Raw genomic sequence first — 48,404 nt, forward strand, 5'->3', positions numbered from 1 at the left:
GGTCGACGTCCCACAGCACCAACGCTGTAGGGAACGGATCAGGCAAGCTAGCTCGATCGGCAGTCATGCCCTAAGTTTGGCTTACGCACACGCTCGGCCCGACACGACCTCACCTGTGCCCAGTCCTAAGTTTCTAGGAAGCTCGCGTCTGCGAAGCGCTCGAATCCATATTCTTCGACTGGACTGCTGACCGTCCTTCTCTCTACACGGGAAACATTGCCTTTGTTCTCATATTCAGAAAGACCAAGCGATTTTTGAGCGATCTGCCCGCCGGTCCGTATACGACGGCTGGAGACACGGATATTTTTGCCCCCCGGCGATCCGGCTCCTCCTGTTGATATTAAGCTTTTTTCTCTGATCCGATCTCCTTAAGTTTTTCCAGTATTGCAATCATTTCGTTAAGCGTGCTAGGACCTTCTGTCGCAGCTTCTCGGGGCCGTGGGTCGACGAATACCCTATTGCCGAAATCTCTTCTTAAACTGCTCTTGTCCTCGGATTCAAGTGGGCCTACGAAAGCGTCAAATGTTAAGAGTTGCGCCTGATACTCGTCTGCCCAGGCTGCTTCTTGTCGATGCTTAGAGGATTCTCGACCCAGGTAGGCGCTCAGCACTCCGAAAGGTATAAAAGAAGCGATATGTAGCAAAGAAGTCTGAATGCTGGATGGTGAGTATCCTAAGAGAACGGCAACGCCTGCTAGAGCTCCAACAACTGCTAAAACCGATACGGAAGAATTGCGAAGTCGATTGGCCGTTTGTCGTTCCCGATCTGCTAGCTTTTCGAAATGCCCGGCGATTCCTATGCCACCGGTCTCGCCGGCGGCGGAGCGGGTACTCTCTAATAGTTGATTTGCTTCCTCGTTTTTCTTTGCCAGATTGGACAAAGTTGCCGCAGTAAAAGATCTACCAACAAAACGCTCAATCTTCTCCGTTAAAGAGTCAAACTGGACGTTGGTTAGCGTGTCGATCGACGTTAGCAATGTCAATTCAAATAAGTCAATAATCGAAGTAATGATAGATTGTGCGGATTCAGTGCTGTGAAGTATCGATTCTGTAACTCGTTGCTGGATCTTGGAGTGATTCAAATTATTCGGATCGTCGAGTAATGAGACCGTCGTGCGAATTTCGAAACATGCATCGGAAAGCGAACTTAAATTATTTACGTAGGCGGCCTGCTGCGCTTCGGGCATTTGAATCAGTGGTGGAAAATCTATCGGCGTGTTGAAGTCTTCGATAAAGCGTAGAAAATCTCTAATAAGAGTAGTAAAACCCACCAATGAATTAACTGTTTTCGCATCCAGTCCCGTACTGGTTGGACTCCGTCGAGCATTTAGATATATTTTCCGAGTTGTGGAGTCGATCATCTCTAGGGTGGAGTCGATCAACTTACGCGATTCTCCGCTAACTACCAACATGACCGATCCTTTGTGGAAATTGGCTCTGTAGAATCAAGGCCGCGCCGCCTGCGCGGCGCGGCGCCGTGGGCCTGCTCGGCTTGGCACCGCTGTCCCCATCCATCGCGCCACGGCGCGGCCTCCCGCTTCGCTCACGGCCGCGCGGGCGCGCGGCACGACCCTCATGCTCGCCGGGTGCGCCACACCGCCCAGACAGCACGAGGGTCCGTGCAGAGTACGCCGAGAGTCCGACAAGACCGAGGCTGTCTGCGTCGGGCTCTCGTCCACGCGAGCTGCTCGGTACCAGGGGCACCGCTGCCCCTGGACCCCGGCGAGCCCGCAGCACATTCCGCGCCATACTCGGCGTAGCGCAAAGCCCCCGTAGGCGCGGAACGCACTACGGGGGCGGTGCTCGTGAGGTGTAGCAGCCGGTGTAGCAACGGGCTCGAACTTGCTCGGACGGTCTCATCCGGTTGACCTGCGGGAACGGACTACTGTGGACCCGCAAAACCACCAAAGCGGCGCCTTGAAAGCGGAAGACGGGCAACCGTCCGGGGGTTCAAATCCCTCCGCCTCCGCTCCCTGACCGATGGGAACGCCGTCGCCCGTGACATCGGGTGACGGCGTCCCGTCGGGTTGAGGCCGGATCACCCGGTCAAGGTTTTGTTCACTCCCAGACGAACAACTCGCGAGCATCCGTTGCCAACGGCGGGTGCCACTCGCACTTCGCCGAGATCCCCTGCTGTTCGTAGAAGGCAACAAGGTTGTTGCACTCGTAGACGTGGTAGGTCCCGTGGGAGACCCACGTCGCCAGGGCGGACATCTCGCCGGTCGCCCGCGTGTCGCCTGTTTCGGTTGCCGCGTAGGCGGTTCCGCCTGCGACGCCGAACATCGCGAGTGCGGCGATGGTCACCGAGACGGCCTTCTTCGCCATTCTTGTCGTTGTCATTGCGCTTTGCTCCCCAGATGATGCGAATTGTTGTTCCGGGGCATCGGACACCGGGTTTGACAAATGGTGTTCGATGTATTTCCCCGACTCGAACCTAACAGAGCCCGCCGGTGTCACTGCTGAGGCACAGAGGTGAAAAATCATTCCGGGACACTCACGGACAGTCATGGTTCTGGCCCATCGGAGTGGAGTGCCGCATGGGGCGCGGGAGCTGCCCCACTTGTCGTGGCACGCACTGTGCCGCCCGTGGTACGTGCCGCAGCCTGGGTGGAGTGCGACGGAGGGGTGACGAGGCCGCTGGTGAGGATGCCTGGCACCCCTTCGGTGCCGCCCGAGGGCGCCGATGGCCTTGAGGACGTCGTTGTCGATGTCGCCGAGGACGGTTCCGGTGCCGCCGAGGGTGTTCACCGTGCCCACCGGTCATGGTGACCAGGTCGTTGTTCGCGGTTCCGGTGAGGATTTGCCCGCCGGGGACGCCCGTCGTGCAGGTGGTGGTGTCACCGGAGCTGTTGGAGGCCCGGGCGCAGCCGACCGGGTCGGCCAGCGCCTTGGCGGGCAGGGCCTCGGCGAACCCGACCGCCGTGCCCGATCCGATCAGGCCACGACCGATTCGACGAGCTGCACCGCGTGGATCAGGTGTCGAGGCCCCAGGACAGGCCCATCCGGTACGCCGCACACACGTTCACGTCGAGGATGTAGGCGCCCGCCGTTCCGCACTGGCCGGTTCCCGTGCCCGGGTCGACCGGTTGGCCGTGACCCATGCCGGTGATGGTGTGCGTTTCGACCACCGTCCGCCCGCTGGTGTCGCGGTAGCCCGCGTGCGGGAACCCGCCGACCGCGTCGGTGAACGACGGGGTGGGCGGGATGCCGTGCAGGGCGGTCCACTGATCCACGATTTCCTGCTGGTTCAGCGGTGCCACCGTGTGGTCCGCCGTGCCGTGCCACACGCTGACCGTCGGCCACGGGCCCGGGTGCCCCGATACCTTGGCCGCCCACTGGGCCGGGGTGAGGTCCTTGCCCGGGTTCATGCAGGAGAACGCGTCGACCACCGAGGTGGCGCAGCCGAATGGCAGGCCTGCGACGATGCCGCCGCCCGCGAACAGGTCCGGGTAGGTGGCCAGCACCACCGAGGTCATCGCGCCGCCGCCGGACAGGCCGGTGGCGTACGCCGTGCCCGCGCCGTCCGCCTTGGCGCGGCGGACCATCTGGGCGATGGACTCCGCTTCGCCCCGGCCGCGGGTGGTGTCGGTGGGCTGGAACCAGTTGAAGCACCGGTTGAGGTTGTTGGCCTGCTGCTGTTCCGGCAGCACCACGGTGAACTTCCACCGGTCCGCCAGGTGGACCCAGCCCGTGCCGGTCCCGTAGGCAGCGGCCGTCTGGGTGCAGCCGTGCATCGCGACCACCACCGGCCGCCCGGCGGGGAGGTCGTCGGGTTGGTAGCGGTACATCTTGAGGGCGCCCGGGTTGGTCCCGAAACCCGTGACCTGGCTGATCGCCGCCGCTGCGCGGGCGGGTGTCGTCCCCACGAGCAAGCCTGCCAGCAGGGTGAGCACGATCGACACTGACCGCATTCCGACCACCTTCCGTCGTGGTACCGATCGCTCGACGGTAGGTGCGGGTGCGGGGGCGGCCCATGGTGGCGCGCTCCACATTCGGTTCGGGCTTTGTGTGGTCGCGGCGCATGTCAGTCGTCCGCCCGGCCGGAATCCCTTCTGCCGCAGCGGAACTCCCACCTGTCCCGCGCGCCTCGGGTGACCTCGCCACCCGGTGCGGCCTCGGCTAGCCGACCGGTGTTCTGGAGGTGACGACGTCCAACAGGTGGTGGGGGATTCGCGACTCCGCCGCCAGCAGGTCGGGGGGGAGGAGTTCGACGGCGCGGGGCAGCAGGGAGGGCTGCTCCACCGACAGCACCGTGCCCGGCTCGCGCCTGCGCCAGCCCCGGGTGGAGATGGTCGTCATCGCGTTGCGGTAGGTGACGTCGCGCATGGTGCCGAGTTGGCGGGCGCGGTAGAGGAGCGCTTGGAGGCTGACGCCCCAGGTTTCCTTGAGCTTGGCGAGGCGGGGCCAGTCGGCGCGGGTGGGGAGGAGGTCGGCGATCTGGGCGCGGGGCATCAGGAACTCGGCGGCGAAGCGGTTGGCCTGGTTCTCGACGATGTTGTTGCCCGGTTCCTCGTCGGTGTGCATGACCAGGTGGCCGAGTTCGTGGGCGACGTCGAAGCGCTGGCGGTAGTAGTCGTCCTTGGCCGGGTTGAGCAGGACCAGGGGGCGGTCCGCGCGGGAGACCGAGTAGGCGTCGACCGAGGCGGACTGCGGTGGGGTGAACACGACCAGGACGCCGTTGTTCTCCGCCGCGCGCACGGTGTGCGGGATGGGGCCCTCCGGCAGGCCCCACTCGGCGCGCAGCTCGGCGGCGGCGCGTTCGGGGGTGTCGTCGGCGCAGTCCGCGCCGACCGGGCGGACCGGGAGGCGGACCGGGGGGAAGTCGACGTGGCGCTCCAGCACCCGGCTGACCTCGGCCACGACCTGCACGTACGCCTCGGCCTGGTCGCGGGCGAGCTGGGTGGTGGAGCGCAGCGAGCGGAAGTGCGCCGTCGCCGGGGTGTGCGGGCTGCCGTCGGGCAGGAAGAAGGACGGGCTGACGCTCAGCGCCATGGCCAGCTTGGCCACCGTGGCGGCCGAGGGCTTCTTGCCGCCGGACTCGTAGAAGCTGATCGCCGCCGGGGTCAGCTCGACGGCGGCGGCGAGCGCGTTCTTGCGCAACCCGGCCAGCCGCCTGCCCATCGTCAGCCGTGACCCGTCGAACAACGCGGCGACATCGGCAAGGTTCCCGCTCGTCATTCCCCTGTTCCCGCGACCCGCTTGAGCTGGACCTCGGCGTCGGACACCCCCTGCGGTACCGCTCGGGTGCCGACGACCGGCCGAACCATACCGCTGCCGGGTTCGAGCGGCGCGGGCTCCAGCCGCACCCGCCAGGTCCACGGCCTGCCGCCGCCCTCGGTGGTGTGCGGCCTGCCCAGGTGGACCTCCGAGGAGGTCGCGTCGGAGTTGATGGCGTGCGCGACGAACAGCACCGAGTCGTCGATGTCGTCCTCGGTCAGCGAGAACAGCGAGATCTGGTCGGCCGACGGGCGCCGCCCGGCCGCGCGCTGCTTGGTGGGGGTCTTGGACTGCCAGGAGATCCGGTCGACGCCCTCGAACGGGAACGAGGTGATCAGCCAGCTCCACCGGTCGAACCGCCAGCCCGGCGAGCTGTGGTCGTCGGCCCGCTCCACCAGCCCCGGCCGCAGCGACGGCATGGTGTCCAGCTCACCGGAGAGCAGCCCGGCGCCGAGCACGTCGCGCCCGACCCGCTCCTCGTCCGGCGCCACGGAGAAGTCGCCGCAGTGGAAGACCCGGTCGAGCCGGTTGCAGAACAGCTTGTGCGCGGTCAGCCCCAACCACACCTGGTCGTGGCCGGTGGTCGGGTCGTAGTCCAGCGCGGTTCGCCGCGCCGCCGCCGACCACGCCCAACCGATCGCTTCGACGACCCCGGCCCGGCCCAGCGCGGCCAGTGCCGCGTCCTGCTCGCTCATGGTTCGGAATACTACCGATCGCAGTATTCGGCGCGCGAAACTTAACCCGGTGTGTCGGCGGATCACCGCATCGGGTGGCAGGGCGACAGGCGCCCGACTCGCAGGGTTCGAGCGGGAGGGGGCCTCCCGCAAAGCGTTCGCGTGGTCGGTGGTGCCCGGGAACACTGCCTCCCGTGGACATCGAACTGGTCACCGTCGACGAGGCGGACAAGTCCGTGCTGGCCAACCTGGTCCAGTTCTACCAGTACGACTTCTCCGAGATCCGCGACCTCGCCCTGACCCGGCACGGCACGTTCACCTACCGCTACCTCGACCCCTACTTCACCGAGGCGGGCCGGGAAGCCGACTTCATCACCGTCGACGGCCGACTGGCAGGCTTCGCGCTGACCCGGGGGGACGTCGACGACGACGGGTCGTGGAACGTCGCCGAGTTCTTCGTCGCCCGCGGCCACCGCCGCCGGGGCGTGGCGCGGGAATCCGCCCGGCGCCTGTTCGCCCGGCGCCCCGGGTTGTGGACGCTGTCGGTCGACCACAACAACCGACCGGCCGCGGCCCTGTGGCGCTCCGTCATCGGCGCGGTCGCCGTGGGGCCGGTCGCCGAAACCGACCGGTACCCACCCGATGCGGCGGTCGCGGGCACGCGGTTCCGCTTCTGGGTGGCCGACGCGGGCGAGCGGCCACCGCGGCCTGTGGACACCGAACCCGCGGGGTGAGCCCGAACGATTCGAGCAGCGCGGCCCCGGCGCGCGGGTTCGGCAGCGCCTGCCCGACCGGTCGCCACCGCGTCGGTCAGGCGGATTCGCAGCCGATGCCGTCGCGGTCCGGGTCGAAGCGGTGCCGGTCGGGGCGGCGGACCGGGAAGTCGCGGTCGGGGACGTCGGCGCAGTCCAGGCGCGGTGCGGCGATGGACAGGCACAGCGTCGGGTACGCCGGGTCGCACAGCCGGGGGCGGCTGGTGGTCGCGGTCGTCGGCGGCGGCGCGGTGGTCGGCACGGGCGGCGGAACGGAGGTCGTGGTGGTCTCGGCGGTCGTGCGGGTGGCGGGCCGCGGTTCGGTGGTCCTCGCCGTGGTGCGGGTCGTCGGGCGGGCCGGAACGGTCACCGTCCTGACCGAGGTCACCGTGGACGTCGAGGTGCTGGGAGTGGTGGTGGCGGGCGCCGGGGCGGAGTTGGGTGCCGTGGCCGCGGTCTCCGAGTCCGGTCGCTGGCTGAGGAGGCCGCCGGTCGCGGCCACGGAGAGGGCCACGGCCACCAGGGGCCAGGTCGGCAGGGAACGGATCTTGCGCACGTGTGTTCCTATCCGAATCCGGCCCGGGTTGGTTACCGGCCGGGACCCGATCGTGACGAAACGGGGCAGCGCAGGCGGCCCGGCCGGACCGCCTGCGCTGTTCCCCCAGGCCGGGCCCCAGGACCTCCCCGCCCCGGAACCCGAGCTGGACGCTCCTGTCAGGACAGTTCCCGCCCCCGCGTCTCGGGCAGGCCGAACAGGGCGAAGAACGCCAGCACGTAACCGAGCGCGGCGTACCCCATCGCCGCGCCGATGCCGAGCGGGCCCGCGATGTACCCGATGACCGCCGGGAGCAGCCCGCCGACGCCGCGGCCGAGGTTGTAGGTGAAACCGGGGCCGATCCCGCGCACCGGGCCCGGGTACAGCTCGGCCAGGTAGGCGCCGAACCCGCTGAAGATCGCCGAGTAGCCGAAGCCGAGCGGGAAACCCAGGTACATCACCCAGGTGTTCGCGCTCGGCGGGAGCTGCGTGTACAGGAGGATCAGGACGGCGTTGGTGACGGCGAACAGCCGGATCGTCGGCTTGCGCCCCAGCCGGTCGTTGAACCAACCGCCGCACAGGTAACCGATGAACGCCCCGGAGATGAGGAACGCCAGGTAGCCACCCGTGCCGACGACGGTGAGACCGCGCTGCTTGCTCAGGAACGTGGGGAGCCAGGTCGCGAGGGTGTAGTAGCCGCCCTGGACACCGGTCGTCACCAGCGACATGAACACGGTGGTGCGCAACAGGTCGCCGCGGAAGAGGTCGCGGAGGGAACCGCGGGCCCGGGTGGATTCCGTGTGGATCGGCGCGTCCTCCGTGCCGCGGCGCAGGTAGAACACGAGCAGGGCGGGCAGCGCGCCGGTCAGGAAGAGCACCCGCCAGGCGACGTCCTCGTCGAGGAAGCTGAACAGGGCGGTCTGCACGAGCACCGCCAGGCCCCAGCCCACCGCCCAGGAACTCTGCACCACCGACGCCACCCGGCCGCGGTGGCGCGCGGAGGTGTACTCGGCGATGAGGATCGCGCCGGTCGCCCACTCGCCGCCGAACCCGATCCCCTGCAGGGAGCGGAAGATCAGGAGCAGTTCGTAGTTCGGCGCGAGCCCGCACAGCATCGTGAACACGGCGAAGGTCAGCACCGTGAGCGTCAGCGTGCGGACCCGGCCGATCCGGTCGGCCAGGACCCCCGCGATCACCCCTCCGAGCGCGGAGAACACCAGCGTGGCCGTGCTGAGCAGCCCACCCTGGAACGTGCTGAGCCCGAAGGCCACCGTGATGGCGGGCAGGGCCAGCGGCAGCACCTGGTAGTCGTAGGAGTCGAGGCCGTAGCCCAGGAAGGCGCCGGTGAAGGCGCGACGACCCTTGGCCGGGAGTTCCCGGTACCAGGCCATCCGTTCGCGCGTGCTGGTTGTGCTCATGACCCACCTCGTTCACGCTCGGTTGGTCGAGCCAGTCTGTTGGATTGTTCTACGATCTGACAATGGGGCACATTCGGGTTTAACCTGGATGGACCACTCACGAGGGCGTGGAGGCGGTGGTGGCGGCGGACATCGTCGAACGGCTGGGAGAACTGGTCAGGGACCGGCGGTGGGAACGCAGCAGCGCTGCGGAGATCGCCGCCGCCGCGCTCCGGGACCTGATCATGGAAGGCGCGCTGCGCCCGGGGACCCGCGTCTCCGAGGAGGTGTTCACGGCGCCCCTGGAGGTCTCCCGCAACACCCTCCGCGAAGCGTTCCGCCTGCTCACCCACGAGAAGCTCCTCGAGCACAAGCTCAACCGCGGCGTCTTCGTCCGCACCCTGGCCACCGCGGACGTCGTCGACCTGTTCCTGGTCCGCCGCGTGGTCGAGTGCGCCGCCCTGCCCTTGGCCGACGCCGCGGGCACCGCCCGCATGCTGGCCGCCGTCGAGCACGGCGAAGCCGCGGCCGGGGAAGGCCGCTGGATCGACGTCGGCACCGCCAACATCCGCTTCCACCAGGCCATCGCCGCCCTGTCCGGCAGCCCCCGCATCGACGAGCTGATGCGCCAGGTCGCCGCCGAACTCCGCCTCGCCTTCCACGAGATGGGCGACCCGCGCGCCTTCCACGAGGACTACCTGCGCCGCAACCGCGAGATCGTCGACCGCCTGGTCGCGGGCGAGGTGACCGCAGCCCAGGACCTCCTCACCGCCTATCTGCGCGCCTCCGAGGCGGAGATGCTCGCGGCGTTCGCCACCCGGGAGCGCGGTGAGATCCCCACCTCCAAACCGGGTGCCTGAGCGCGCCCCGGCCTAGGGTTCCCCCGTGCGGATGATGGGATGTCACCGATGACGTTCTGGGAGTCAGTGCTCGTCCTGCTCGCGGGCGTCTTCGCGGGCGGGATCAACGTCGTGGTCGGCTCCGGGACGCTGGTGACCTTCCCGGTCCTGCTCGCCGTCGGCTACCCGCCGATCGTCGCGAACGTGTCGAACACCCTCGGGCTCATCCCCGGATCGATCACCGGCGCCATCGGCTACCGCGCCGAACTGGCCGACCAGGGGGACCGCCTGCTCCGGTTCGGCGCCGCCTCGCTCCTCGGCGGTGTGCTGGGCGCGGTCCTGCTGCTCAAGCTGCCCGCGGCCGCGTTCGAGGGGATCGTCCCGGCCCTGATCGTCGTCGCCCTGGTCCTGGTGGTCCTGCAACCGCGCCTGTCCCGGGCCCTGGCCGCCCGCCGAACCACCACCGCCCCCGCCCACGGCGGCCCGCTGCTGTGGTTCGGCGTGTTCCTGACCGGTGTGTACGGCGGCTACTTCGGCGCCGCGCAGGGGATCATCCTGCTGGGGCTCATGGGCATCCTGATGACCGAGTCCCTGCAACGGCTCAACGCGGTGAAGAACGTGCTGGCCGCACTGGTGAACGCGGTCTCCGGGATCATCTTCGTCGTGGTGGCCGACGTGGCGTGGCTGCCGGTGCTCCTGATCGCCGTCGGCTCCACGGTGGGCGGTTTCATCGGGGCGAAGGTGGGCCGCAGGCTGTCGCCGACGCTGCTGCGCGGGATCATCGTGGTGGTCGGCCTCGCCGCCATCGCCAAGATCATCCTAGGCTGACCCGCGGTCCTCCATCTGCCGCTGTTCTTCACCCCACCGCTGCCCTTCCCTTCACCCGTCCGGGTTCGGGGTTGTCCACAGGCAAGATCCACATCGGCCTCGCGCGGCCCCTGCGGCGGTAGAATGGCCTCGGGGCCGCCCCCCAGGGAGCGGTGGGGGATGGTTTGGTGGGGATTGCGCGCGAGCGAGATCGACTTCGGTTCGGGTGGGGCCTGGGCGGTCAGGTCCGGGGGAAGGTGCGGGCGGCTTCCAGGAACTGGTCGTTCTCCTCCGGGGTGCTGATGGTGACCCGGGCGCCGTCGCCGGGGAAGGCGCGGACGACGATCTTGTGCTCCATGCAGTGCTCGTTGAAGGCCTGGGTGCGGTCGGCCAGCGGGAGCCAGACGAAGTTGGCCTGGGTCGGGGGGACGTCGTAGCCCAGGGCCAGGAGTTCGGTGCGGACCCGGGTGCGCTCGGCGACGATGTCGCGGCAGCGGGCCAGCAGTTCGTCCTCGGCGCGCAGCGACGCCAGGGCCGCCGCCTGGGCCAAGGCGTTCACGCCGAAGGGGACGAACACCTTGCGGACCACCTCGATCACCGCGGGCGGGGCCACCAGGTAGCCGACGCGCAGGCCCGCCAGGCCGTACGCCTTGGAGAAGGTGCGCAGGACCGCCACGTTGTCCCGGCCCGCCGCCCACGCGGCCTTGGCCAGCTCCACGCCGTCCGGGACGGACTCGTCGTCGACGAACTCGCGGTAGGCCTCGTCGATCACCACGAGGGCGTCGGCGGGGGCCGCGGCGATGAAGCGGTCCAGCTCCGCCGCGGTGAGGGCGGTGCCGGTGGGGTTGTTCGGGGTGCAGACGAAGACGAGGCGGGTGCGCGGGGTGATCGCCGCGACCATCGCGTCGACGTCCAGAGCGTGGTCGGGGGTCAGCGGGACGCGGACCTGCTGGGCGCCCACCACCTGGGTGATGATCGGGTACGCCTCGAACGAGCGCCACGGGAACACGACCTCGTCCTCGGCCGTGCAGGTGGCCTGGATGAGCTGCTGGCACAGGGTGACCGAGCCGCAGCCGACCGAGACGTGCGACCCGGGGACGTCGAGCCGGGCCGACAGGGCCGCCACCAGCTCCGCCGCCCCGCTGTCGGGGTAGCGGTTGACCTGCCCGGCGGCCTTGGCGATGGCGGCGACGACGCTGGGCAGCGGGCCCAGGGACACCTCGTTGCTGGCCAGCTTGACCGCCCCGGGCACGCTGCGCCCCGGCACGTACCCCGGGATCGAGGCAAGGTCGGCGCGGGTTCGCACGGTCATCGGGGCTCCTCGTCGAGTCGGCTGCAGCGGCAACCTATCCCGCTCTGCGCGCGTACGGCAGCACCGGCCGTCCGCCGTGGGCGAAAATTGTGCGGAGCGGACGAACCCACCGACGGGTGATCACGCGTCCGGGTGAGCGGCCGATCACGTTGACGGGCGTTCACCCCGCCGTGGTTGGGTGTGTCATGGCCCAGACCCGCACAGAGGAAATCCGGCTCGCCGACGACCGCGCCCTGCGGTTGACCTGCGCCGAGCCCGACGGGGTGGTGCGCGGCGGTCTGGTCGTGCTGCCCGAGGCGCGCGGGGTGACCGACGCGGTGCGCGGCATGGTGGCCGGGCTGGCCGCCGAGGGGTGGCTGGTCGCGGTACCGCACCTGCACGACGGCGACGACCACGAACTCGACCACGACACCGCCCGCGACTCCCTCAGCGCCCTGTCCGGCGACTCGGTCCTGGCCGCCGCCGACGGCGCCTTCTCCTGGCTGACCGGGCACGGCGTCACCACCGACCGGACCGGCGTCATCGGCTTCGAACTCGGCGGCGCGGCCGCCCTGGTGGTGGCCGCCCGGCGCGACGTCGGCGCCGCCGTCACGGTTGCGGGCGGCGGTATCCTCGAGCCGCTCTCCGACGGGCTGCCCGCGCTCGTCGAGGTCGCGGGCGAGCTGCGCTGCCCGTGGCTGGGGCTCTACCGCGAGGAGGGCGACGACATCACCGCCGAACAGGTCGAGAAGCTGCGCGACGCCGCGGGCACGGCCCCGGTCGCCACGGACGTGGTCCGGTTCGCCTTCCACTCCACGTACGAGGCGTGGCAGCGCGCCCTGAACTGGTTCGACGCGCACCTGCGCTGATGGTGGCGACCCTCACCGAGGTCGAGTTCGACCTCACCTGGGAGGCCCTGGGCCTCGGCGAACGCCCGTACCCGATCGACGTGCCCAGCTTCGGCACCACCACCGCCGAGCGTGAGGAACTGCGGATCGGCGTGATCGGCAGCCTCACCGCGAAGAACCTGCACGACGGCCGCGAACTCGACCGCGAGCTGGAGGACCACCTGGTCCTGCTGGCGCGCAACGACTTCAGCCTCGACGGCCTGCTGTCGGTGGGGGTGCCGCTGCGGGTGCTCGGCGTCGGCCAGGGCAGCCGGTCGGCGCTGGCGGTCCAGGCGGGCGGTGAGGTCCGGGTCGGCGCGGCGGGCCCCGGCGGGGTCGTGGCGGAGGTCGCCGGGATGCTGCCGGAGGTCCCCGCGGGCCCCGGCAACCCGGTCACCCTGCCCAAGCGGGTCTTCCACGATGCGATCGACGCCTACGCCGCCGGTGGCTTCGCCAACCTGGAGCACGCCCTCAACCGCGGCGGGGTGAGCGGCCGCGACCTGCGCACGGTCACCACCCTGGTGGAGAGCGCCCGCTCCGGCGGCGGCCAGGTCGCGGCGAACGCGGTCGACCGCGTGGGCAGGCGCACCCGCACGCCGGTGCTCAACTGGTTCGACACCTCGGCGGGCCGGTACCTGGTGCTGACCTCGCCGCAGCCGGACGGCTCGGACTGGCTGACCATCGGCCCGGTCGACCCCCAGCGCCTGGCGGGCCGCATCCGCGACCTGGTCGACGGCGTCCGGGCCTGATCCCCGGACGCCGCCGCGGCCTCACACCGCCAGTTCGACCCGGAGTTCCGGCTCGGTCTTCGCCACGACCTCGTCGACCGCCACCCCCGGCGCGCACTCGCGCAGCACCAGGCCGTCGGGGGTCACGTCGATCACCGCCAGGTCGGTGATGATCCGCTGCGCCACCCGCAGGCCGGTCAGCGGCAGCGAGCACTCGTCGACGACCTTGAACGAGCCGTCGCGGGCGGTGTGCTCCATCAGCACGATGACCCGCTTGGCGCCGTGCACCAGGTCCATCGCCCCGCCCATGCCCTTGACCATCTTGCCCGGGATCATCCAGTTCGCGATGTCCCCGGCCCGCGACACCTGCATGGCCCCCAGGATCGCGGCGTCGACCTTGCCGCCGCGGATCATGCCGAACGACAGCGCCGAGTCGAAGAACGAGGCGCCCCGGCGGACGGTGACCGTCTCCTTGCCCGCGTTGATCAGGTCCGGTTCCTCGGTCCCGGCCACCGGGTAGGCGCCGACGCCGAGGATGCCGTTCTCCGACTGGAGCACGATCTCGACGTCGTCGGGCACGTAGTTCGGCACCAGCGTCGGCAGGCCGATGCCGAGGTTGACGTAGGAGCCGTCGGACAGCTCCGCGGCCGCCCGCGCGGCCATCTCTTCCCTGGTCAGCGCCATCTCAGGCCCCCCTCGTGGTCCGGCGCTCAATGCGCTTGTCGGCGGCCTGCTCTCGCGTCAGCGCCAGCACCCGCTGCACGAAGATTCCGGGCAGGTGCACGTCGTCCGGGGCGATCTCGCCGGGGTCCACCAGCTCCTCCACCTCGGCGATGCCCACCCGGCCCGCCATGGCGCACAGCGGGTTGAAGTTGCGCGCCGAGTCGCGGAACACCAGGTTCCCGTGCCGGTCGCCCTTCCAAGCCCGCACCAGGCCGAAGTCGCAGGTGATGGCCTCCTCCAGCACGTGGTCCACGCCGCCGAACGCGCGCACCTCCTTGGCGGGGGAGGACACGGCCACGGTGCCGTCCGCGGCGTAGCGCCACGGCACCCCGCCGTCGGCGACCTGGGTGCCGACCCCGGTGCGGGTGTAGAACGCCGGGATGCCCGACCCGCCCGCCCGCAGCCGCTCCGCCAGCGTCCCCTGCGGGGTCAGCTCCACCTCCAGCTCACCGGCCAGGTACTGCCGGGCGAACTCCTTGTTCTCGCCGACGTAGGAACTGGTCATCCGGGCGATCCGCCGCTCCCGCAGCAGCAGCCCCAGCCCCCAGTCGTCGACGCCGCAGTTGTTCGACACGACCGACAGACCGGTCACGCCCTTCGCCAGCAGCGCCCCGATCAGCACGCTGGGAATGCCGCAGAGCCCGAACCCGCCGACGGCGAGCGTCGCGTTGTGCGCGACGTCCTCGACCGCCTCGGCCGCGCTGTGGACCACTTTGTCCATGTGTGCCCCTCCTTCTGGGTGTGGCAAGCGCGACTCTAATGCGGCGGCCCGGCCCGCGGAGTGTTCGCCGAAGCCACAGGACCGGGGCCCGGCATGGGCGTGGACACTGTTGCCGTGGTTGACGAGGCGAGCGGCCGCCGGTGGCTGCCCAGCGGTGAGACGACGGTGCGGCTGCTGACGTGGTCGGCCCGGTTGGTGGGGCTGCTGGCCGTGCTGTCGGTGCTCCTGCCCGCCGGTGGCCGCAGGCCGCTGCGCGCCGCCGTGGGCCGCTGGCTCGACCTGCCCGAGGGGGCGGGCATCGCCGCCGGGACCGTGGTGCTGGCCAGCGGTGTGCTGCTGTGGCTGCTGGCGAACGCCCTGCGCAGGCGCAAGCGGCGGGCCTGGCAGGTGGCCGTGGTGGTCACCGCGGCCATCGCCGTGGCCCACCTGGCCTGGCGCCACGGCATCGGCTCCGGGGTCACCGCGCTCGGCCTGTGCGTCGCCCTGCTCGCCACCCGCAAGCACTTCACCGCGGGCGTCGACCCGGTCTACGGCAAGTGGCGGGCCGTCCGCGTCGCCGTGGAACTGCTCGTCGCCGGGTTCCTGGCGGTCTTCGTCATGCTGCGCGGCGCCCCCGCCCGCCTCACCGGCGACGCCGACCTGACCGACACGGGGGTGCACTCGCTGCTCGCGCTCATCGGCGTCAGCGGCCCGGTCCACCCGGTGGCCTGGCTGGACGACCTCACCGCCGCCACCGGCCTGGTCTTCGGCGTCGGCGCGGTCCTGCTCGGCGCCTACTACCTGCTGCGCTCCGCCGAACCCAAACCCGGCCTCGCCCCCGACGACGAGACCGCCCTGCGCGCCCTGCTGGCCAAGCGCGGCCGCGACGACTCCCTCGGCTACTTCGCCCTGCGCCGCGACAAGTCCGTCGTGTTCTCCCCCACCGGCAAGTCGGCGGTCCCCTTCCGGGTCCTCGCGGGCGTGGCCCTCGCCTCCGGCGACCCGCTCGGCGACATCGAGGCCTGGCCCGGCGCCATCGAGCGCTTCCTCGCCGAGTGCCGCGCCCACGCCTGGACCCCCGCCGCCATCGGCTGCTCCGAAAGAGGGGCCACGGTCTGGACCCGCTACGACCTCGACGCCATCGAACTCGGCGACGAGGCCATCGTCGACGTCCCCACCTTCAGCCTCGACGGCCGAGCCATGCGCGGCGTCCGCCAGGCGGTCGCCAAGCTCAAGCGCGCGGGCTACGAGGTCACCGTCCGCCGCAGCGCCGACATCCCCGAAGACGAGCGCGAAGCCCTGGCCACCCTGGCGGAGAAGTGGCGCGGCACCGAAACCGAACGCGGCTTCTCCATGGCCCTCTCCCGCGTCTGCGACCAGGAAGACCCCGACTGCGTCCTGGTCACCGCCACCCGGCAGGGCGAGGTCACAGGCCTCCTCCAATTCGTCCCCTGGGGCCCCGACGGCCTCTCCCTCGACCTCATGCGCCGAGACCGGTCAGTCGGCGACAACGGCCTCAACGAACTGATGATCACCGACCTGCTCACCTCCTGCCGAGCCCTGGGCATCGACCGCGTCTCCCTCAACTTCGCCGTCTTCCGAGCCGCCCTCGAACGCGGCGGCCGCATCGGCGCGGGCCCGGTGGCCCGCCTCTGGGCCCGCGCCCTCAAACTCGGCTCCCGCTGGTGGCAGATCGAGACCCTCTACAAGTTCAACGCCAAGTTCTCCCCCGACTGGGCCCCCCGCTTCCTCGTCTTCCCCGCCGTCCGCGACCTCCCCCGCGTTGCACTGGCCGCCATGGAGGCCGAGGGCTTCGGAGGCCGCCCACCTGCGCTTTTGCGCGCCCTGAACCGTTAAGAGGGGGGCGTTTTGCCACCCGCGGGAGGACCTGTGTAGTCTCTTCTCTCGAGCGGCCTGGGGCCCCGGGAGGCTTCGCCTAGTCTGGTCTATGGCGCCGCACTGCTAATGCGGTTGGGGTTAACTGCCCCTCCCGGGTTCAAATCCCGGAGCCTCCGCTGTACACCTGGTCCGCTGGGTGACAACTGAACACGCACCCGTAGCTCAACGGATAGAGCATCTGACTACGGATCAGAAGGTTAGGGGTTCGAATCCCTTCGGGTGCACCAGCAGAACCGCAGTGAGACCACCGTCGAGCTGCGGTTCTCGCTTTCCCGGGCATCGCTCCTGTGGCTGTGGTCACGTCTTGGGTGTCCGCGCGTCCTTCGTTGCGACACCACGGTCGCTGTCGCCTCGGTTGCAGTGGGTGGGGGCAGGTCGCTCGTCGTCTTCAGTGTGGTGTGGCTGGGGTCGCGGCGACCGTTGGTGTGAAGCGGCGAACCAGGTTGCCATGTCACCCTATCGGTGGTGTTCTGGTTACAAAGTCACATGAAGAATCGTCGGCGGTTCGTTGTTCACCATGTTGAGGGGGATGTGTGAAGCGGCTCATCGCTTTTTCCTGCGCTGTTCTGGTCGCGGGTGGGATTGCGGTCACCGCCGGGCCCGCTGTCGCGGCCGAGGGTCGACGTGTCGACGTGGGTGTTCTGGGTGCCGGGGAGATTGCCGAATGCATCGCGGCGGGATCGACCGTGCCCAACGATGCGATTGTCGACCAATTGCCGGTGAGTCGTCCGGATACTCCGCAGACGGACTTCCAACTGGAGTGCGGTCCGCCCGAAATCGCCGGAGCCCGGCACATCCACGCCGGTCACCCGATCAACAGTGTGTTGTCGTTCCAGGCGTGCTACCAGGCCGCACTGCTGCGTGGGCAGAAGATTCCGCAGCAGTACTCGAGCCTGTACTCGTACCAGACGCCCGGCGGGCCGATCGTCGAAGTCGCGACCGATGACTTCTCCCCGTACATCCTGACGGCCTACACGAAGGGGCCCAACAGTGCGGACTGGGAGAACTGCGCTGCGCACGTGTGATCGGGTCCTGATTTGAAGTTGTTCCTGTGATGCTCGTATCGTCGTTGCTGTTACGCTGATAAGATGGGTGACCTCACAGTCTTCTCCCACTTGTCCGAAACGCAGGCCGGAAAGCTGGAGAGCGAACTGGCGGTGCGCTTGGCGGAATCCGACGAAGTCAACCGGTCACCGGCGCTGGTCTGGCTGAGGAATGACCGGCTCAACGGGGATGCCCAGCTCCAAGGAATTGTGTTGGGGTCACCCGACCTGGCGGATGAGATTGCGCGACACCATCTCCCGAGTCTGTTTCCGGACATCCTGGCGCATCGAGCGGTCCGACACCTGTTGCCGGACTCGCTCGATGCGACCAGGCCGCTGAACACCGGGGCGAACCACCCCCCGCGCGGCTGGCGGCCGGTGCCTGCCATCGGCTTGGCAGCTGAGTGGGCCCGCGCGATGTACGACGGCAGCTTCGGCACGGACCCGCGGGAATCGACTGCCGCCGACCGCGACCACCGGGCGCTCGCCGCCCTTGCCCAGGCGAACGATCTGTACCGAACGCTGTTCGGGGAGAGGTATTCGAGCGTTTCCTGCCTGTCGAGCCCCGACCCGTGGGCTCCGTGGTTCCGAGGGCTTTTCAACACGACCTGGGCCGCCTACGCCGGTCATAGCCGGACGTTGTGGATGCTGACCCTGAGCGACATGGATTGACCGGTGTCCTGCCCGGGGCAACCTCCTCCGGGGAGAACATCCGCTCGACCGCGCTCGTCACCTCGTTCCGTGTTGTCGTCGGGGTCGGGGGAACCGGTGTCAGCTGAGGACCACCAGGTCTTCGGGGTTGTCGGTGGGGAGGGTGGGTTCGGCGGTGACGGTGATGGAGGTGGAGAGCAGGTCGGTGTTGTTCGGAGTGGTCAGGAATGCCGTGTCGGCGGCGTCGCGGCCGGTGGCTATGCGGAGGAGGGATTGGCGGGGGGCCAGGTGGGTGGCGTCGAAGACGTGCCAGCGGTCTTCGATGGCTGCTTCGAAGACGGCGTGGAAGTCCATGGGGGACAGGCCGGGGGCGTAGACGGAGACGAAGCGGGCGGGGACGTCGACGGCTCGGCACAGGGCCACGCACAGGTGGGCGTAGTCGCGGCAGACGCCTTGGGTGAGCAGGAGGGTGTCGACCGCGTCGTCGGTCGGGGCGCTTGAACCGCCTACATAGGACAGGTGTTGGGCGACGTGGGTGACTATGGCTCGGACTTTTTCCGCGTTGTCGGTTTGGGTGCCGATGATGCGGGTGGCGTAGCCGCCGAGGCGGTCGGAGGGGCAGTAGCGGCTCGGGCGCAGGTATTCGATCCGCTCGGCCTCGGTGACGGCGGCCAGTTCGACCTCGGCCACGCCGGTGCCGTACCGGTGTGCCGCCCGGTAGCGCAGGGTCAGGTCGCCGGGGGTCGCGTCAACCACGTGCAGGCGGGTGCCCTGCGGCATCGCCACCACTCGCGGTGGACCCGGCGCGCCTTCGACCAGCAGCTCCTCGTCCCCGGGCGGTCCGGCGGCGGCCACCGACACGGTGACCGGGCCCGACTGCGTCAGGCGCAGCCGTAATTCCACGTCGATTCGGCAGATTTCCAGCATTCCTCCATCATCGGGTAGCAGGCACCTTCCCACCTAGACGCCGCCGCCGTGCGTTGCTGCTGACGTGCTGCGGCGGAGGGATGTGGGGGCAATGGGGTGCCGTTGGTGGGTGGCCGGTGCGGTGGGGTGCACCGGCCGGAGAGCTGCTGTGGTGGGCGAGAAGTGTTGTAGCGGAGGGAAAGCGGTGGCGGTGGGTGGAGGAGCGGTGGCGTGGGTCAGGTGTCGTCCACGGCGGGGATGGCGTCTCGGCCCACCAGGGTTGCTGTGGTTTCGGTGAGGAGGCGGCCGCTGACGTCCGGGTCGCAGGTGAGGCGGGGGAGGCGGGCTCGGATGGCGGCGGGACTGCGTTGGTGGGTGGTGGCCAGGGATCGGATGACTTCGGTGGCGGAATCCGTTGGTGGGTGGGACAGCCAGGCCTCGCGGAGGGCGGTGTCCTCGTCGGGGGTCCAGCGCTGGTTGGCGTTGCCGACCGTGCTGCGGCGGGGGCGGCGGGTCTCGAAGCCCGCGATCGCCGTGAGGGACTGGTGCAGGAGGCGGGCGGACTCGGTGGCGCCGCCCGGGGGGAGGGTGAGGGTGCCCTCGGCGACCCTGGTGCCCGACTCGTCCTCGCCGGTGAGGTCGATGGCGAGGGCGCCTTCGGTGTCGGCGTTGACGGTCAGGGTGTAGGTGATGTTCCGGGCGGTGCTGGTGTACTCCAGGGTGAATGCCATGGGGGAGAAGGTAGGGCGGTTCGCGGGATCGCGCGAAAAGTTGTCCACAGGGTCTTGACAGGGGCCGGGGGCGGCGGTCAGGGGTCCCGGCGGTGGCGACCGACCTCGTGTGGTTCGTCGTCGGTGTCCAACGGGACCGGGGGGCGCTCGCGCTCCTCGCGGAGGATGGTGTCGAGGGTGTGGTTCGCGCGGCGCAGCCGCCAGACCAGGAACACCACGACCGCCGTCGCGGCCAGGAGCCACAGTGCTGTCGTCACCCTGCTCACCGCCTCAGCCGTTACTCACCGGTCCCGTCTGGTACCCCCCAGGTTCCCATTTCATTCACAGGGGCGCACCCGTTCGGCGGCATTTGTTTCCTCCTGGGGACGGATTCCGCCCGTATGGGTGAACTTGATTTACACGCTGTGTATCAGGTGGATCGGACCATGGTTTCGCGGGCGGGCAGCCAGGCCAGCACCGCCGCCACGACCAGGAAGCCGGAGGCGGCGAACGCCAACCGGTAGGAGAAGGCGTCGACGAGCAGGCCCGCCACGACCGGGCCGAGGATGGCGCCCACGTCGGCGGCCATCTGGAAGGTGGCGAGGACCTGTCCGCCGCGGGCGCCGGTGCCGATGACGTCCGCCACGGCGGCCTGCTGCGGGGGCGTCAGCACGCCCGTCCCCAGGCCCGCGACCACCGTGGCCAGCAGGAACTCCGGGACGGTGGTGGTGAACCCCAGCCACACCATCGCGCCCCCGGACACCACGAGCCCGATCAGCACCAGCGGTTTGCGCCCCCACCGGTCCGACAGCCGACCGGACACCACCAGCATCACGACGTTGCCCGCCGCGAACACCGACAGGGCGGTGCCCGCGAACGCGCCGTCGCGCTCCAGCACCTCGACGATGAACAGGGGCATCAGCGACACCCGCACGCCGAACACCGCCCAGCCGTTGGCGAAGCTGGACACGAGGGCCGCCCGGTAGCCGCTCACGCGCAGAGCGGCGCGCAGCGGGAACGTCGGGCCCCGGTCGTCGCCGTGGGCGACCAGGGTGGACCGGCGGAGCAGGAGCCACACGAAGGCGATGGCCACCAGCAGCGAGACCGCGTAGACGAGGAACGGGGCGCGCACCGAGATGGTGATCAGGCTGCCGCCGACCAGCGGGCCCGCCACGTTGCCGAGCAGGAAGCTGGTGCCCCACAGCCCCGAGGCCCGGCCGCGCAGGGTGGGTGGGGTGAGGTGGATCAGCAGGCCGACGCCGGAGACGGTGAACATGGTGGAGCCGGTGCCGCCGAGCGCGCGGAAGACGAGCAGGTGCCAGTACTCGGTGGCGAACGCGCAGGCGCCGGTGGAGACGGCGACGATCAGCAGGCCCCACAGGTACACCCGGCGCTCGCCCAGCCGGGTCACCAGGCGCCCGCCGACCGGGGCGAAGGCCAGCCGGGCGACGGCGAACGCGCTGATCACCACCGAGGCCGCCGTGACGCTCACGTCGAAGCCGCGCGCGAACGTGGGCAGGGCGGGCGCGACCAGGCCGAACCCGATGGCGATGACGAAGTTGGCGACGACCAGGACCCACACCTCGCGGGGCAGGGTCCGCGCCGCCGCGGTCGCCGGTGCCGCGCTCACGCTTCCCACCCTCCAACCCTCGGCCGGGGAAACTATATGCCCCGATCGGCCCGTGGACTGTCACGACGGGTGTGGTTGGGGGTACCTGGCAGGAGTCATCCCCCGAATGAAGGAACCCCACGATGTCGGAACCTGTCGAGACCATCGAGGTCATCTCCGTGCTCGCCAAGCTGGCCGAGGCCGAGCGGGACGCCCGTGAGCTGTCCACGGACGAGTCCTACCGCGCGGGCCAGGCCGCCGGGTTGGAGCTGGCCCAGCGCATCGTGCGCGAGCTGGCCGGGCTGCCGGTCGAAGCCGACTCCAGCCGGGTCTGAGCGGCTCTGGCCGTCCGGGGCGGGCGTCCCCCGAAGCCCGCCCCGGGCCGGTCAGCCGACGTCGCGCCCGCGGAAGGCGGCGAGCCCGGCGGCAGCGGTGAACACCCCGATCGCGGTCAGCCACACCAGCGGTGCCGCCGACACCGCCGGACCCGGGACCTTGGGCACGTGGGTGAACGGCGAGACGTCGAGCACGGCCTGGCCCGCGTTCAGCGCGGGCCCGAACAGCCCGATGCCGACGACGACCCCGACCACGGCCCAGGACCCCGCCGCGGAGAGGGTCGGCAGCAGCCCGAACAGCAGCGCGGCCACCCCGGCGACGACCCACACCGCGGGCAGTTGCGCGATCGCCCCACCCACCGCGTGCCCGAGCTGGGTGCCGAGGTTCCCGGCGCGCAGGCCGTGCGCGAGCCCGGTGCCGAGCCCGGCGACGGTGAGCAGCAGCGCCGACCCGAGCAGTGCGAACACCAGGTGCGCGCCCATCCAGGCGGTCCGGCCGACCCCGGCCGCGAGCACCGGTTCGGCGCGCCCGCCGGTCTCCTCGGTGCGCAGCCGCAGCGCGACCAGGACGGCGTAGACCGCGACGACCATGCCGAACACGCTGCCGATCAACGCCAGGTAGGTGTCGACGATGCCCTGCGCGCCGCCCATCCGCTCGAAGATCCCGCGCACCTGCTCGCTGTCGCCGACCAGGCCGCCGATGCCGTCGGCGATGGAGCCGAAGACGGCGCCGATGACCGCCATGGCCACGGTCCAGCCGATCAGCGCGCCGCGCTGCAACCGCCAGGCCAGGCCGAGCGGTCCGCGCAGCGAGGGGGGCGCGGTCGGCGGTCCGGGCCGCGTGGGCAGCAGGCCCGCGCCCAGGTCGCGGCGGGGGAGCAGCAGGTACCCGCCGGTGCCCACGGCCACCGCCGCGACCAGCGGGATGAACAGCACCCACGGCCGTTCCCCGGCGAACGGTCGGGCCAGTTGCGTCCAGGACAGCGGTGAGAGCCAGGACAGCCAGGACGCACCCGGGCTGGAGTCGCCGACCGCGCGGAGCAGGAACGCCACGCCGAGGACCCCGCCCGCCAGCCCGTTGGCCGACCGCGAGTACTCGGTGAGCTGCGCGGTCACCGCGGCGACGGCGGTGAACGCCAGCCCGGCGCCCGCCATGCCCGCGCCGAAGGTGAGCGAGCCCGCCGCGGGCAGCCCGGCGCCGATCAGGGTGACCGCCTGCACCGCGCCGACCAGCGCGCTGGTGCCCGCCGCGACGGTGACCGCCGCGGTCAGCGCCGCGTACCGCCCGACCACCGCGGACCCGAGCAGCTCCAGCCGCCCGCTGTCCTCCTCGGCGCGGGTGTGCCGGGTGACGGTGAAGGCGGCCACCAGGCCCAGGAACAGGGCGAGGAACACGCCGTAGCGCCAGGCGGTGAACCCGCCGGGCGTGGTCAGGTCGAACGCCTTGCCGTAGATCACCGCGATGGACGGGTTGCCGCCGCTGCTCGCGTTGAGCGTCGCGCGGGAGGCGGCGTCGGGGTACAGGCCCTCGTACGTCGAGACGGTGCCCACCGGGAGGAACCCGAGCAGCAGCACCCAGAGGGGGAGCAGGACCCGGTCGCGGCGCAGGGCGAGCCGGATCAGCGCACCGGTCCCGGTCATCGGCCGGATTCCTGGTAGTGGCGGAGGAACAGCTCCTCCAGGGTCGGCGGTTGGCTGGTCAGCGACTTCACCCCGGCCGCGGTCAGCGCGCGCAGCGCCCGGTCGAGGTCGGAGGTGTCGACGTCGAAGCGGACCCGGTTGCCCTCGGCCTTGAGGTCGTGCACGCCGGGCAGCTCGCCGATGCCGTCCGGCGGGCCGCTGAGGTCGGCGGTGATGCTGGTGCGGGTCAGGTGGCGCAGGTCGGCGAGCGTGCCGGTCTCCACCGCGCGGCCCGCGCGGATGATGCTGACGCGGTCGCAGAGGGTTTCCACCTCGGCGAGGATGTGGCTGGAGAGCAGCACGGTGCGGCCGCGGTCGCGCTCCTCGGCGACGCACCGCTGGAACACCGACTCCATCAGCGGGTCGAGCCCGGAGGTGGGTTCGTCGAGGACGAGCAGGTCGACGTCGGAGGCCAGGGCGGCGACGAGGGCGACCTTCTGCCGGTTGCCCTTGGAGTAGGTGCGGCCCTTCTTGCGCGGGTCGAGGTCGAAGCGGTCCAGCAGCTCGTCGCGGCGGCGCCGGTCGAGGCCGCCGCGGAGCCTGCCGAGCAGGTCGATGACCTCGCCGCCGGAGAGGTTGGGCCAGAGCGAGACGTCGCCGGGGACGTAGGCGAGCCTGCGGTGCAGCTCGGTGGCGTCGCGCCACGGGTCGCCGCCGAGCAGGGAGACCTCGCCCGCGTCCGCGCGCAGCAGGCCCAGCAGCACCCTGATGGTGGTCGACTTCCCGGAGCCGTTGGGGCCCAGGAAGCCGTGCACCTCCCCCGTCCGCACCGACAGGTCGAGACCGTCGAGCGCGCGGGTCCGGCCGAACGACTTGACCAGGCCGGACACCGAAATTGCCGTTGTCATGATTCACAACGTACTCGGTTTTCACAACTTTGTGAACGTTTTGAAGGGGATAAGGTAGGCTGATGGGGTGAGCGAAGACGCGGTGGCCCGGTTCGTCGAGCGCCTCGCCCTGCTGATGGCCGAGGCGGGCATGGCGCGGATGCCCGCGCGCGTGTTCGGCCGCCTCCTGGTGACCGACTCCGGGCGGCTGACGGCACCGGAACTCGCCGCCGCCCTGCAGGTCAGCCCGGCGGCGATCTCCGGCGCGGTGCGCTACCTCGACCAGGTCGGACTGGTGACCAAGGGGCGGGTGCCGGGGGAGCGGCGCGACCACTACCAGGTCGGCGACGGGGCCTGGGTGGAGGCGATCGTCAACCGGGACAAGCTGCTGGTGACCTGGGCGTCGACGATGGCCGAAGGGGTCGGGGTGCTCGGCCCGGGGACCCCGGCGGGGGAGCGGATGGCGCAGTCGGCCCGGTTCTTCGACTTCCTGCAGCGGGAGATGGTGGACCTGATCGACCGGTGGCGGGCCGAGGAGGCCGCGCGGTCGTGATCAGCTCGCGGCCTGCTCGCCGCACGCGCGCGGTCCAGCGGGCTGACCGTGATCCACGACCTGCCGTCCGGTTCGGACCCGATGACCGCCTGGTGGCGGCTGTCGTCGGCGCGGTCGAACCAGCGGGTGGCGGCGCGTGCTGACGCCGACATGGCCGTCCGCCTCCTGGCGGAGCAGGACGGTGTGGCCGTCGCGCCGGGCGGCTTCACACTTCGGCGCGGGTGGCGCCTGCAGTGAGCTGCACCCCCGACCACGACTGTCGGCGAGGACACGTGCCCCGACTCCCCCGGGACGAGCGGACCGCCCAGACCCGCGCCGACCTGCTGACCGCCGCGGCCCGCGTGTTCGCCCGGCGTGGCTACGCGGGCGCCACCCCGGCCGAGGGCTGAGGGGGGTCAGCCGCCAGGACAGGTGCTGTCGCCGCCGCTGTGCTCCTGGCACACCCCGGGGCCTGCCGGGTCGAACGCTGGCCCCGGGGCGGACGGGCGGCTGCCGAGCCACACCAGCAGGACGACGACAAGGGAGGTTGTGAAGAACCCGGCGAACCCGCTGCGGCGCAACCGCACGGCCAGCACCAGGCCCGCCGCCGAACCGCCGACGCCCACCCAGAAGGCGGTGAGCAGCCACCCCCTGCCCTTCTCCCACTCCGTGGGTTCGCCGCCGAACAGGTGGATCGACTCGCCCACGCCCAGCAGTGCCAACCAGGGCACACCGATGAGGACGCCGGTGGTGAGCAACGCCAGCAGCAGGTGCGGCCACACCCGCTCGGTTTCCACTTCACCCATTCGACCAGTCTGACCGAGCGGTGCCCTCGCCAGGACCCGTTCCGGACAACGGAAGCGGCCGGTGTTCTCGAAGCTTCGAGAACACCGGCCGCTTCTGCGGGACCTCAGACGAGCGCGGGTTCCCTGGTCTCCTGGTCCAGCAGCGGCGGGGTGCTGGGGGCGTTCAGGACCTCGTCGTCCAGCAGGTCCTCCGAGCGGGCCACCAGGACCGGGACGGTGATCTGGCCCGCGACGTTGGTGGCGGTGCGGATCATGTCCAGGATCGGGTCGATGCCGAAGACGATCGCCACGCCGGTCGCCACGACCTCCGGGGGGAGGCCGATGGTGCTCAGGGTCAGCGTCAGCATGGTGAACCAGCCGGTCGTGCCCGCCGTGGCGAACGCGCCGAACACGGCCACGGCGACGATGCCCGCGTACTGCCAGAAGCTCAGCGAGACCCCGAACAGGTTGGCGATGAAGATGGTGCCGATCGCCGGGTAGAGGGCGGCGCACCCGTCCATCTTCGTGGTGGTGCCCAGCGGGACGGCGAAACCGGCGTAACCGGGTTCCACACCCAGGTTGACGGCCGTCTGCCTGCTCAGCGGCAGCGTCGCGCCGGAGGAGCGGGAGACGAAGGCGAACTGCAACGCGGTCCAGGCCTTGCCGAAGAACTTCACCGGGCTCACCCGGCCGACGGTGCGCAGCAGGATCGGGTAGACCACGAACAGGACCAGGAGCGCGGCCACGTACACCGCCGCGATGAGCGAGAGCAGCGGCTTGACGAACTGGTTGCCGTAGGTGGCGAAGGCGGTGCCGATCAGGCCCAGGACGCCGAGCGGGGCGAGGCGGATGATCCAGCCCAGCAGCTTCTGGATGATGTCGAACGCCGAGCGGTTGAACGCGACGAACGGGGCGGCCTTCTCGCCCAGGGTGTAGGTGGCGATGCCGACCAGGACGGCCACGAACACCACCTGCAGGATCTCGCCCTCGGTGAAGGCCGAGAAGATGTTGCTCGGCACCAGGCCGTTGAGCACGGTCAGCCAGTCACCCTGCGCGCGGTCGGCCAGCTTCTCCACGGTGGCCGCGCTCGGCTCGACGTCGACCCCCTTGCCCGCGCCGCTGACCAGGCCGACGGCGATGCCGATCAGCACCGCGATCAGCGAGGTGATGCCGAACCACAGCAGCGTCTTGCCGCCGAGCCGGGCGGCGGTGCGCGGGCCGCCGAGGCCGCGCAGGCTGTTGATGCCGACCACGATCGAGGTGAAGACCAGCGGGATGACGGTGAACTGCAACAGGCTGGTGAACACGTCACCGATGGTCTTCAGCGTGGTCGTCAGCCAGGCGGTGTCGGTCTGCTCGGCGACGAAGCCGAGGACCGCGCCGAGCACGAGGCCCGCGAGGACCGCCAGGCCGAAGTACAGGCTGCGCCGGGAGCCGGATCGCGGCTCCCGGGTCGCCGCCGTGGGCACGTCTGTGGACATGGGTGCTCCCAGGGGAGGGGTGACAGGGGTGAGGTGGGCTGGTCTGATTCAGCGCGGACAGGGCTCAGCGCGGACAGAGCGAGCTGGCCTGCCGCCGCAGATCGACGTGCAGGCGCTCGGTCAGCGCGGTCCCCGGGGAAGTCCTCATCACCGTGAGCCAACCAGTTGCCCGGTGAATTACTTCCGCCGAGCGGCCGAGACTGTTGTCACTCCCACCAAGTGGAACACCGCAGGTCGCCGAGTTCCGCGACTGGGCGCGGCGAACTCAGCGCACGAATCCGTCAGGCGGAAGTCGCCTGGGGTCCCCCGGCAGCGAGGGCACTCGTCACACCGGGTCGGCTCGCCACTCGAGGTCTTCCGGGAGGGCATCGTGACGCTGCAGGACTTCGGGATCGGCGTGGCGGGCGAACCACTCCACTCGACCATGTGATCCGCGTCGAACGCCGATCGCTGTGGCGTGGTTGCGGCCATCAGCGCCTGCTGTGGTCAACTCCTCTTCCAGGTGCACTTCCACGAGCGACAGGGCATCCATTTCCGAGGGGGTCGCGCCCGGAGTGCGGTTCATCGCATCCAGGTACTCCGTGAGCAGGTCGGTGGGCAGGCTCAACCGTGGTCGCAGGGCAAGCGCGCTGTCGCGGTATGCGGTGACAACGTAGTTGCCCGGTTTATGTCCTTCTTGGACAGTGAAGCCGCGAGCCCTGAGGTGGTCGACCAATACCACCCCAGGGCTGTTGCGCGAGTTTTCCACACCCTCAGACTAGCACTGGGCGGACGCCGGGTAAGCGGTGATGATGTCGCTGGTGTTCGCGCCCTTGAACACGGAGATCTGCTTGACGATCTGTGTGCGCACCACCTGGCCGTTGCTCGTGTTGATCAGGTAGATGAGCCGCGATCGACAATCCTTGCCGCCGCCCGCGTCTCCCCAGGCATCCGGGTCCTTGGCGATGGAATCCATCGAGAGGTCTGCGATGTCACGCCAGTTCTGGTTGGTGCCCGCCGCCATCCGTTCGAAATCGCCCAGGTGCCGCCACAGGATGTGCCGATAGCCCCAGCTGGGTGTGCTGCTGTGCAGTGGCCCCCCGCAGCGCAGGGTCCACAACCTTCGAGAGGTGCCGCTGAAGGTTCGCACCACCTTATTCTCTTCGGTGCTGTTGCCGCAGGCCCCCCACGGCGGAGCGGCCAGCGTTCCCGCTGGACCGGGCACGCCCGTCGGCTCGTTCGCCCAGACGAGATCGGACTCGGCGGTCGAGGTCGACGAGGCCAGGACGGGGACGAGCGGTGCGGCCACCGCCGGACTCGTCATCCCCAGAGTGGCGGCCGCTGTCGCCAATGCGGCGATCAGGGCGCGTTGTACTGAAAACATTGATCTCTCCCCAGGATCGGCCCCCTGGGTATTTCGGGGGTCTTCACCGATTCAATCACAAGAGTCGCTGTGTGCCAATCCTGTGTGCGGGTGAGGGATCTCGCTTGTCATCACCGGAATGCCATGTATCCAGCGGAGTCGTCACATTCTGTCGACAGCGTTTAGCATGTCGTCGGGAAAACCTCTTGGCGGGGCGAATCGAATAACGACATCATTGCTATCGCGGTTTTTTCTCATGTTGTCTTCGGGCGACATCGGTCAACAGCGCATTGCTTGTGACCGAAGCCCCTGTCGCCAGGGCGGCACGCGAAGTTCAGCGTGGTGAACAAGCGAGGTGAGATCGTCGCATTGCATTCCCTGTGCGTACGGACTGCGACCGAGTGCACCGCGTCGGGCGTCTGCACCCCGCTGCCCGCAGTGCCGGGCGCGATCACCTCCGAGGTGACGCCACAGCGACGCGGGCGTGGTCGTGAAGCGGGTCAGGTGCGCGCGAGTCCGTCTGGACCCGCGACGCTCACCGTGGCCCGGCACGACGCTGGTCTCGGTCGCGTTGATCGACGCGACCATCCCGCGCTGCCCCTGCACCACCGCCACCGACCCCCGTCCCGGGTGGTCGGACCCCTCCGGTAAGCTCTTCTGCGGAGGATTCGCATAGTGGCCTAGTGCGCACGATTGGAAATCGTGTTGGGTGTTAAAACCCTCGGGGGTTCAAATCCCCCATCCTCCGCCAGCGCGATCCGGACGCCGGTCACCCCCTCGGGGTGACCGGCGTCCCGGCTTTTCAGCTTGCCACGCGGGGGCGGGGTGGGGTGAGGTCGGCGAGGGTGGCGGCGGCCTGGCCCGCGCTCCAGCCCGAGGTGTCGCTGATGGTGGAGCGGCGGACGCGGATGCCGGGGAACATGGCGGCGAACTTGATGTCGACTGCCTGCTGGCGGCGGCCGAGGACGGGGACCAGGCGGGTGTCGCCGGAGGTGGCCTCGGTGGTGGCGGTGGTGAGGCGGGTGCGGATGCGGTGGGCGTAGCCGGTGAGGAAGGCGTGCCGGAAGGCGCGGGTGCGGGCCGGGGTGCGCTTCATCGCCTGGGTGGCCTGGACCTGCAACGAGGTGGACAGGACGGTGGAGATCTCCAGGTCGGTGTGGTGGCCGACCAGGGCGACGCAGCCGAGTTGGGCGTAGAACACGGCGCGGCAGCGGTTGGCGGTGGCCACCGCGTCGACCAGTTGGGCCTTGGGGCCCTGGTAGGGGCCGGTGAGCCAGATGCGGTGGGCGGAGGCGTCCTGGGGGCGGTCGTCGTGCTCCAGGACGGCCTGTTCGAAGGCGTGGCGGGCCATGAGTTCCTGGGCCTTGGTGGACAGGGCCTCCGCCTCGTCGGGGTACGGGGTGGACTCGGCCTTGGCCAGGAGGGCGCGGACGCGGGCCAGGACGCGGCGGTCGACGCCGTGCGCGCCCGGGGTGGTGGTCGTGGGGGTGCCGGGGGCGGGGATGAGGTGCGGGAGTTGCGGCAGGACCATCAGGGCGGCCAGCAGTTCCACGGCCAGGGCCAGGGAGTGCTCGGTGAACTCGGGGGCCGGGCGGTCGGCGACCCCGAGGTCGAGGAGCTGGGTGCGCCAGGTGGGGTGCAGCTCGCGGGTGGCGTAGCGCTCGCCCTCGTGCGCGATGGCGTCCAGGAGCAGGCCGCGGACGGGCTTGGGGGCGACCGCGGCGACGTCGGCGGGCAGCCAGCCGCGGCCCCACAGCAGCTCCAGGGAGTGGGCGAGGGCCATCATCGCGGCGGCGCCCGCGGTGGGCAGGCCGTGGGCTGCCACGTCGCGCACATACGTCGGGACCGGGCGGCGGTCGCCGCCTGCGAGGACGACGGCGGCCTCGGTCAGCCGGGCCGCCAGCACCGCCACCGAGCTCCGGGTCTCTCGATCATATGTTCGCATGGGGGACATGGTGCACCCTCGGTACGACAAAAGCCGTTCAACCCGGGGTTTTCCCTGGTGAACGGCTTGTCCGGGCGTGTCCCCGGTGGGGCCGCGGTGCGGCCCCACCGGTGCGGCGGCTACTCCGGGTCGTCCTCGGCGGCGTGGTCGGCCCGCCCCGGGTTCGGGTCCCGGTCGAGGTCGATCAGCGGGTGGCGCTCGGCGCCCTCCTTGGCCGCGTGCCTGCCGGTCGACTCCCCGGCGCCGTTCTCCGCGGTCGTGTCCTCGGTCGTCACGACATCCCCTTCTCGTCTCCCCTTTTGACAGGGAGCGACATTACCCCTGGTGGGACCGGGTCCACTCGGTGAGAGCGTCCGGTGTGGTCGGCAGCGCGGCCGAGAGCACCTCGGCGCCGCCCGGGGTCACCACCAGGTCGTCCTCGATGCGGACGCCGATGCCGCGCAGTTCCGGCGGGACGGTGAGGTCGTTGGGGTGGAAGTACAGCCCGGGTTCCACGGTGAGTGCCATCCCGACCTCCAACCTGCCCTCGTTGTACGCCGATTCCCTGGCGTTGGCGCAGTCGTGGACGTCGAGGCCCAGCAGGTGCCCGATGCCGCAGCAGATGTAGCGGCGGTGGTGCTGCCCGTCGGCCTCCAGCGACTTGTCGACGGAGGCCGGGAGCAGCCCCCAGTCGTGCAGGCCCTCGGCGAGGACGCGCATGGCCGCGGTGTGGAAGGCGCTGTAGTCGTTGCCGGGGCGCACCTCGGCGATGGCGGCCAGGTGGGCCTCGTGCACGAGGTCGTAGACCTGGCGCTGCGGGCGGCTGAACTCCCCGGAGACGGGGAAGGTGCGGGTGACGTCGGCGGTGTAGAGGGTGTTCACCTCCACCCCGGCGTCGAGCAGCAGGAGGCCGTCCTCGGGGACGGGGCCGTCGCAGCGGGTCCAGTGCAGGATCGGCGCGTGCGGCCCGGCGGCGACGATGGAGGTGTAGCCGGGGCCGTTGCCCTCGGTGCGCGCCCGGCGGTCGAAGGTCCCCTGGAGCCAGCGCTCGCCGCCGCGGCGGACGGCGGTGGGCAGTTCGCGGGCGACGTCGGCGAACCCGAGGACCGTGGCGTCGACGGCCTCGCGCAACTGGTTGATCTCCCAGTCGTCCTTGACGCGGCGCAGTTCGGAGAGGACGGTGCGCAGGTGGGCGCTGTGCTCGCCCACCTGCGCGTCGAGGAACGGGTCGACGCCCTTGGCGGCGAGGACGCCGGGCAGTTGCCCGCGCAGCGACCGCGGCAGCTCCTCCAGGGGGCGGCAGGCGATGCCCAGCGCCTCCGCCCAGTCGGCGAGGCGGGGGACGGCGCCGATCCACAGTTCACCGTCGCGGGAGCTGGCGAAGAAGTCGGCCTCGCCGGGGCCCGCGGGCTCGCGCAGGTGCAGCACGGCGTCGTGCCCGCCCTCGTGCGGGACCATGACCAGCACGGCGCCCTCGGCGTGGCAGCCGGTGAGCCAGGCGAAGTCGCTGTCGGGCCGGAAGGTGTAGTCGGAGTCGTTGGCCCGGACCGGCGCGTGGCCGGACGCGACGGCGATGCGCGCGCCGGGGAAGGCGGCGGAGAGCCTCGCCCGGTGGGCGGCGGCGGCCTCGGCCGCGCCGGGAACGGTGGTGACCCGGCGGTCGGCCTGCCCCCAGTCGTCGCGCACGAAGTCGCGGAAACCTTGCGCTTGCACCAGCTTCGACGGGTCGCGCCGAGCAGGGCGGTCGATCATCCTGGCACCCCTTCACTTCCGATGTGGTGCCAGCTTAGGTCCGCGGTGCCCCGCGCGGGGGCAGGACTCGGCTGCCGTGACCGGGGCGTCCCGGCGTCGCGGGGCTCACCCGTTCGGCCAGGGGATGCTGGTCGGGTGGAAGCGCACGACCTGGGGGTCGTGGTCGCTGGCCTGGTCGGCGAACTCGGCGTTGATGTGGACGACGTCGTAGTCCGGCTTGAGGATGAACGGGCTGGTGAGGATGTGGTCCAGCACCTGGGAGTTGCCCTCGAAGACGTAGCTGTACCGCTCGTTCACCGGGAGGGTGTTGATGAGCGTGCGCAGCGCCCTGCCGTCGGTGAGGCGGGCCAGCGCGGGGGAGAACTGGTAGTCGTTGAAGTCGCCCAGTGCCACCACGTTCGCCAGCGGGTCGACGGCCAGGATCTTTTTGGCGAAGTCGTTCACCAGGGCGGCCTGGGCGGTGCGCTGGGTTTCCGAGCTGCGCACGGGCGGCTGGTTGCGGCCGCTCAGCGGTTGGTCGCCGCCCTTGGAGTTGAAGTGGTTGGCGATGACGAACACCGGCCGGCCGCGGAAGGAGAACTCCCCGACCAGCGGCTTGCGGCTGGAGTTCCAGGCCGGGTCGGCGGGGGCGATGCGGCCGGGGGACACCGACAGCCTGGCCTGGAGCGGGAACCTGCCCTTCACGACCTCGACCGGTGTCGTGGCCGTGCCGCCCGGTCGGTCCACGAAGGACACCCGGGCCGGGTTGAACAGGAAAGCCACCCGGATGTTGCCACCCGGCTGGCCGCCGTCCGCGCCGTCGACCGGGTCGATGAGGCGCCACTGGTAGCGGGGTCCGCCCGCGGCGGCGATGGCGTCGGTGAACCGGGTGAGGGTCTGGTCGGCGGCGACCACGCCGTCGTCGGCGGGACCGGTGTTGTCCTGGATCTCCTCCAGCGACAGGACGTCCGGGGCGGCCAGGTTGGTGACCACGGCCGAGGCCAGGCGGTCGAACTTGGCCTGGGTGTCCACGGGGGACAGGTTCTCCACGTTGTAGGTGGCGATGGCGAGTTCGCCGGTTCGCTTGGCGCGGGTCACCTCGGGCTTGAGCCCGTTGGACTCCAGCTCACCCAGCTCGGTCGCCTGGATGACGTACCCGCCGAAGCTGCTGAAGTCGACCGGCCCCGCCGTGGTGCCGGACAGCACGTCACCGACATTGCCCTGCGGGAACGGGCGCTGGGCGAACGGGATCAGCGACTGCACCTGCACGCGACCGCTGTTGGGCTGGTCGTAGCCGGTGTAGACCGTGCCGCCGCGCGCTGAGCGGTTCTGGGTGGGCTTGGTGGTCACCCAGATCTCGTTGTAGTCGGAGGTCGGCGACACGAACCGCGCGTCGTCGACGCGGACGCGCATCCCCTCGCGGGATTCCCAGAAGTCCAGCGCGAACGCGGCCGGGTCGAGGGTCAGCGGCTCGATGCTGCCGCCCGGGCTCGGCGCGTACGCGGTGGGCACGGTGTCCGGTCCGAGGACCTCGGCGGTGGGCAGCGGGTTGCCGCTCGACGCGACGGTCCAGGTGGCTCCGGTCAGCTCGGTGGTGGACTGCTGCACCGAGGCGGTGGGCGAGGCGTCGGGGTAGTACTCGTCGACGGTGCCCGCCACCGACACCGCGTCGCCCACGGCCACCGCCGGGGTGGTGGAGCCGGTGAAGGCGAACAGGCCCTCGCTGGTGGCGGGGTCGGCGTCGGGGGCGGTGTCCTGAAACCAGAAGCCCCGCGCGGAGCCGAACGCGCGGACAGCGGTGACGACACCCGTGACGCCCGTGACCCTCTTGCCGTCGAACGGCGACAGGCGCGTGGTGCCCTGGACCTCGTGGATGCGCGCGACGACGGGCGGCGGTCCGCCGTCACCGGGGGTCTCGCCCTTGGAGTTGGTGGGCGACGGTGCGCCGGTGGGGAAGTCGGTGGCGTTGTCGTCGGTGTCGGTCAGCGCGGCGCGGGCGGCCGAGGTGGTGTTGGAGAGGTTCGCCGTGGGGGCGGTCTCGAACACCTTGGCGGCGCTGCCGTAGCCGACGAGGTCGCGGACCCGGGGGTCGGCGCCGCAGTCGGCGGGGGTCTTGCAGGTCAGCGCGGTGGTGCCGGTGACCAGGGCGACGATCCCGGCGGTGCCGGACAGCGGGATGGCGCCGGTGGCGTCCGGGGCGGGGAGTTCGACGGTGCCGCCCGCGCCCTTGGCCTCGGCGACCAGGTAGCGACCGCCCGCGGGCAGGGCGCCGGTCAGCGGGGTGACCTGCCAGGAACCGGTGGCACCGCTCGAGAGGTACTGCACGCTCCAGCCGTCGAGGGGGACGGCTGCCGCGCCCGCGTTGGCGAGTTCGACGAAGTCGCTGGTCAGGGTGGCGCCGGAGTTGCCGCCGCCGCCGTAGACCTCGGCGATCAGGGCGTCGGGGCTCGGCGCGGCGGTGGCGGTCGGGGCGGCCACGGTGGTGACCAGCCCGACCGACACCGCGGCCACACCGAGTCGCGCCAGCGGGCGGCGGGCGGTTGAACTCACGAGGGGTCCTTCCTCCGGGAACGTGCCCGCATCCTCGCCCGGATGAGTGAAAGGGGAAAGACCAACGTGGGAAGGACTGAGTAATTCTGCTACCGGAGGTGATGTTCGGACCCCGATCGGGCGTGTGCGATACCGGCGAAAGGCGCAACACACCCTCGGGTTCGGCGGGGGTCACCCGACCGGGCTCACTCTTCGCCGGAGAACCGCTCCCACGCCGACTGCCGCGTCATCCCCAGCGCCGCCCCGACCTGAGCCCAGGTCGCCCCGGCCGACCGCGCCTTGCGCACCCAGACGCCGAGGTTCTCCTCCACCTGCGCGCCCGCCGCGGCCACCGGGCCCAGGGTGGCGAGCACCTGCTCGAGCGGCATCTCCACCTCCCACGGCAGGACGGCCTCGTGCGTGGCGGGCGCGCCCGCGATGATCTCCGCCGCCAGGGCCACGCAGCCGTCGCAGATGAAGATGCCCGGCCCGGCGACGACCTTGTCCACCTCGTCGTGCGACCGACGGCAGAACGAGCAGCGAACGGGCATCGACAGCTCCTGGGCCACACTCATGGAACCCCTCCTCGTGTCAGGCTCGACCTTACAAGCGTCAGGATCTGCCTGACAAGGGAACGAGGGGCGGAAACGGCGGAAGCCGGGTCTCCGTGGAGACCCGGCTTCCGGTGCTGCTGGCGGTGGCGGTGGGATTTGAACCCACGGACGGGGTGAACCGTCACGCGCTTTCGAGGCGCGCTCCTTCGGCCGCTCGGACACGCCACCGCGGAGGACAATACACAGCCGCCCCCGAACGCCACGAACCCGCCCCCTGTCGGGTGGGGGCGGGTTCGTGGGTGGGGCAGCACCGGGGATGCTCCGGTCGGGAACGCTCACGCGCGAGGGCTGCGCTCACCCCGGGGGGTGATTGCGTTCCCGGCCGGGATCAACCCGGGTCAGGACCGGCTCAACCCCTGCCGCTGAGCCTGTCCTGGGCGTCGTGGACGGCGCCTGCTGCCTTGTCCCGCAGGTCGTGACCGGACTCCTTGACCTGACCGGTGACCTGGTCCTTCTTGCCGGAGTTCTCCAGATCCCTGTTGTCGGTGGCCTGCCCGAGCTTCTCCTTGACCTCGCCGACGACCTGCTCGGCCTTGTCCTTGGCCTTGTCGAAAATGCTCATGGCTTCCTCCTCTTCCCGCGAGGGCTTCGTGCCCCTCGCACCAGGGGGGTTGCCGGGATTCGGCCCGCTTTCACATTATTGTGACCGGCGTCACTTGTTTCGGCGGTCGGCGAAGAACTCCGCCAGGAGCGCCGCGCACTCGCGTTCCAGCAGGCCACCGACCACTTCCGGGCGGTGGGTGAGGCGCCGGTCGCGGACCACGTCCCACAGCGAACCGACCGCACCGGTCTTCGGTTCCCAGGCGCCGAACACGACCCGGGACACCCGCGCGAGCACCGCGGCGCCCGCGCACATCGTGCACGGCTCCAGGGTCACCGCCAGGGTGCAGCCGGTCAGCCGCCAGCCGTCGCCCCAGGCCGCCGCGGCGGCGCGCAGGGCCAGCACCTCCGCGTGGGCGGTCGGGTCGCCGAGGGCCTCGCGGGCGTTGCGGGCGGCGGCCAGCGCGGTGCCGTCGGGGGCGAAGACCACCGCACCGATCGGGACGTCGCCGGACGCGCGAGCACCCCGCGCCGCCGCGAGAGCGGCGCGGACCAGGTCCTCGTCGCCGGTCACTACTTCAGGACGGCGTCGAGGACCTTGCTGAACTCGGCGTCGAAGCCGATCCGCTGGGCGATCATGCTGAGCTGCTCGTCCGGGTACAGGTCGATCTCGTCGACGATCACCTGCAGCTCCGGGGCGGGCAGGCCCAGGTCGGCCAGGATGTCCAGCGACCCCTCCGGCCAGACCTCGTCCTCGTCCTCCGGCGGGTCGACCCGCAGCGCCTCCAGCGCGTCCGCGGCGATGTCGTAGTCCAGCGCGGCGGCCGCGTCCGACAGCAGCAGCGACACCCCGCCCGGACCCGGCCGCAGCAGCAGGAAGAACTCGTCGTCGATCGCCAGCAGCCCGAACACGGCCCCGGTCGACCTGATCTTGCGCAGCTCGCCCACCGCCGCGTCCAGCTCGCCGAGCGCGGACGAATCCATCGGATCGCACCGCCATTTGCCGTCCTCCCGGACGACCGCAACACCGAAGCCCGGTACCGGCTCCTGATCCGACATGTGCACACCGTATTCGGCTCGGTGGTCACCCGGAAGAAGCAGTCCCTCCAAGAGCGGGTCGGTGCCACTATCGACAGCATGACGGATACCCGGTTCGCCGGTCTGCTGGAAGCCGCGCACGCCCTGCAACCCAGGACGGTGGCGCTGCGCCGGGCCCTGCACCGCCACCCCGAGCAGGGCCTGGCCGTGCCCGCCACCCAGGCCGCCGTGCTGAGCGCCCTCGACGGCCTCGACCTGCGGGTCCACACCGGTTCGGCGCTCGGTTCGGTGGTCGCGGTGCTCGACGGCGACGAGCCGGGACCGGCCGTGCTGCTGCGCGGCGACATGGACGCGCTGCCGCTGCGGGAGGAGACCGGGCTGCCGTTCAGCTCCACCGTGCCGGGCTCGATGCACGCCTGCGGGCACGACACGCACGTGGCGATGCTCGCATCGGCGGCCCGGCTGCTGCACGAGCGGCGGTCGCGGCTGCGCGGGTCGGTGGTGTTCATGTTCCAGCCGGGCGAGGAGGGCCACCACGGCGCCCGCCACATGCTCGAGGAGGGGCTGCTGGACGTGGCGCCGGTGGAGCGGGCGTTCGCCATCCACATCACCTCGAAGGAGAGCAGCGGCGTCCTGCGGTGCAGGCGCGGGCCGATCATGGCCGCCGCGGATGCGTTCCGGGTGGTGGTCACCGGTCGGGGCGGCCACGCCTCCGCGCCCGCCGACGCCCTGGACCCGGTGCCCGCCGCGGCGGCCATGGTCGGCGCGTTGCAGACCGTGCTGACCCGGCGGATCAGCGTCTTCGAGCCGACGGTCGTGACGATCGCCCGGATCACCGCGGGCACGACGAACAACATCATCCCGGAGACCGCGGAGCTGGAGGGCACGCTGCGCACCCTGTCGGAGTCGGCGCGGAGCACGATGCTGGCGGAGATCCCGAAGGTCTGCGCGCACGTCGCCGAGGCCCACGGCTGCACCGCGGAGGTCTTCGTCGACCGGGGCTACCCGGTCACCGTCAACGACGACGCCGTGGCCGACCGGGTCACCGCGTTGGGGGCGCAGGTCCTGGGACCCCGGAACTCCACCGTCATGCCGAACGCGCTGATGGGCGCTGAAGACTTCTCCTACGTCCTGCGCAAGGTCCCCGGCGCGATGGCGTTCCTCGGCGCCTGCCCGCCGGGGCAGGACCCGGCCGAGGCGCCGCCGAACCACTCGAACCGGGTCCAGTTCGACGAGGCGGCGCTGCCGAACGGGGTCAGCGCCTACGCCGCGTTCGCGCTGGACGCGCTGCGCTGATCGGGTGTGCCGGGCCGATCGTCCACTCGCACCAGTAGGTTTGCGCCATGCGTTCGGTGTGTGTGATCGGGTTGGGGCTCATCGGCGGATCGGTGCTGCGCGCGGTGTCGGCGGCGGGCCGGGAGGCGTGGGGCGCCACCGGCTCCGCGCTCGACGCCGAGGCGGCCAGGGCCGAGGGCCACGCGGTGGAGCTGTCGGTGGAGGAAGCGCTGCGCCGGGCCGCGGCGGCGGACGCGCTGGTGGTGCTGGCGGTGCCGCTGCCCGCCCTGGACGGGGTGCTGCGCAAGGTCGGGGAACTCGCGCCCCGGTGCCTGCTGACCGACGTCGTCAGCGTGAAGGCGCCGGTCGCGGACGCGGTGGCCAGGTACGCGCCGTCCGCCCGGTTCGTCGGCGGGCACCCGATGGCGGGCCGGTCGGTGTCGGGGTGGTCCGCCGGGTCGGCGCGGCTGTTCCAGGACGCCGCCTGGGTCGTCGTGGCCGACGAGGACACCGACCCGGCGGTGTGGCGGGAGGTCGCCGAGCTGGCGCTGGACTGCGGGTCCCACGTCGTGCCCACCACGACCTCCGAGCACGACGCGGCGGTCGCCCGGATCTCGCACCTGCCGCACGTGCTCGCCGCCGTGCTGGCCTCCTGCGGGGCCGACGGCGGGCCGCTGGCGCTGGCGCTGGCGGCCGGGTCGTTCGGGGACGGGACGCGGGTCGCCGCCACCCGGCCGGAGCTGGTGCTGGCGATGTGCGAGGGGAACCGGCCCGCGTTGCTGGCGGCGGTGGACGACGCGCTGGGCAAGCTGGGGGCGGCGCGCGGGGCGCTGGCGTCGACCGGCGCGCTGCGGGCCACGGTGACCGCCGGGCACGCGGGGCGGGCGGCGCTGGAGGCGCAGCGGGCCGCGGGCCGGGTGCACCTGGTGGTGGACCTGGCCGGGGAGGACGCGTTGGAGGAGCTGCGCGGCCTGGGCACCCAGGGCGGGCGGATCACCGGGTTCGAGGGCACCGCGGCCAAGGCGGAGCTGCCGGTCCTGGCGGAGTAGTGCCCGTGTCCGCGCAGCCATTGTGACCGAGGACTCACCCGCCGTAGGTTGAGGCGATGGAGCCGGACGACCCACCCGAGCGGGTGGCCGTGCGCCTGCCGCGGCTGGGTCGGCGGCTGGCGGTGATCGCCGCCGGGCTGGTGGTGGTCGGCGGCGCGGTCGTGGTGCTGCGGGCGCCCCCGGAGCCCGGCGGTGCCGCGCCGAAGCCGCTCCCCGCCCCGCAGACGGTGGTGAAGGAGTTCGCCGGGGAAGGCGTCGTGGTGCCCGCGGTGGGGGTGCGGCCCGCGGCGCCCGCGGACGTGGCCGTGTCGGCGGACGCCGGGCGGGTGGCGCTGCGGTGGGCGCCGGTGGCCGGTGCGGCCGGGTACGACGTGCGGTGGGGGCAGGGTGGCGGCGGCACGGTCGACAGCAGTGCCCTGATCGCCCAGCCCGCGGTGCAGTTGAACGCGTTGACCGACGACACCCCCTACGACGTCCAGATCCGCTCGGTGGACTCCCACGGTCAGCGCTCCGAGCCCAAAGCCCTTGTCGTCCGGTCCGAGAAGCCCGTCGCGGAACCCGACTGGTCCTATGTGGATGGATTCGACTCGCGCGTCGTGCCCGACCCGGTCGGGTGGCGGCTGTCGAGCACCACCGACTGCGGGCGGGCCACCCGGGGCGAGGGAACCGATGGCAGGCGGCTGGTCGTCAGCGCCCAGTGCGGGACGGAACCCCTTGCGCTGCGGGCGAAAGCGCCGTTCCGGTTGCGGGAAGGCGCTGAGCCGGGACGGTTCGTCGTGGACACCGACCAGCCGGGGCAGGACGGCGAACTGCTGATCGACCTCGTGCCCGGCCCCGCCGACCTGGTCGACGGCTCGCCGAACGGGACCCCGCCGCCCGCGGAACCGGGGAGGGCGCAGGACGACGGGTCGCTGCCACCGGGGACCGTGCGGGTGCGGGTGGTTGGGAAGCCCACCGGCGGCAGCGTGCAGGTGCTGGTCGCCCCCGGAACACCCCGGACGGGGGTTGTGGTGCCGACATCTCCGTTGGGAACACCGGAGATCGGGCTGACTTCGCGCTGGGAGGTCGTGTTCGGCGCGGACGCGGTCCGCGTGCTCCGCGACGGCGTGGTGGTGGGCGGTGGGGACGTCGTGCCCGCGTGGCGGGAGGCGACGGCGCTGCTCGGGTTCGTCGGCGGCGGCAACGGACTCCACGCGGGGGTGGACCTGGTGGGGTTCGTGGGCGCACCGACGGGGCCACCGGTGCTGGTGGTGCCCCCGGTCGTCGACGGCGGCCGGGTGGTGGTGGCACCGGAAACCGCCGCGACCACCACGAACACCGGCAAGCCGGTCAAGGGGAACCGGGGCGGGCAGATCCGGCTGACGCTGGTGCCGCAGGACTCCGGGGCGGACGTGTACCAGGTCGAGGTGGCCGGGCAGCGGTACCCGGCCCGCCCCGCCGTCGACGGGCAACCCCAGGCCAGGGGCGTGCGCTACCCGATCGTCGCGGACGTGCCGCCGGAAGCGTTGACGGTGGACTCGAGCGGCAGGCTGTCGGTGCGGGCGGTCGGGCCGGTGCGGCGCGGGGTGGCCGCCACGCGGGTGATCAGCGCCGGCGTCGACCTGATCGCTGAGCCGGGGGCGGTGTCACCTGCGGCCGGTAGCGGTACCGATGCCCCCTTGCCCCGGACCCGGCCCGCGCTGCCGCGAGCCACCACGCGGTTCCTGGACTCGGCGGGGAACCCGTTGGCCGAAGGCGCGGGGTTGCCCCGGGGGCGGCTCGTGCTGGAGATCGGGACGGACGGGCAGGCGAGCCAGCGGGCGGGTGGGCGGTTGGCGGGGGTCGCCGGGGTCGAGGTGCGGCTGGACGGGGAGCGGATCGCGGCGATCCCGACGGTCGTGGACGGGCCGGGGGCCGGTGGGACGTGGCGGCTGGCGCTGCCGACGAGCGGGCTCGCCACGGGGAAGCACACCGTCGAGGTGAAGGTGGTGGGTGTTTCCGCGGACGCCGCGTTCGCCGTCACCTACGCGCCGTTCGAGCTGGCGGCCTAGGCTGCCGCGCAGGTCAGACGCGGCGGGCCACGCCGGGGTGGTCCACGACGATGCCCTCCGGGTCGACCGCGATGTCCGTGCCGGAATCACCCCTGGCGACGTTGACGACCGCGCCCCGATCGGTGATCTCCACCGTGCGGTAGGTCTGGGTGACCAGGGAGACGGCCAGGTCGGGCATGGAGACGCAGACGACCGGGATCTCGAACTCGCCCGCCGCGCGGTGCACGCCCAGCCTGCGGATCGGCAGCGAGGTGAAGGTGACCGCGCCCGCGACGTCCACGGTGACCGCGCCCTGGAACTCGTCGCGCTCGGACTCCGTGCCGTGGTCGACCAACCAGACGCCGTCCTCGGTGCGGCTCAGGGAGATCTGCCGCTCCTGCGCCGCCGTGGTCGTGCGCAGCAGGAGGCGGCCCGCGGCCTCGCCCTTGTCGATCGAGGCCTCGAAGGAGGCGCTGAACGCCTCCCGGCCGGACTCGGGGTCGGCGGCGGCGATGAGGCGACCGGAGGCGCGCAGGCGGGTGTCGCCGACCAGCAGCCGGACCGACTCCAGCGTGGTCGGCGGGCCACCCTGCCAGGTGATCACCGCCGGTTTGCGCGCGGGCGGGCGGACCCCACCGTCGGGTGGGGTCCGGTCCACCGCGTCGCGCGTCGTCACGCCTGGTCGCCGTGGGTCTGCGGCTTGTCCGGGATGAGGTCCTGGAGCTTGTCCACGACCTGGTCGACCTGCTGCTCGTGGCCGAACTTGCCCTTGACGAACTCGCCCGCCTTCTCGACGCCGTCCTCGATCTTGTCCCCGTGCTGTTCGAGCAGGCCCTCGGCCTTGTTCTTGAGCTCGTTGAAGTCGATGCCCACTGGATGTGCCTCCGCACTGGTCTCACGGCCGGACCCTGACGAAGGGTAACGGACCGACTGTGTTCTTCCCACTCCCGAACGGCACCCAATCTACCTACCGCGCGGAACCGCGCGAGCGGGCCCGGCGACGGCGACCGGTCAGGGTGAACAACCGCCGCGGACCGCGTTCGACCAGCTCAGGACCGCGCAGCGTGCCCTGCACGGCCACCAGTTCGGCCACCACGCGCTCCAGCCGCCCGGTGTCGGGCAACGGGTCGCGGCGCGGCGACCGACCACCCCGGACCGCGGCCGCCGCCTCGCGCACGGCGGCGGCCAGGCACGCGATGTCGGCCGCCGGGACCGGGGAGGCGCCGCGCTCGATGGCCACCGCCAACCCGGTCACCGCGTCGGCCAGCCGCTCCAGGCCGATGATCACCGGCCACCACGCCGCGGCCGCCCGACCGGCCGCCGACGGCTCCACGATCGACTGCTGGAAGGCCGTGCGCAGGTCCGACAGCGCCCGGTACACGCTCCGGCGCAGGGTCGAGCGCTCCCGCCGCGACAGCGCCTCCTCGACGTACTCGGCCACCACGTCCAGGGTCGCGGCCAGGTCCTCGCCGACCCGGGGCCGCCTGCTGCCGGGCCAGAGCAGGTAGCCGAAGACGAGGACGATCGCGCAGCCGAGCACGGTGTCGAGCAGCCGGGCGCCGACCAGGCCCCAGTTGCCCGCGTTGGCCAGGTCGAGCTGCACGATCACCAGCGGCGTCACGAACGTGCTGAACATCCCGTAGTTGCGCACCTGCCCGATCGGCAGCGCCGCCGCGACGGCCACCACCAGCAGCACCAGCCCCCAGCCGGGCGGGTCCAGGGCCAGCACGCCCGCGCCGAGCAGCACCCCGACCGCGGTGCCGACGCCGCGCAGCACCGCCCGGCCGAACACCGACCCGAAGTCCGGTTTGAGCACGATCGCCACCGTCAGCACCACCCAGAACGAGTGCTCCAGCGGCAGCAGCCGACCGGCCAGCACCGCCAGGCCCACGCACAGCATCAGGCGCAGCACCAGCAGCCAGGTCACCCGACCGGTGATCACCCGGTCGAGCCAGCCGCGCAGGCGCTCGCCCGGGGTCAGCCGCTCCTCGGCCGGGCGGGCGTCGTGCGCGGTGTCGCCCCGGCGGAACTCCACGACCGCGAGCAGGCCGGTGTGCAGCAGCTCGAACTCCCGCGAGTCCCCCGGCGGCTCGGGCGGCTCGGCGAGGGGTTCCCGCCTGCGGATGTTGTCGGCCGACTCGTGCAGGTAGGAGATGAACTCCTGGGGAACCTTCCTCTTCGCGTTGACCAGCGCCACCGACGCCTCGATGGCCGGGGTGGTCTCGGTGAGCAGGACGAACAGGCGGCGGTAGGCGCGGTCCCGGCCCGCCAGGTGCGAGCGGGCGTCCAGCAGCGCGTCGTAGGCGCTGTTGAGCGACTGGGTCAGCGTCCGACGTGCCGGGCGGGCCGCAGCCGTGCCGGAGGCGGCCAGCACCGCCGCGAGGTCGTCGTAGACCTGGGCCACCGCCCGCCGCTCCACCGCCGCCCCGCGCACCGGCCACGCCGCCAGCGCCAGCACCAGGGCGTACGCCACGCCGACCGCGAAGCAGGCAGCCGCCAGCCGGGGGTCAGCCGCCTGCCCGGTGCCCAGGGTGGTGAACACCAGCAACTGCAACCCGATCAGGGACGCGGTGCTGCCGGTGGCGCTGATCAGCGCGGACACCCCGGCGACGACCACCAGCACCACCGGGACCAGCACCGGGTGCCCGCCGGTGAGCGAGCCGGTGGTGTACCCGACCAGGCCCGCGACCCCGGCGCCGACCGTGCGCTGCGCCCGGTACCGGTACGGGCCGTCCGCGTCGGCGAAGGTCACGCACAGCGCGCCGATGGAGACCAGCACGCCCAGGTCGATGCAGCCGAGCAGCATCCCCAGGCCGATCGGCCCGGCCAGCGCCGGCGCCGCCCGGATCGACCGCTTCCACGGCAGCGGCACCGGCTTCTGGCTCAGTAGCTGCCGCAGCCAGTGCGGGGCCTGGAGGTCGGGGGTGCTCACCGGCCCGACGGTAATACGCGAGGAGCCCCCGACCGGATCGACCGGTCGGGGGCTCCACGGAGGAGTCGCGCGGTTACGCGGCCTTGCGGCGGCGCTGGTGGATCAGCGCACCGGCGCCCGCACCGACCAGGCCCAGGCCGATCAGGGCCGGGACGAGGATCGAGGCACCGGTGTCGGCCAGGTCGGCGCCCGGGCTGCCCTGCGGGACCGGGGTGGCCGAGGGGGCGCCCGCCGCCACGGTGGTCGTCACCGGGGTGGTCGAGACCGGGGGAACGCCCCAGGTGGCCTTGGCGGTCGCGGTCAGCGGCTTGGTCTCCGAGGAGGCCACGATCAGCGACTGGACCGGGTTCTTGTCGTAGCCCTCGCCGACGAACAGGCGGCCGGTCTCCACGGCGGGGGAGTCGGCGGTCAGCTCGAAGGAGCCGGAACCGGGGGTCGCGCCCGCCGGGACCTTGAAGAACAGCTCGGTGTCGTTGCCGACGACGGCCTTGTCGGCGACCTTGCCCTCGGCGGTGGTCAGCTCGACGCCCTCGGGCAGGTCGGCCTTGAAGCCGGTGACGGTGCCGTTGGTGGTGACCTTGAACGGGCCGACCTGACCGCCGATGGAACCCTCCTGGGTGTCCGGGCTGATCTTCAGGTCGCCGATGACCTGCTCGGCGATGCCGGTGTTCTTGTCGCCGACGAGGTAGTCGTAGAGCGCCAGGACGTCCTTCGCGCTGCCCGGGTCGTACTCGTCGTCGTTGACGTCGATCGGCTGGTCGCGGTCGAGGTCCACGCCGTCGGAGAAGTGCCAGATGGCGGTCTGGGTGGCGGAGACGGCCTCGTTCTGGGCCAGGCCGTCGTTGAAGTTCAGCGGGAGCTTGCCCAGCGACTCCAGCGAGGTGCCGGGGAAGCCGTGGTGCAGGACCCAGTTGATCTTGTCGCGGTTCTTGTGGAACGGCGAGTCGGCGACCGGGTACTTGTCCCAGCCGCTCTCGACCATGTCGACGTCCTTCGAGGCGTCGACGGTGATCTCGACGCAGTAGACGCGCAGCGTCGAGCCGTCGGCCAGTTCGAAGTCGCGCAGCAGGGGGATGCCCTGGGCGTCCTTGTTGTTCTTCAGGTTCACGATCAGGCCCGGGGCGTTGCCGTCCTGCAACCTGCCGCGCGCCGTGTCGGCGGCTGCGGGGAGTGCGGCGACGGACGCCGTGACAGCGGCGACGGCCATGACGGCCCCCGCACGCGCGAGGGTGAAGCGCTTGCCCATGAGTCTCCTTCTAGCGAACCCGATGTCCATTCCCGCCGCGGCACGTCCCCCGAGCAGGCCGCCACTGATCGACACCAAGATCCACTCACTCGAAAGGGAATGGGGTCGCCGCTCAGCGTGGACGGACTCTACTGAGTGGGGTTTGTCAGGTCGAGGTTGGGTTCACTTTCCCCTGATGAAAGTAAAAGATCGTTATCTTTCCACCGCTGCGTGACCACGCGGAAAACCGCGAGAACGGCCGGTCGGGCGGCGGTCGGGCGGCTATGGTCGGCCCGGTGACGCAGTGGCGGGAAGACGGGCAGCCGCGCGGGTGGGAGCACCCCGGGGGGCACCCGGGCCACGCGCCGGTTCCACCGGGCGTGGGTGGGTTCGGCGGTCCACCACCCCCGTCGCGGCCATCCCGGTCACCCGCTGTGCTGGGCGTCATCTCGATCGTGGTCATTGTCGCGGCTGTGGTGACGATCATCCTGGTGAACCGGTCATCGGACCCGGTCGCCGGACCGCAGACCAGCAGCGCACCGCCCGCCACCACGACCGGGAACCCGGCGCCGAGCAGCAGCCGATCCGCGCCCACCACCCGCGCCGAGCCGACCACGACCGCACCCGGCGACGGCGGGACCACTGTGGACAATGCGGCCGCCCGGCTCGCCTACCGGGTGCCCGCCGGTTGGCGAGCCGACGAATCGAGCACGGTGGAGGTGCTGGGCGTCGAGTTCTCCGGCAGCGCCACGACAGGCCCCTACAACTGCGGGGGCGCCGATTACTCGCGTGCGTTCGCGGTGAGCGCGGCGGTGCAGAACTCGAACAAGCAGACCGTCGACCCGGCCAAGGCGGCGAACTCGTTCGTCACCGCATTCGCCGAGGAGTTCTACCCGCAAGGGACGGTGGTGGGCGCGCCCGCTGTCGAAACAGGACAACTGGGCGGGAAGAAGTCGGTGACGCTCACGGCGGACGTCGGCACCAAGCCGACCAAACCCGACTGCGAGGCGAGCGGCGCCGCCATCTCCGTCCTTGCCGTCGACCTGGACAACGCCACCGCCGACCACCCGAGCGGCGTGGCGCTGCTGGTGGTCGTGCGCGACCGCGCGGGCGGCCCGACCGACCCGGCGCCGGTGCCGGACCCGGTCGCGGCGGGCATCCTCGCCAGCGCGGAGGTCGACTAGCGCTGCGCGTCCACCACGCGCAACAGCCCTGTGGACAACTCGATCCACACATCCCGACTCTGCCCTAACCTCAACGGACCGATCACGGACCTGGGGGTTGCGACATGACCACACCCGCTCTCGCCGACGAGCTGCTCGAACTCCAGTTCAACGCCGAACCGCTCGGCGCCACCCTGCTGGGCCTGCCCGGCCACGACCACGAGCTGGCCGACCCGAGCGAGGCGGCCGCCGCCGAGCTGCGCGCCGCCGCCCTGGCCATCGCCGAGCGGGCCGACGCCCTGGTCGAGGTGGGCGACGACCCGATCACCGCCAAGGTGGTCGCCCAGCAGGCGCGGGCGGTGGTGGACCGGGTGGACGCGCGGGTGGTCGAGTACACGATCACCGACCTGTTCGTCGGCCCGGCGTCGGCGCTGCTGACGTACCTGCCGATGCTGCCGCTGCCGGACACCGCCCGGGTCGAGGGGTTCCTGGCCCGGCTGCGGGCGGTGCCCGGGCACCTCGCCGCGGTCGCCGAGCGGCACCGCGCCGGGGTGGCGGCCGGTCGGGTGCCGGTGCGCAGGCTCGTCGACGCGGCTGTCGCGCACCTGGACCGCTGCCTGGCCGTCGAGGTCGAGTCCGACCCGCTGCTGGCCCAGCCGATCGAGGACGCCGGGCTCGCGGCCGAGCGGGTGCGGCTGGTGGCCGAGGTGGTCCGACCCGCCCTGGCGGCCTACCGGCGGGTGCTGGTCGACGAGATCGCCGAGCACGGCCGCCCGGACGAGCGGCCGGGGCTGTGCGCCCTGCCGGGCGGCGCGGAGCTGTACGCGGCCCTGTCACGGGTGCACACCACGACCTCGCTCACACCGGACGAGCTGCACCGGACCGGGTTGGACGTCATCGCCGGGCTCCGCGCCGAGTACGCCGAGCTGGGCTCGCGCGTCTTCGGCACCACCGACCAGGCCGAGGTCTTCCGGCGGCTCGGCGAGGACCCCGACCTGCGCTGGCGCGACGGCGAGGAGATGCTCGCCGCCGCCAGGGCCGCGGTGGCCAGGGCCGAGGAAGCCGCGCCGCACTGGTTCGGCAGGCTCCCCGGGCAGCGCTGCCAGGTGCGGGCGGTGCCCGAGGCGGAGGCCCCCGGCGCCCCCTTCGCCTACTACCTGCAGCCGTCCCTCGACGGGCTGCGGCCGGGCGTCTACTTCGCCAACACCGACCGCCCCACCGAGCGGCAGCGGTTCACCGCCGAGGTCACCGCCTTCCACGAGGCCGTGCCGGGGCACCACTTCCAGCAGACGATCGCCATCGAGCTGTCCGAGCTGCCGCTGCTGCGCCGCCTGGCCGACGTCAACGCCTACATCGAGGGCTGGGGCCTCTACACCGAGCGCCTCGCCGAGGAGATGGGCCTCTACTCCGACGACGTCGCCCGCCTCGGGATGGTCGCCATGGACTCCATGCGCGCGGGCCGCCTCGTCGTCGACACCGGGCTGCACGCCAAGGGGTGGAGCCGCGCCCAGGCCATCGCCTACCTGCGCGAGAACACCCCGCTGTCGACCGTCGAGGTCGAGAACGAGGTCGACCGCTACATCGCCTACCCGGGACAGGCCCTGTCCTACATGGTCGGCCGCCTGGAGATCCAGCGCGTCCGCGCCGCGGCCGAGGCCCGCCTGGGCGACCGCTTCGACATCCGCGCCTTCCACGACCTCGTCCTGGGCAGCGGCCAGCTACCGCTGACGGTGCTGGACGAGGTGGTCTCCGCCTGGGCGGGCTGACCCCGCGCGGCACCCCGCCCGCCTCGGGGTCTGGGGGCGCGTAAGCCCACGCAGGGGAGGGTTGGGGTGGTGGGTGGGGGAGGACCGACGCAGGGTGGGAGGGGGCAGGCACAGCGCGGTGGCCGGCGCAGGATGCGCACGGCTGGCGGGCTGGCGGGCTGGCGGGCTGGCGGGCTGGCGGGCTGGCGGGCTGGCGGGCTGGCGGGCTGGGGGGCTGGCGGGGTGGGGGGGGGCGGCGGGCTCAGGTGGAACGGGGCGGG

At 71.4% G+C, this 48,404-nt stretch carries 50 protein-coding genes and 5 tRNA genes (1 of these 55 cut by a window edge); 20 read left to right on the top strand and 35 right to left on the bottom strand.

Annotated elements, in window-relative coordinates:
• Positions 1–19 carry the 5' portion of an HAD hydrolase-like protein gene (locus DFQ13_RS19295; RefSeq protein WP_233438491.1) on the bottom strand. It extends 674 nt beyond the left edge of the window, so 19 of the gene's 693 nt are visible here — the first part of the coding sequence; its start codon is at positions 17–19; the stop codon falls past the left edge of the window.
• Between the two features lie 321 nt (positions 20–340).
• Positions 341–1,411, bottom strand: coding sequence for a hypothetical protein (locus tag DFQ13_RS33190; RefSeq protein ID WP_146241277.1), 1,071 nt, complete (start codon positions 1,409–1,411; stop codon positions 341–343).
• Positions 1,412–1,806: 395 nt separating this feature from the next.
• Between DFQ13_RS33190 and DFQ13_RS33950 the strand changes: the two genes are divergently transcribed.
• Positions 1,807–1,968 (top strand) — tRNA-Ser (locus DFQ13_RS33950).
• 89 nt (positions 1,969–2,057) lie between these two features.
• Here DFQ13_RS33950 and DFQ13_RS19300 read toward each other — a convergent pair.
• The 4 genes from DFQ13_RS19300 to DFQ13_RS19315 all read right to left on the bottom strand — a co-directional run bounded on the left by DFQ13_RS19300 (position 2,058) and on the right by DFQ13_RS19315 (position 5,911).
• Positions 2,058–2,324, bottom strand: a complete 267-nt coding sequence (locus tag DFQ13_RS19300; protein WP_035282024.1) for a hypothetical protein — start codon at positions 2,322–2,324, stop codon at positions 2,058–2,060.
• Positions 2,325–2,971: 647 nt separating this feature from the next.
• Positions 2,972–3,910 (bottom strand): extracellular catalytic domain type 1 short-chain-length polyhydroxyalkanoate depolymerase, encoded by a 939-nt coding sequence (locus DFQ13_RS19305; RefSeq protein ID WP_110080783.1) that lies wholly within the window; start codon positions 3,908–3,910, stop codon positions 2,972–2,974.
• 208 nt (positions 3,911–4,118) lie between these two features.
• Positions 4,119–5,177: a helix-turn-helix domain-containing protein gene (locus DFQ13_RS19310; protein ID WP_110080784.1), complete on the bottom strand. Its 1,059-nt coding sequence runs from the start codon at positions 5,175–5,177 to the stop codon at positions 4,119–4,121.
• Positions 5,174–5,911, bottom strand: coding sequence for a hypothetical protein (locus DFQ13_RS19315; RefSeq protein WP_035282028.1), 738 nt, complete (start codon positions 5,909–5,911; stop codon positions 5,174–5,176). The genes DFQ13_RS19310 and DFQ13_RS19315 overlap by 4 nt, the downstream gene beginning before the upstream one ends.
• A 173-nt stretch (positions 5,912–6,084) precedes the next feature.
• Here DFQ13_RS19315 and DFQ13_RS19320 point away from each other — a divergent pair, with 173 nt between their 5' ends.
• On the top strand, positions 6,085–6,624 hold the full coding sequence (locus DFQ13_RS19320) for a GNAT family N-acetyltransferase (RefSeq protein ID WP_110080785.1): 540 nt from the start codon (positions 6,085–6,087) through the stop codon (positions 6,622–6,624).
• A 76-nt stretch (positions 6,625–6,700) separates the two neighbouring features.
• Here the strand turns inward: DFQ13_RS19320 and DFQ13_RS19325 are convergent, their stop codons facing one another.
• On the bottom strand, positions 6,701–7,198 hold the full coding sequence (locus tag DFQ13_RS19325) for a hypothetical protein (protein ID WP_110080786.1): 498 nt from the start codon (positions 7,196–7,198) through the stop codon (positions 6,701–6,703).
• A gap of 158 nt (positions 7,199–7,356) precedes the next feature.
• On the bottom strand, positions 7,357–8,595 hold the full coding sequence (locus DFQ13_RS19330; RefSeq protein WP_110080787.1) for an MFS transporter: 1,239 nt from the start codon (positions 8,593–8,595) through the stop codon (positions 7,357–7,359).
• A gap of 119 nt (positions 8,596–8,714) precedes the next feature.
• Between DFQ13_RS19330 and DFQ13_RS19335 the strand changes: the two genes are divergently transcribed.
• Together DFQ13_RS19335 and DFQ13_RS19340 are read left to right on the top strand one after the other, a co-directional pair.
• Positions 8,715–9,434, top strand: a complete 720-nt coding sequence (locus DFQ13_RS19335) for a GntR family transcriptional regulator (RefSeq protein WP_233438482.1) — start codon at positions 8,715–8,717, stop codon at positions 9,432–9,434.
• Between the two features lie 48 nt (positions 9,435–9,482).
• Complete coding sequence (locus DFQ13_RS19340) at positions 9,483–10,241, top strand: sulfite exporter TauE/SafE family protein (protein WP_110080789.1); 759 nt, start codon at positions 9,483–9,485, stop codon at positions 10,239–10,241.
• A 220-nt stretch (positions 10,242–10,461) separates the two neighbouring features.
• On the opposite strand, the gene hisC is transcribed toward DFQ13_RS19340, so the two are convergent.
• Positions 10,462–11,532, bottom strand: coding sequence for a histidinol-phosphate transaminase (hisC, locus tag DFQ13_RS19345; RefSeq protein ID WP_110080790.1), 1,071 nt, complete (start codon positions 11,530–11,532; stop codon positions 10,462–10,464).
• A 185-nt stretch (positions 11,533–11,717) separates the two neighbouring features.
• Here hisC and DFQ13_RS19350 point away from each other — a divergent pair, with 185 nt between their 5' ends.
• Together DFQ13_RS19350 and DFQ13_RS19355 are read left to right on the top strand one after the other, a co-directional pair.
• Positions 11,718–12,380: a dienelactone hydrolase family protein gene (locus tag DFQ13_RS19350; RefSeq protein ID WP_035282097.1), complete on the top strand. Its 663-nt coding sequence runs from the start codon at positions 11,718–11,720 to the stop codon at positions 12,378–12,380.
• Positions 12,380–13,147, top strand: coding sequence for an ESX secretion-associated protein EspG (locus tag DFQ13_RS19355; protein WP_052021106.1), 768 nt, complete (start codon positions 12,380–12,382; stop codon positions 13,145–13,147). The genes DFQ13_RS19350 and DFQ13_RS19355 overlap by 1 nt, the downstream gene beginning before the upstream one ends.
• A 21-nt stretch (positions 13,148–13,168) precedes the next feature.
• Here DFQ13_RS19355 and DFQ13_RS19360 read toward each other — a convergent pair whose 3' ends face one another.
• Positions 13,169–13,810: a 3-oxoacid CoA-transferase subunit B gene (locus DFQ13_RS19360; protein WP_035282036.1), complete on the bottom strand. Its 642-nt coding sequence runs from the start codon at positions 13,808–13,810 to the stop codon at positions 13,169–13,171.
• 1 nt (position 13,811) lies between these two features.
• Positions 13,812–14,570 (bottom strand): CoA transferase subunit A, encoded by a 759-nt coding sequence (locus tag DFQ13_RS19365; protein WP_110080791.1) that lies wholly within the window; start codon positions 14,568–14,570, stop codon positions 13,812–13,814.
• A 93-nt stretch (positions 14,571–14,663) separates the two neighbouring features.
• Between DFQ13_RS19365 and DFQ13_RS19370 the strand changes: the two genes are divergently transcribed.
• From DFQ13_RS19370 to DFQ13_RS19390, 5 genes are all read left to right on the top strand, one after another.
• Positions 14,664–16,406, top strand: a complete 1,743-nt coding sequence (locus tag DFQ13_RS19370) for a phosphatidylglycerol lysyltransferase domain-containing protein (RefSeq protein ID WP_110080792.1) — start codon at positions 14,664–14,666, stop codon at positions 16,404–16,406.
• A 68-nt stretch (positions 16,407–16,474) separates the two neighbouring features.
• Positions 16,475–16,564, top strand: a tRNA-Ser gene (locus DFQ13_RS19375).
• A gap of 35 nt (positions 16,565–16,599) precedes the next feature.
• Positions 16,600–16,675 (top strand) — tRNA-Arg (locus DFQ13_RS19380).
• A gap of 306 nt (positions 16,676–16,981) precedes the next feature.
• Entirely contained in the window at positions 16,982–17,473 is a 492-nt protein-coding gene (locus DFQ13_RS19385) for a hypothetical protein (protein WP_146241279.1), read from the top strand.
• A gap of 63 nt (positions 17,474–17,536) precedes the next feature.
• Positions 17,537–18,163: a hypothetical protein gene (locus DFQ13_RS19390; RefSeq protein ID WP_110080793.1), complete on the top strand. Its 627-nt coding sequence runs from the start codon at positions 17,537–17,539 to the stop codon at positions 18,161–18,163.
• A gap of 99 nt (positions 18,164–18,262) precedes the next feature.
• On the opposite strand, the gene DFQ13_RS19395 is transcribed toward DFQ13_RS19390, so the two are convergent.
• The 4 genes from DFQ13_RS19395 to DFQ13_RS19410 form a co-directional block, all read right to left on the bottom strand.
• Complete coding sequence (locus tag DFQ13_RS19395) at positions 18,263–19,069, bottom strand: transglutaminase-like domain-containing protein (RefSeq protein WP_110080794.1); 807 nt, start codon at positions 19,067–19,069, stop codon at positions 18,263–18,265.
• Positions 19,070–19,284: 215 nt separating this feature from the next.
• Entirely contained in the window at positions 19,285–19,779 is a 495-nt protein-coding gene (locus tag DFQ13_RS19400) for a hypothetical protein (protein ID WP_052021108.1), read from the bottom strand.
• Between the two features lie 77 nt (positions 19,780–19,856).
• Positions 19,857–20,036: a hypothetical protein gene (locus DFQ13_RS19405; protein ID WP_110080795.1), complete on the bottom strand. Its 180-nt coding sequence runs from the start codon at positions 20,034–20,036 to the stop codon at positions 19,857–19,859.
• A gap of 152 nt (positions 20,037–20,188) precedes the next feature.
• Entirely contained in the window at positions 20,189–21,388 is a 1,200-nt protein-coding gene (locus DFQ13_RS19410; RefSeq protein ID WP_181400047.1) for an MFS transporter, read from the bottom strand.
• A 122-nt stretch (positions 21,389–21,510) separates the two neighbouring features.
• Between DFQ13_RS19410 and DFQ13_RS19415 the strand changes: the two genes are divergently transcribed.
• On the top strand, positions 21,511–21,702 hold the full coding sequence (locus DFQ13_RS19415; RefSeq protein ID WP_035282047.1) for a hypothetical protein: 192 nt from the start codon (positions 21,511–21,513) through the stop codon (positions 21,700–21,702).
• Between the two features lie 51 nt (positions 21,703–21,753).
• Here DFQ13_RS19415 and DFQ13_RS19420 read toward each other — a convergent pair whose 3' ends face one another.
• Both DFQ13_RS19420 and DFQ13_RS19425 read right to left on the bottom strand, forming a co-directional pair.
• Positions 21,754–23,343, bottom strand: coding sequence for an ABC transporter permease (locus DFQ13_RS19420; protein WP_110080797.1), 1,590 nt, complete (start codon positions 23,341–23,343; stop codon positions 21,754–21,756).
• On the bottom strand, positions 23,340–24,230 hold the full coding sequence (locus DFQ13_RS19425) for an ABC transporter ATP-binding protein (RefSeq protein WP_110080798.1): 891 nt from the start codon (positions 24,228–24,230) through the stop codon (positions 23,340–23,342). Before DFQ13_RS19425 ends, DFQ13_RS19420 begins: the two co-directional genes overlap by 4 nt.
• A gap of 67 nt (positions 24,231–24,297) precedes the next feature.
• On the opposite strand from DFQ13_RS19425, the gene DFQ13_RS19430 reads away from it, so the two are divergent.
• Positions 24,298–24,762: a GbsR/MarR family transcriptional regulator gene (locus DFQ13_RS19430; protein WP_035282054.1), complete on the top strand. Its 465-nt coding sequence runs from the start codon at positions 24,298–24,300 to the stop codon at positions 24,760–24,762.
• Between the two features lie 48 nt (positions 24,763–24,810).
• Complete coding sequence (locus DFQ13_RS19435; RefSeq protein ID WP_110080799.1) at positions 24,811–24,999, top strand: hypothetical protein; 189 nt, start codon at positions 24,811–24,813, stop codon at positions 24,997–24,999.
• 158 nt (positions 25,000–25,157) lie between these two features.
• Here the strand turns inward: DFQ13_RS19435 and DFQ13_RS19440 are convergent, their stop codons facing one another.
• From DFQ13_RS19440 to DFQ13_RS19460, 5 genes are all read right to left on the bottom strand, one after another.
• Positions 25,158–25,547 (bottom strand): hypothetical protein, encoded by a 390-nt coding sequence (locus DFQ13_RS19440; RefSeq protein ID WP_146241280.1) that lies wholly within the window; start codon positions 25,545–25,547, stop codon positions 25,158–25,160.
• A gap of 104 nt (positions 25,548–25,651) precedes the next feature.
• Entirely contained in the window at positions 25,652–27,007 is a 1,356-nt protein-coding gene (locus tag DFQ13_RS19445; RefSeq protein ID WP_110080801.1) for a dicarboxylate/amino acid:cation symporter, read from the bottom strand.
• 64 nt (positions 27,008–27,071) lie between these two features.
• Positions 27,072–27,155, bottom strand: coding sequence for a putative leader peptide (locus tag DFQ13_RS35985; RefSeq protein ID WP_110080834.1), 84 nt, complete (start codon positions 27,153–27,155; stop codon positions 27,072–27,074).
• A 177-nt stretch (positions 27,156–27,332) separates the two neighbouring features.
• Positions 27,333–27,755 (bottom strand): hypothetical protein, encoded by a 423-nt coding sequence (locus DFQ13_RS19455; RefSeq protein WP_146241281.1) that lies wholly within the window; start codon positions 27,753–27,755, stop codon positions 27,333–27,335.
• 9 nt (positions 27,756–27,764) lie between these two features.
• On the bottom strand, positions 27,765–28,370 hold the full coding sequence (locus tag DFQ13_RS19460; RefSeq protein WP_035282060.1) for a hypothetical protein: 606 nt from the start codon (positions 28,368–28,370) through the stop codon (positions 27,765–27,767).
• A gap of 640 nt (positions 28,371–29,010) precedes the next feature.
• Here DFQ13_RS19460 and DFQ13_RS19465 point away from each other — a divergent pair.
• Positions 29,011–29,100: transfer RNA gene (locus DFQ13_RS19465), tRNA-Ser, on the top strand.
• 51 nt (positions 29,101–29,151) lie between these two features.
• On the opposite strand, the gene DFQ13_RS35110 is transcribed toward DFQ13_RS19465, so the two are convergent.
• The 9 genes from DFQ13_RS35110 to DFQ13_RS19505 form a co-directional block, all read right to left on the bottom strand.
• Entirely contained in the window at positions 29,152–30,294 is a 1,143-nt protein-coding gene (locus DFQ13_RS35110) for a DUF2786 domain-containing protein (RefSeq protein WP_181400048.1), read from the bottom strand.
• A 119-nt stretch (positions 30,295–30,413) separates the two neighbouring features.
• On the bottom strand, positions 30,414–30,569 hold the full coding sequence (locus DFQ13_RS33955) for a hypothetical protein (RefSeq protein ID WP_181400059.1): 156 nt from the start codon (positions 30,567–30,569) through the stop codon (positions 30,414–30,416).
• Positions 30,570–30,609: 40 nt separating this feature from the next.
• Positions 30,610–32,025 (bottom strand): aminopeptidase P family protein, encoded by a 1,416-nt coding sequence (locus DFQ13_RS19475; RefSeq protein ID WP_052021111.1) that lies wholly within the window; start codon positions 32,023–32,025, stop codon positions 30,610–30,612.
• Positions 32,026–32,130: 105 nt separating this feature from the next.
• Positions 32,131–34,554 carry an endonuclease/exonuclease/phosphatase family protein gene (locus DFQ13_RS19480; RefSeq protein ID WP_233438484.1) on the bottom strand — a complete coding sequence of 808 codons (2,424 nt, stop codon included), beginning with the start codon at positions 34,552–34,554 and terminating at the stop codon, positions 32,131–32,133.
• 185 nt (positions 34,555–34,739) lie between these two features.
• Positions 34,740–35,108 (bottom strand): ClpX C4-type zinc finger protein, encoded by a 369-nt coding sequence (locus DFQ13_RS19485; RefSeq protein WP_233438485.1) that lies wholly within the window; start codon positions 35,106–35,108, stop codon positions 34,740–34,742.
• 117 nt (positions 35,109–35,225) lie between these two features.
• A tRNA-Ser gene (locus DFQ13_RS19490) sits at positions 35,226–35,315 on the bottom strand.
• 181 nt (positions 35,316–35,496) lie between these two features.
• Complete coding sequence (locus DFQ13_RS19495; protein ID WP_035282062.1) at positions 35,497–35,709, bottom strand: CsbD family protein; 213 nt, start codon at positions 35,707–35,709, stop codon at positions 35,497–35,499.
• 90 nt (positions 35,710–35,799) lie between these two features.
• Positions 35,800–36,261, bottom strand: coding sequence for a nucleoside deaminase (locus DFQ13_RS19500; protein ID WP_110080804.1), 462 nt, complete (start codon positions 36,259–36,261; stop codon positions 35,800–35,802).
• A complete protein-coding gene (locus DFQ13_RS19505) occupies positions 36,261–36,746 on the bottom strand; it encodes a tRNA adenosine deaminase-associated protein (RefSeq protein ID WP_110080805.1) in 486 nt (161 codons plus the stop codon). The genes DFQ13_RS19500 and DFQ13_RS19505 overlap by 1 nt, the downstream gene beginning before the upstream one ends.
• Positions 36,747–36,824: 78 nt before the next feature.
• Between DFQ13_RS19505 and DFQ13_RS19510 the strand changes: the two genes are divergently transcribed.
• The 3 genes from DFQ13_RS19510 to DFQ13_RS19520 are packed head-to-tail and all read left to right on the top strand — an operon-like array spanning position 36,825 to position 41,079.
• Complete coding sequence (locus DFQ13_RS19510; RefSeq protein WP_110080837.1) at positions 36,825–38,021, top strand: M20 metallopeptidase family protein; 1,197 nt, start codon at positions 36,825–36,827, stop codon at positions 38,019–38,021.
• Positions 38,022–38,068: 47 nt separating this feature from the next.
• Positions 38,069–39,049 (top strand): prephenate dehydrogenase, encoded by a 981-nt coding sequence (locus tag DFQ13_RS19515; protein ID WP_110080806.1) that lies wholly within the window; start codon positions 38,069–38,071, stop codon positions 39,047–39,049.
• A 56-nt stretch (positions 39,050–39,105) separates the two neighbouring features.
• The gene (locus DFQ13_RS19520) at positions 39,106–41,079 is read left to right on the top strand and encodes a hypothetical protein (protein ID WP_110080807.1); all 1,974 of its coding nucleotides are present in this window, start codon (positions 39,106–39,108) and stop codon (positions 41,077–41,079) included.
• A 13-nt stretch (positions 41,080–41,092) separates the two neighbouring features.
• On the opposite strand, the gene DFQ13_RS19525 is transcribed toward DFQ13_RS19520, so the two are convergent.
• The 4 genes from DFQ13_RS19525 to DFQ13_RS19540 form a co-directional block, all read right to left on the bottom strand.
• Complete coding sequence (locus tag DFQ13_RS19525; protein WP_110080808.1) at positions 41,093–41,734, bottom strand: putative glycolipid-binding domain-containing protein; 642 nt, start codon at positions 41,732–41,734, stop codon at positions 41,093–41,095.
• Complete coding sequence (locus DFQ13_RS19530; RefSeq protein ID WP_035282073.1) at positions 41,731–41,931, bottom strand: antitoxin; 201 nt, start codon at positions 41,929–41,931, stop codon at positions 41,731–41,733. Before DFQ13_RS19530 ends, DFQ13_RS19525 begins: the two co-directional genes overlap by 4 nt.
• Positions 41,932–42,025: 94 nt before the next feature.
• Positions 42,026–43,990: an FUSC family protein gene (locus tag DFQ13_RS19535; protein ID WP_110080809.1), complete on the bottom strand. Its 1,965-nt coding sequence runs from the start codon at positions 43,988–43,990 to the stop codon at positions 42,026–42,028.
• A gap of 73 nt (positions 43,991–44,063) precedes the next feature.
• Positions 44,064–45,236, bottom strand: coding sequence for a thioester domain-containing protein (locus tag DFQ13_RS19540; protein ID WP_181400049.1), 1,173 nt, complete (start codon positions 45,234–45,236; stop codon positions 44,064–44,066).
• Positions 45,237–45,688: 452 nt separating this feature from the next.
• On the opposite strand from DFQ13_RS19540, the gene DFQ13_RS19545 reads away from it, so the two are divergent.
• Positions 45,689–46,399: a hypothetical protein gene (locus DFQ13_RS19545; protein ID WP_181400050.1), complete on the top strand. Its 711-nt coding sequence runs from the start codon at positions 45,689–45,691 to the stop codon at positions 46,397–46,399.
• Positions 46,400–46,503: 104 nt separating this feature from the next.
• Entirely contained in the window at positions 46,504–48,144 is a 1,641-nt protein-coding gene (locus DFQ13_RS19550) for a DUF885 domain-containing protein (protein ID WP_110080812.1), read from the top strand.
• The last annotated feature ends 260 nt before the right edge of the window (positions 48,145–48,404 follow it).

Source organism: Actinokineospora spheciospongiae, from assembly GCF_003182415.1.
Classification (GTDB): domain Bacteria; phylum Actinomycetota; class Actinomycetes; order Mycobacteriales; family Pseudonocardiaceae; genus Actinokineospora; species Actinokineospora spheciospongiae.

Bases quoted from the DNA above. Each gene is read 5' to 3' on its own strand.
- DFQ13_RS33190 (WP_146241277.1), bottom strand. From the start codon at position 1,411: ATGTTGGTAGTTAGCGGAGAATCGCGTAAGTTGATCGACTCCACCCTA.
- DFQ13_RS19300 (WP_035282024.1), bottom strand. From the start codon at position 2,324: ATGGCGAAGAAGGCCGTCTCGGTGACCATCGCCGCACTCGCGATGTTC.
- DFQ13_RS19305 (WP_110080783.1), bottom strand. From the start codon at position 3,910: ATGCGGTCAGTGTCGATCGTGCTCACCCTGCTGGCAGGCTTGCTCGTG.
- DFQ13_RS19310 (WP_110080784.1), bottom strand. From the start codon at position 5,177: ATGACGAGCGGGAACCTTGCCGATGTCGCCGCGTTGTTCGACGGGTCA.
- DFQ13_RS19315 (WP_035282028.1), bottom strand. From the start codon at position 5,911: ATGAGCGAGCAGGACGCGGCACTGGCCGCGCTGGGCCGGGCCGGGGTC.
- DFQ13_RS19330 (WP_110080787.1), bottom strand. From the start codon at position 8,595: ATGAGCACAACCAGCACGCGCGAACGGATGGCCTGGTACCGGGAACTC.
- DFQ13_RS19340 (WP_110080789.1), top strand. From the start codon at position 9,483: ATGACGTTCTGGGAGTCAGTGCTCGTCCTGCTCGCGGGCGTCTTCGCG.
- hisC (WP_110080790.1), bottom strand. From the start codon at position 11,532: ATGACCGTGCGAACCCGCGCCGACCTTGCCTCGATCCCGGGGTACGTG.
- DFQ13_RS19350 (WP_035282097.1), top strand. From the start codon at position 11,718: ATGGCCCAGACCCGCACAGAGGAAATCCGGCTCGCCGACGACCGCGCC.
- DFQ13_RS19355 (WP_052021106.1), top strand. From the start codon at position 12,380: ATGGTGGCGACCCTCACCGAGGTCGAGTTCGACCTCACCTGGGAGGCC.
- DFQ13_RS19360 (WP_035282036.1), bottom strand. From the start codon at position 13,810: ATGGCGCTGACCAGGGAAGAGATGGCCGCGCGGGCGGCCGCGGAGCTG.
- DFQ13_RS19365 (WP_110080791.1), bottom strand. From the start codon at position 14,570: ATGGACAAAGTGGTCCACAGCGCGGCCGAGGCGGTCGAGGACGTCGCG.
- DFQ13_RS19370 (WP_110080792.1), top strand. From the start codon at position 14,664: ATGGGCGTGGACACTGTTGCCGTGGTTGACGAGGCGAGCGGCCGCCGG.
- DFQ13_RS19390 (WP_110080793.1), top strand. From the start codon at position 17,537: ATGGGTGACCTCACAGTCTTCTCCCACTTGTCCGAAACGCAGGCCGGA.
- DFQ13_RS19395 (WP_110080794.1), bottom strand. From the start codon at position 19,069: ATGCTGGAAATCTGCCGAATCGACGTGGAATTACGGCTGCGCCTGACG.
- DFQ13_RS19400 (WP_052021108.1), bottom strand. From the start codon at position 19,779: ATGGCATTCACCCTGGAGTACACCAGCACCGCCCGGAACATCACCTAC.
- DFQ13_RS19415 (WP_035282047.1), top strand. From the start codon at position 21,511: ATGTCGGAACCTGTCGAGACCATCGAGGTCATCTCCGTGCTCGCCAAG.
- DFQ13_RS19420 (WP_110080797.1), bottom strand. From the start codon at position 23,343: ATGACCGGGACCGGTGCGCTGATCCGGCTCGCCCTGCGCCGCGACCGG.
- DFQ13_RS19425 (WP_110080798.1), bottom strand. From the start codon at position 24,230: ATGACAACGGCAATTTCGGTGTCCGGCCTGGTCAAGTCGTTCGGCCGG.
- DFQ13_RS19440 (WP_146241280.1), bottom strand. From the start codon at position 25,547: ATGGGTGAAGTGGAAACCGAGCGGGTGTGGCCGCACCTGCTGCTGGCG.
- DFQ13_RS19445 (WP_110080801.1), bottom strand. From the start codon at position 27,007: ATGTCCACAGACGTGCCCACGGCGGCGACCCGGGAGCCGCGATCCGGC.
- DFQ13_RS35985 (WP_110080834.1), bottom strand. From the start codon at position 27,155: ATGAGGACTTCCCCGGGGACCGCGCTGACCGAGCGCCTGCACGTCGAT.
- DFQ13_RS19460 (WP_035282060.1), bottom strand. From the start codon at position 28,370: ATGTTTTCAGTACAACGCGCCCTGATCGCCGCATTGGCGACAGCGGCC.
- DFQ13_RS35110 (WP_181400048.1), bottom strand. From the start codon at position 30,294: ATGCGAACATATGATCGAGAGACCCGGAGCTCGGTGGCGGTGCTGGCG.
- DFQ13_RS19475 (WP_052021111.1), bottom strand. From the start codon at position 32,025: ATGATCGACCGCCCTGCTCGGCGCGACCCGTCGAAGCTGGTGCAAGCG.
- DFQ13_RS19485 (WP_233438485.1), bottom strand. From the start codon at position 35,108: ATGAGTGTGGCCCAGGAGCTGTCGATGCCCGTTCGCTGCTCGTTCTGC.
- DFQ13_RS19495 (WP_035282062.1), bottom strand. From the start codon at position 35,709: ATGAGCATTTTCGACAAGGCCAAGGACAAGGCCGAGCAGGTCGTCGGC.
- DFQ13_RS19505 (WP_110080805.1), bottom strand. From the start codon at position 36,746: ATGTCGGATCAGGAGCCGGTACCGGGCTTCGGTGTTGCGGTCGTCCGG.
- DFQ13_RS19510 (WP_110080837.1), top strand. From the start codon at position 36,825: ATGACGGATACCCGGTTCGCCGGTCTGCTGGAAGCCGCGCACGCCCTG.
- DFQ13_RS19515 (WP_110080806.1), top strand. From the start codon at position 38,069: ATGCGTTCGGTGTGTGTGATCGGGTTGGGGCTCATCGGCGGATCGGTG.
- DFQ13_RS19520 (WP_110080807.1), top strand. From the start codon at position 39,106: ATGGAGCCGGACGACCCACCCGAGCGGGTGGCCGTGCGCCTGCCGCGG.
- DFQ13_RS19540 (WP_181400049.1), bottom strand. From the start codon at position 45,236: ATGGGCAAGCGCTTCACCCTCGCGCGTGCGGGGGCCGTCATGGCCGTC.
- DFQ13_RS19550 (WP_110080812.1), top strand. From the start codon at position 46,504: ATGACCACACCCGCTCTCGCCGACGAGCTGCTCGAACTCCAGTTCAAC.